We start from the raw sequence: 56,098 nt of genomic DNA on the forward strand, positions 1-56,098 counted from the left end.
CGCCGTCGACTCGCCCCACACCGCGAAGTTGTTGGACGCGCTGGCCCGTCACGAAGAAGACGGCAGCTGGCGCACCGTCGTCGACGACCAAGCCGCGCCCATCGAGCACAGCGTTTCCGCCCTCGTCGCCTCGGCCGTGCCACACACGCCGCTGGGCGAGCGCGCCCTGCGCGCCGCCCTCGCCGCCCTGGACTCCGATGGCGGCCTGCCCGTTTCCAGCGCCACCCCGGTCGGGTCCTATCTGGACCGCGAAACCGGCGTCTACCCCTGGGGCCAAGGCCCGCTCCTGCTGGCGTTGCTGCATATCGAAGGAAGTGAACGGTGAAGGTGTCGCGGGTGGAGGCGTTCGCGGTCAGGGCGGCGCAGGAGGGCCAGTACTGGGGAGCGCAGGCGTGGTCGGCCGCGTCCGACGCGAGCCAGGCGCGGCGGCGCTTCATCTACTCCGATCGGGTGGAGACCGTGCTGGTGCGGCTGGAGACCAGCGATGGCGTGGTCGGCTGGGGCGAGTCGAAAGCGCCGGTAGGCGCGGTGGTGACGGCGAAGCTGGTGGAAGAACTGCTCACGCCGATCGTGCTCGGGACCCGGGTGGACGAGATCACGCTCACCTGGGACCGGATGTACACGGGGATGCGGGTTCGCGGCCACGATGCCGGCTTCTGGCTGGAAGCACTGTCCGGTGTGGACATCGCGCTGTGGGATGCCTGGGCGCGCACGCTGAACCAGCCTTTGCACACGCTGATCGGCGGCCGGTACCGCGAATCGGTCCCCGTTTACGCCTCCGGGATCCCGGCCGGGCTCGGCGTGCAGGCCGCACACGAGCGCGCCCTGCAATACCGCGAGCGCGGGTTCCGCGCGACCAAGGTGGCCATCGGCAACGACCCCCGCCAGGACGTCGCCGTGGTCGAGGCGGTCCGCGACGTGTTCGACGAGGTCTACGCCGACGCGGCCGGCACCTACGACCTGCCGCAGGCGCTGGCCGTGGGCCGTGAGCTGACCCAGCTGCGGGTCGGCTTCTTCGAGATGCCCATCGCCCCCGAATACGTCGACGGGTACGCGACCCTGGCGGCCAAGCTCGACATCCCCCTCGCGCTCGACTCGCTGCCCAACCGGTACAGGGCGATGGAATTCCTCAAACGCGGCGCGCTGCACGTCCTGCAACCGGACGTGTGCCGCGCCGGTGGGATCACCGAGCTGATGCGCATCGCCCAGCTCGCCGATTCCTTTGGCGCGCAAGCCACCCCGCACGTGAGCATCGGCTCGGCCGTGCACTTCGCGGCGAGCCTGCAATGCGCCGCGGCCATCCCCAACTTCACCGTGATGGAGCACTGGGCGGGCGTCAACCCGCTCGGCGAGCCGATCGCGGCCGACCATCTTGACCCTGTCCAGGGCGTGCGTGTGGTCCCTCACGCGCCGGGCCTGGGCATCACCGTCGACGAAACGGCGGTGCGTCACCTGTCCCACTGAACAAAAGGAGAACGAATGCGCAAGCTCGCCCTCGCTTTAGCCCTGATTCTTCTCATCCCCACACCCGCCTACGCCGATCCGGTCGGCGGCACCGGCTGGACACTCGCCTTCAACGACGACTTCAACGGCACCGCCGTGGACACGGCGAAGTGGAATTTCCGTACCGACGTCAAGGGTTTCAGCGCCCAGCGACCGGAGAACGTGACGGTCTCGGGCGGGTTGATGAGCATCAACCTCAAACAGGAGTCCTTCGGCGGCAAGAGCTTCACCGGTGGTGGCCTGATCAGCAAGCAGGGCTTGCGCTACGGCTACTACGAGACGCGCGCCAAACTGAACGACGGGGTCGGCTGGCACACCTCGTTCTGGGCCATGGCGGGCGACGGCAGCACGACGTTCGGGCCGGAACGCCGTACCGAGATAGATGGTTTTGAAATTGATTCGAAGTCCTCGCCGACCGCGCTGAACACCATCCACTCCGGGGTGCACGCCTGGAACGGCGCCACCGATGTGCACAACGTGGGCACCACCTACAACTCCGGTCTGGACCTGAGGCAGTGGCACACCTACGGTTTCGAGTGGTCGGAGACATCGGTGAAGTTCTACGTGGACGGTGTGCTCAAGCACACCGCCGCCTACACCCCGACCCAGTGGACGCACGACCACATCAACATCTGGCTCACCAGCATCGGCTACGGCACCTCACCGGACCCGGCGTTCCTGCCGACCTCGGTGCAGTTCGACTACATCAAGTTCTGGCAGAAGGACTATTACGTCGACAACGACGGCCCGGGCGCCTACGGCTACTCCGAGACCGGCACCTGGTTCGACTCCACCCTGACCGGCTGGACGGTGAACTCGCCGACCCGCTACGCCCAGTGCCACAGCGCCGGGCACACCGCGACCTGGCGGCCGAACCTGGCCCAAGCGGGCAACTATCAGGTGTTCGTGCACAAGATCGTGCACAGCGGAAGCGACACCAATGCCCGTTACGACATCGCGGGCACCACCACCTACGTCAACGGCACCGCCGGCACCACGGGCTGGGTTTCCCTTGGTACCCATGCGCTTGCAGCCGGGACGGCCAGCTCGGTGAAGCTGACCTCCAGCGGGAGCGGATGCGCACGGGCCGACGCGGTGAAGTTCGTCCGGGTCTAGGTAAGGCCCGGGTCTAGTTCCTCGGCACGGGTGTGTGGCGCGCTGATCACCTTCGCGGCCTCCGCCACCCGCCCGCTGCCGCTGGTCCGATAGGCCTCCTCGGCCGCGGCCTGCTCAGCTGTCCCGATCTTGGTGTACATGCCGGCGGTCAGCAGCACCGACCCCAGCAGGAACAGCACGATGCACGACGACACGCTCTGGCCCAGATAGTTGTAGGGGCTGTGCAACACCAGCAGCCCGGCCATGCCGAGCAGGATGAGGAACCCGCCGGCCAGCTCGTAGAGGAAGTGGTGCCGATCGCGTCCGAAGAACACGCCCAGCAGCACCGGCACCGCCGCCACGATCATGACGATGGTGAAGGTGCCGTTGTCGCTCAGCACCAGCGGATAGGCCACCATGAGGACGGCGACGATGGCCGCGACCCCTCGGTAGAAGCCGCTGAGCGGGTGGTTCAAGGGGAAGTGGAACACGATCGGCCTCCCTCATCTTCATTCATCGGCCGCCCACTGCCGGGGCAGAGCCGGCTCCAAACCACGCTGATCGTATTCGTCCCACAGCTCGGTCCACTCCTCCCGCAACCTGAGCACCAGGTGCTCCTCGGTGCCGAGGTCGGGAGCTTCCCGCAGCATGGTGTCCAGATTAGCCAACCGTTCCCGCAGCTCGCCATCGTCGAGCCGGTCGGGCGGCGTAGTGATCTCGACATCGGCCATGACGCCGTCGTCGGCGATCCGGGTGATCGGGTCATCGATCTGGAGTTGCTGCTCTTCGTCAGTCACCACCCCGCTTTACCCCGCCCATGATGATTCACACGTCTCGTACGGATCATGCCCAGTGGGCAAGTTGGCTAAAGTAGACGCTGTGCGCTATCGAGAACCGAAGGCAGCTATTGATCCCGACTCCACGAAGCCCTGGTTACGACGCGCAATGCCAGTGGTGTTGGCGCACAAGTGGTTGCTCATCACCTCGCTGAGCTTGTCCCTGGTCGGGCTGCTGGTTCAGGTGCAGATCCCGAATCTGGTCCGGATAGGCATCGACGCGGCTTTGGTAGCGAAGACCGCTAGCTTGACCAGATATGTCTGGCTGATCGCCGCGTTCGCCGTGATCCAAGGTGTGATCAACTATCTGGCCCGCCGGTACCTGCTGCGCACCGCCTACGAAATCGAATACGACCTGCGCAACGTCCTCTACTCCCACCTGGTCCGGATGCCGTTCGGTTTCTACGACAAGGTGCAGACCGGCGAGCTGATGTCACGGTCGGGCTCGGACATCCGCGCGGTCCAGATGTACCTGGCCTTCGGCCCGGCCATCCTCGTGCAGTGCACCATCGCCATCTTCGCGTTCGTGCTGATGCTCTCGATCAACGTGCCGCTGGCCATCGTCGCGATGGCGGCCATGCCGGTGGTCGCGGTGCTCGGCGTCTACGCCCGCCGCGCCATCTTTCCGGTCTCCTGGCTCATCCAGGCGCGCCTAGCCCGCATCGCCACCACCGTCGACGAAAACGTCAACGGGGTGCGCATAGTCAAGGCCTTCGCCACCGAACAGCGCCAGCTCACCCAGCTGGCGGGCGAGGCCGACCGGCTGCGCTGGGCCTACCGGCGCGAAGCGGAGATCCGCAGCTGGTGGTCGCCAACGCTGGAAAGCCTGCCGCGCCTGGGCCTGGCCCTGGTGCTGCTCTTCGGCGGCTGGATGGTCATCGACGGGCACACCTCGGTCGGCACCATCGTCGCCTTCAACTCCTACGTGCTCATGCTGCAGCCGCCGTTCCGGATGCTCGGCATGCTGATCATGCTTAGCCAGCGGGCAGCCGCGTCCGCGCAACGCATCTACGAAGTTCTGGACACCAAGACCGACATCATCGACGGCACCGTCAGCGCGCCTCTTCGCGGTGACATCTTTTTCGACCACGTCGGATTCGAGTACCCGTTGGGCACCAAGGCTTTACACGGCCTGACCCTGCGCGTGCACGCGGGCGAAACCGTGGCGATCGTGGGCCGCACCGGTTCCGGCAAGTCCACTTTGGGCCGGCTGCTGGCCCGCTACTACGACACCACCTCCGGCGCGGTCCGCCTCGACGGCCGCGACGTGCGTGACTACCGGCTGGCAACGCTGCGCGAACAGGTCGGCATCGTGCCCGACGAGCCGTTCCTGTTCTCGCTTTCCATCCGCGACAACATCGCCTACGGGCGTCCCGACGCCCCGCTGGACGAGGTGGTGAACGCCGCTCTTGCCGCCGGGGCCGATGCCTTCATCCGTGAGCTTCCCAAGGGGTACGACACCGTGGTGGGCGAGCGCGGCTACACGCTGTCGGGCGGTCAGCGGCAGCGCATCGCGATAGCGCGCGCACTCCTGATCAACCCGCCGGTACTGGTCCTAGACGACGCCACCAGCGCCATCGACGTCACCGTCGAGCACGCGATCCATGCCGCGCTCAAGGACCTGATGGCCGGGCGCACCACCCTGATCGTGGCGCATCGCCTGTCCACCATCGCGCTCGCCGACCGGGTCATCCTCGTCGAGGACGGCCGGGTCGTCGCCGACGGTACCCACCGCGAGCTGCTGGCCACCGATCCGCGCTACGCCGCCGTGCTAGCCGAAATCTCTGAAGTCTCCGATTCCGACTCCGCCGATGACGAGGTGGCTTTGGCATGAGCGAGCTTGTCGAGCTCATCGTGAAATTGGGATTCGCTCATGCCTTCACCGCAGGTGATGGCCGACGTCAGGAGGCCATGGCATGAGCATGTTTGGTGGCGGGTTCGGTGGGCCCGGCTCGGGGCCGGGTGGCGCGCCCATGGGCGGAGTGGGCGGCGCCGGCCCGAAGGGCCAAAGCGGTTCTGGAATCCCGTTCTCCGGCATCCCGGCCGAGCTGATGGCCGGCGTCGAGCGGCTCGAAGCCAACGAGCCCACGCATCCCGTGCCCCGGGAGACCTTTACCCAGCGGCCGCGCGGCGAACGCCCACTGAGCATGTTCTCGATGGCTTTCGCGCACCGCTCGGTGTTCGTTTGGGCTGTGCTGCTGGTGGTGCTGGAAACGTTGCTGTTGCAGGCCGGGCCTTACCTGGTCCAGGTGGGGATCGACCACGGCATGGTTCCCGGTGACCGGAAGGTGCTTCTGCTTGCGGCGTCCGGCTTTGTGGTGTCCGTGATCGCCGGATGGCTTGCCACGTCGGCGCGCATCCGCCAGACCGGGCGGCTGGCCGCGGACGCCACCCGCAACCTTCGCATCCGCGTCTTCGGGCATCTGCAACGGCTCTCGATGGACTATTACACCGAGGAGAAAGCCGGCGTCATCATGACCCGGATGAGCTCGGATATCGAAGCGCTGCAACAGCTTTTCCAGGAAGGACTGGCCCAGTTCGCGGTGCAGGGCCTGACCATGCTGCTGGTCACCGTGGTGCTGTTCAGCTACGACGTCGAGCTTGCCGCGATCACGCTGCTGCTGGTGGTGCCGCTGCTGTTGGCGACCTCTATCTGGTTCCGCCGCGCCTCCGACGTCGGCTACGGCCGCCAGCGGGACACCATCGCGGCGATGTTCTCCGATCTGTCCGAGAGCTTGCAGGGCGCCCGCGTCGTCACCGCGCACAACCGCCAGGACCGCAACGTGGTCAACCATCGCGCCTTCACCGGCCGCTACCGTGACGCCAACGACTTCACCGGTCACATCGCCGCCATCTACGGCCCCGGCACCTCCGTCATCGGCATGGCCGGCATGGCCGCGCTGCTGTTCATCGGCGGGCGCATGGTGCTGCGCAACGAGCTGAGCCTTGGCGAGCTGACCGCATTCGTGTTGTACCTCAACGCTTTCTTCGCCCCCGTCCAGCAGCTCGTCCAGCTCTACACCAACTACCAGCAGGGCCGCGCCGCGGTCACCAAGCTTCGGGAGCTGCTCGCCGTCCAGCCCACCGTGCTTGAGCATCCCGAGCCGGTCGATCTGCCCGCGGTCAGGGGAGAAATCAAATTCAAAGGCGTCTTTTTCGGGTACCAGGAAAGCCGCCCTGTCTTAAAAAATGTCAACCTGCACATCGCCCCCGGCGAAACCGTCGCCTGCGTCGGCCCCACCGGCGCAGGCAAGTCCACCCTCGCCAAGCTCGTCACCCGGCTGCACGACCCCGACCGCGGCCAGATCCTCATCGACGGCGTCGACCTGCGCCTCGTCTCGCTAAGCTCGCTGCGCCGCCAAATCGGCGTCGTGCCACAGGAACCGTTCATGTTCGTCGGCTCGCTGCGCGACAACCTCGCCTTCGCCAAACCAGAAGCGACCGACGACGAAATCTGGGCCGCCGTCGACGCCGTAGGCCTACGCGAACTCGTTGAACGCCACGAGCTGGGCCTGGACGCCCCCCTACACGAGCGCGGCCAATCGGTCTCGTCCGGCCAACGCCAGCTGCTAGCCTTGGCCCGCGCCTTCCTGGCCCAGCCCCGCATAGTCGTCCTCGACGAAGCAACCTCCAATTTGGACCTCCGCTCCGAGCTGCGGGTGGAACAGGCCCTGGACCGCCTCCTCGAAGGCCGCAGCGCACTGCTGATCGCCCACCGCCTCTCCACCGCCATGCGCGCAGACCGCATCATCGTCGTGGACGAATCCGGCATCCTAGAAACAGGCTCACACACCGAACTCCTAGCCGCCCAAGGCCGCTACGCCGACATGTTCGCCACCTGGTCCGCCCACACCTAACCCGGCCATCCCACCCTCCCCCCTTGCCCGTTCCCGTCTCACCTCCCACCACGCATGAGTCCCTTCGTGCCCGCAACCGCACCGGCACAGAGACCCGCTGGCGCCACGCTCCGCCCGCCCGCCGGACAACGGCGCGGTGGACGTTCCGCCGCCTGCCCCGCCGCGCTGCTTCTGCTCCAGCCGGCCTCCGCCCACTACTTCCACCGCACCTACATCTCTGCGTTAGGGCGGTGGAGCAGAGATGTAGGTGCCGTGGACTTCCCGCCTCCGGCCCTCGCCGCCCGGCGCGTTGGTTCTGCTTCTGCCTGCCTCGGCCCACTGCTCCCACCGCACCTACATCTCTGCGTTAGGGGGGTGGGGCAGAGGTGTAGGTGCGGTGGGCTTTCCCGCCTTCGGCCCTTGCCGTCTGTCGTGTGGGTTCTGCTCCGTGTTGGCCTCCGCCTACTGCTTTCACCGCACCTACATCTCTGCGTTAGGGCGGTGGGGCAGAGGTGTAGGTGCGGTGGGCTTTCCCGCCTTCGGCCTCGCTGCCAGGCGCGTTGGTTCTGCCGGCTTCGGGCTGCTGCTCCCATGGCACCTGTATCTCCGCGCTCTCGTGGTGCTGAGTCTTCTGCGGCGGTCGGGAGGGGCGCTTCCCGCCGGGAGGTGCCGCGGAATGTCTCCTTAAGCTGTCACCGTGATCGTGGACATCTACACCGATGGGGCCTGCAGTGGTAATCCTGGGCCCGGTGGTTGGGGCGCGGTGCTCAGCTATGGGAAGCACGAGCGCGAGATCTACGGTGGTGATCGCGGCCCCACCACCAACAATCGGATGGAGCTGATGGCGGCGATCCAGGCGCTGGAGGCGCTGACTCGGCCGGTGGAGGTGCGGCTGCACACCGACAGCACCTATGTGCGCAACGGCATCACGAAGTGGATGGCGGGGTGGGAGCGCAACGGCTGGATGACCTCCGACCGTAAGCCGGTGAAGAACGAGGACCTGTGGCGGAGGCTGGCGGAGGCGATGAAGCGGCACGAGGTCGAGTGGTTGTGGGTTAAGGGCCATGCGGGTGACGAAGGCAATGAGCGCGCGGACGCGCTGGCCAACAAGGGCGTCGCCGAGGCCCGGCAGGCAGGCTGATCGCCCAGGTGTGCCGGCGGCGAGAGTAATGGCAGGTCGCGGGCACTGTAGCCGGGCGGATGCGGGTGTGGAAGGCTCAATTGGAAGTCCGGCTTAACGGACATTTCTTTTCAGACTAAGGTTGACTGTGTGCGTTCCATCACACAGCGTTACGGTGATGTGACGTTGAGCCTTCAACGATCGCCGTTCCGGGGGGATGGGGCGATCGAAACGGGGGGAAGGCTCAATTTTGTGGCCGCGGATCTTCGGATCCGCGGCCACAGGTAATTAGGGGTCAGCGCGTGACGGCGAGCTCCGGCTCCGCGGCGAGGCCAGCGACGGGGCGGCGGCGGAGGAACCAGGCGAAGGCGAAGGTTGCCAGCAGGTAGGCGGCGCCTTGACCGGTGAGGACGTTGATGACGCCGAAGCGTTCGGTGAGCGTGCCGGCCAGGGTCGCGCCGATCAGGCTGCTCAGCGCCTCGACGACCAGGATGGCGCTGAAGACACGGGCGCGCAGGCCGTCGGCGACTTCGGTTTGCAGCATGGTGAAGGCGGCGGCGGTCATGATGGCGCTCGGGATGCCGACCAGGACGAAGAGCACGACTACCGGTGAGAATGCTTCGAACCAGCGCGGATAGTTGAAGATGATCACGTCGATGACGCCGAAGATGAACAGGCCCACCGTGAGCAGGCGTTCGGGGCTGAAGTTGCGGGCGGCGTAGCCGCAGGCGAAGCCGCCGATGATCCCGCCGACGGCCTGTGCCGACATGAGCCAGCCGACCTGGGGGACGTCGCCGTGCAGGGCGTCAACGACGAAGACAGCGAACAGCGAGCCCATGATGCCCTCGCCGATCGCGGTGACGGCGATGACCGCGAAAAGCGCCTGCAGCACCACGGATTGCCGGATGGCTAGGGCGCCTTGGCCGATCTCGCGCAGCAGATGGCTTTCGGCCGCGCTGCTCTCGGCGCGATGGGCTCCGGCGATGAGGGCGCACAGGCCGGCGGCGAGGAGGAAGGAAGCGCTGTCGAGCAGGACCGCACCGGTCAGGCCGAGGGTCGCGGCGACGAGTGCGCCGAGGGCGGGGCCGAGCAGGCGGGCGATGTTGTTGTTGAGCGCGTTCAGGCCGTTGGCGGCGGGCAGGTCGGACTCGTCGACGAGGCGGGGCAGCAGGGCGTGCTCGGCGGGCATGACGAAGACAGCGAACGTGGCCTGGGCCGCGATGACGAGGTAGGCGATCCAGAGGTCGCTGCGGGAATCGACCGCCAGCAGCGGAAGCAAGGTGATGGCCTGCAAGACGTTGGCGTAGATGAGGACCTTCTTGCGGTCCCAGCGGTCGACGTAGGCCCCGGCCAGCGGGGCGGCGATCAGGTTGGTGCCGACGCGCACCGCGACGGCGGTGGCGGTCGCGGCGGGGGAGTCGGTGAGCTTGTAGATGAAGATGGGCAGGGCAACGCTGAGCAGCCACGTCCCCGTGATCGAGATGAGCCCGGCGGTCCACAGCAGACCGAAACTCCGATTGCGCAACACTCGTAGCTGGCTTGACGTCTTCATGACGTCACGATGGCATCAGATCTGATGTCGAGTCAAGGTCTGATTGACGCCAGATATCGCGCGGGGTCGTTGATGATCGCTTGGGTGACCGTCCGGGCGGCTCCGATCACGGTGGCTTCCGCGCCTAGAACCGAGGGTCTGATCAGGGGGGACGACCATCGCGCGGTCAGCACCCGCTGGCGCAGCTCGGCCTCGATCGGGGGGCAGAGCCATTCCGCGAGCGGGGCGAAATGTCCGCCGAGGACTACCGCGGGAAGGTCGAGCAGGTTGACGGTGCTCGACAGGGCGACGCCGAGGGCCAAGCCGGCCCGGCCGAGCGAGGCGAGGGTCGCCTCGTCACCCGCCTTCGCGCGATCGACCAGCTCGGCCGCGTCGGGCAGGCTTGCCGCCTCGCGGATGGCGTCCTCTCCCGCGTACTGCTCCAGGCAACCCCGCGAACCACATCGGCACGGCTTGCCGGCCGGATCCACGGTGACGTGGCCCAATTCTCCGGCCCAGCCTCTGGTACCACGAAAAAGCTCTGAATTGACAACGATCCCGGCGCCGATGCCAATCTCGCCCGAGACGTAGAGGAAACTGCTTAGCTCACAAGCGTGCAGCTCTCCAAAAGCGGCGAGGTTGGCCTCGTTGCCGAAATCGACGAGCAGGTCGCCTATCCGGGCCGGCAGCGCGACCCGGTGCCAGCCAAGGTTCGGGGCGACGTGCACGACCGCGTCCTCGATGAGGCCGGGCAGCGCGACCGCGCCCGAATGGACGACAAGGCCTTGTGCCGCAGCGGCTGCCAGCGCACGTGCGGCCGGGGCGGCAAGCGCCTCCCACGCCGCGGCGGGACTGCGCCCGCGCTGGTCGCTGAGCACGACCTCGCGGTGGCGGACCTGCCCCGCCAGATCGATCACGCAGGTGGCCAGGTAGTCCACGTTGACTTCCATGCCGAGCCCGGCGGGGCGGGTGCCGGCCAAGGTGACCCCGACGGAGGGCCGCCCGACGCCGGTGCGCGATTCGTCGGCGAAGTCGACCAGGCCGCCGGCGATCAATTCATCGACTATGGTGGATACTGTGGCTCGGGTCAGGCCGCTGGCGCCGGCGATCCGCGCCCGCGAGATGGGCGTCGGGCTGGCCGCCACCAGGCGCAACACCAGCGCGAGGTTGTGCGCGCGCAGGCTCGTCTGGCGCACGGGGAGATCTCGGGCTGGCATGCCTTGACAATGCCATACGACATTAGTTCAATGGCTGAACAAATCTCGGTGAGGGGTAAAAAATCATGACTCCAGTCAAGGCGGATAAATTCACGTTCGGTTTGTGGACCGTGGGCTGGCAGGCCCGCGACCCCTTCGGCGACGCCACCCGGGAGGCGATAGACCCGGTCGAGACCGTCCACCGGCTGGCTGAGCTGGGCGCATACGGGGTCACTTTCCACGATGACGACCTGATTCCGTTCGGATCAGACGAAGCCGCCAGGCAGAAGCACATTGAGCGGTTCAAAGCCGCGCTGGCCGAAACCGGGCTCGTGGTGCCGATGGCGACCACCAACCTGTTCACCCACCCGGTCTTCAAGGAGGGCGCGTTCACGGCCAACGATCGCGACGTGCGCCGGTTCGCCCTCCGCAAGGTGATGCGCAACCTTGACCTCGCCGCCGAGCTGGGCGCCAACACCTACGTCTTCTGGGGCGGGCGCGAGGGTTCGGAAAGCGACGCCGCCAAGGATGTGCGCGCCGCGCTCGACCGCTTCAAGGAAGGTCTCGACTTCCTTGCCCAATACTGCATTGATCGCGGGTACGACATCCGCTTCGCGCTGGAGCCCAAACCCAACGAGCCCAGGGGCGACATCCTGCTGCCGACGATCGGCCACGCGCTCGCTTTCATCAACAGCCTCGAGCACAGCGAGATGGTCGGCCTCAACCCCGAGGTGGGGCATGAGCAGATGGCCGGACTGAACTTCGTACACGGCATAGCCCAGGCCCTTTGGCACGGCAAGCTTTTCCACATCGACCTCAACGGGCAGCGCGGCGTCAAGTACGACCAGGACTTCGTTTTCGGCCACGGTGACGTGCTCAACGCCTTCTTCCTGGTCGACCTGTTGGAGACCGGGGGGTACGAAGGCCCGCGCCACTTCGACTACAAGCCGTTGCGCACCGAGGACATCACCGGCGTGTGGGCGTCGGCGGCCGCGAACATGCGCACCTACCTGCTGCTCAAGGAGCGCGCCGCGGCTTGGCGGGCCGATCCGCGGGTTGTCGAGGCGCTCGCCGCCAGCAAGGTGCCCGAGCTGTCGGTGCCGACGCTGAACCCGGGCGAGTCATATGAGGAACTGATGGCGGAGAAGTCCGATGTGGACGCTCTGGCGGCCCGGGGCTCGGGCATCGTGCACCTCAACCAGCTGGCCGTCGAGCACCTGATGGGCGTGAAACCGTGACGTTGGTGGCGGGGGTCGACTCGTCCACGCAGTCGTGCAAGGTGATGATCCGCGATGCGGAGACCGGAGTCCTTGTGCGCTCGGGGCGGGCGGCCCATCCGGAGGGGACGGAGGTTCATCCCTCCGAGTGGTGGAACGCGCTGCAGGAGGCGATCGCGCAAGCCGGCGGGATCGAAGACGTGGCCGCTATTTCCGTTGCGGCGCAACAGCATGGCATGGTCTGTCTGGACAGCGCGGGCGAGGTGGTGCGGCCCGCGCTGCTCTGGAACGACCTGCGCTCGGCCGGTTCGGCCGCCGATCTGGTCACCGAGCTGGGGCCGTGGGCGTGGGCGGAGGCGGTCGGCAGCGTGCCGGTGGCCTCTTTCACGGTGACCAAGCTGCGCTGGTTCGCTCAGCACGAGCCGGCGCTGGCCGCCCATACCGAGTCGGTGTGCCTGCCACACGATTGGCTCACCTGGCGGCTGAGCGGTTCGGCCGACCCGGCGTCGATCGCCACGGATCGCAGTGACGCCAGCGGCACCGGGTACTGGTCGCCGTCGCTGGGTTGCTACCGCACCGATGTGCTGCAGGCGGCCTTCGGCCGTGTGCCGCGCCTGCCCACCGTGCTGGGCCCGGCCGAGCTTGCCGGCAGCACCCCCGCGGGTGTCCTCATTGGACCCGGCGCCGGCGACAATGCCGGTGCGGCGCTGGGGATCGGGGCCAACCCGGGCGATGTGGTGGTCTCCATCGGCACGTCGGGCACCATCTTCACCGTTTCCGCGACACCAGCGGCCGACGGCACCGGCGCGGTCGCCGGTTTCGCCGACGCCACCGGCCACTACCTGCCGCTGGTGTGCACGCTGAATGCGTCGCGCATCCTGGACGCCGCAGCCCGGATGCTCGGGGTCGACCTCGACGAGGTCTCGCGCCTCGCGCTGCGCGCTCCGGCGGGCTCCGACGGGCTGGTCCTGGTGCCCTACCTCGATGGTGAGCGCACCCCCAACCGTCCCGACTCCACCGGGGCTCTGCACGGGTTGACCCACGCCAACACCACTCCGGCGCACCTTGCCCGGGCGGCGGTGGAGGGCATGCTGTGCGCGCTGGCCGATGGGCTGGACGCGTTGGTGTCGCAAGCGGTCACCGCGCAACGCGTCATCCTCATCGGCGGCGGCGCCCAGTCGGAGGCGGTGAGGCAGCTGGCCCCGGCCATCTTCGGCTGTCCGGTCATCGTTCCCGAGCCGGCCGAATATGTGGCCGACGGCGCGGCGCGCCAGGCGGCGTGGGTGCTTTCGGGCCACCAGGATCCGCCGCAGTGGGCGGGCCCGCCCGCGAAGGCCTACGAGAGCGACGATGTCGACCGGCAGACGCGTGAGCGCTACCGCGAGGCCCGGGAGCACTTCGTCAGCAGGGCACCCGAAAACTGACCGGTACCCGAAAGTACTGTTCGCTTCATAGCATGACCTGTTGCCCCGGGAGATCGAAGTTCGAGTCTCCCGGGTGCTAAAGCTTTGCCTTTACCGACACGTTCGATCATGCGAATGACAAGGCAACACACCCGGATTGCGCACAGTGGCAGCCGGGTGCCGGTCACGTCGTGACCGTAGTCGATGTGAAGCTGACACTCTTGCGTGTTGGCGCGGCCTGCAGCGGCGGCCTAACATTGATAGACATAATCGGAAGGAATTGGCGTGCGAAGCACGGCGCGATCTTCCCTTGCCCTGATCTTCGCGGTCACTACCTGGTCGCTAGCGCCTTTGTGGATAGTGAATGCCCGCGGCCTGGTACCCGCCCCGGTCGCAGCCATGCTTTCATTGATGACGGCTACTGCGCTGGCCGTTCTTGTCTCGTCGTTCTCGCGCAAATACCACGTGCTCGCGGCGTTCCGCGCGACTCGTGAGCGACATTTGCTGATCACCGCGGCGGGCGTTGGTGGCTTGGCGTTCTTCGCCTACCCCCTGCTCTATTTTTCCGCGCTGCAGATGGGGCCACCGCTTCTGGTCAATCTTGTGAACTATCTTTGGCCGATCATCGGTCTGCTGATGGCTTCGGCGATCCGGCGTGAGACAGCAGCTCTTGAGGTGTTGATGGCGGCCGCCTTTGGTTTTGCTGGGGCTGCTCTGGCGATTCTCAACAACTCCGAGACAGGTCCGCTCGCGAGTGGGCTGGCCAGCCCATTGCCTTTCGCTCTGGCGGCGCTGGGCGCGATCGCGTATGGCGCCATGTCCGCGTTCATGAACGCGACGGCACCGCGACAGGAAGGCCCTCGCGGTGTTCAGTTCTTCTTGGTCGCGTTGTGTTTCGGTGGCATCGCCTGCGGGCTGACCTTCGGGGCGGTAGCGCTGGTCAGCCCAGAATCGCTTACCTTCCACCCGTCGCGGGGTCATCTTGAGGCGTTGGTGGTTTACGCCCTGCTGCATCCGTTTTCCCACCTGTGCTGGCTGACCGCGATTCAGGATCGCCGGATTCCGGGATTCACTTCCACCTTCCTGGTGCCGGTGTTCTCGACTGTGGTGTTGGCCGTCGCGGCCCACGGGCTGATCGGCCCCCGGATCGTGGCTGCGCTAACCCTGGTGCTGTGCGGGATCCTCTTCTCGGCGGTAAGAGATCGCGGCGTTCCGGTGGTCTTCGCGACGACGCTGGCTGGCACAGGCTCACTGTTGGTCAGCGTCTCCTTGCCATACCCGACCGGCGGTGACGAGATGTTCTCGGCGACCGACATCCTGGTAGGGCTGTTTGCCATCTTCGGCGGATTTGTGCTCACCAACTCGATTGCCCGGTATGCCAATTTGCAGCAGGCATGTGAGGCGTTCTATTCGCGGGCGCGCAGTCTCATCGACGGTGGTACCACTCAGCGTGAAGTGGTGGTGGACAACTTGGATCGCTTGGATCGCCGAGTGATCGCCAGTGCCCGGCTGGACCAGGAGCCCGCCGAACAAGGTCCGGTGGCACGACCGCTTTCCGGTCTGTCACGGGAGTGGGCCAGAGTGGATCTGGCGCTGTCCAGCAGAGTCTCACCCTATGAGTGGCTGGTGCTGCTTCTCGGCGCAAGTGGTGTGGTTCTGGCGATGCATTCGGCCGCGATGGGCGATCAACGTCTCACGATGTCCTTGGTACGGGCGCTGGTGACCGCGGTCGTGGTCGGGCTGCTTTTCGCGGTGCGCGACTATGACCTGAATCGTCCCAACCGTGTCGTATCCAATCTGACGACATTGCACCATCACTTTGATGTGCCGATCTCCGCCGACAGCACACTTGCCGTGACCGTGGACAATCAGAGGGAGCGGCAGATCGACTGGACCGCTTTGGCACTGGTGTTTCTCGTCGCGGCATCCATTGTGTCGGTGATTCTCAATCTCCAGTAGGCATCGCATGGATGTGACGCTCGGCCACGAGAAAGAAGATCGGAGCGTGGATCGGTCCGGGCTCGTGGTCGTGGGCGATCGCGGATTCCAGGAGGGTGAATCCATGGTTGAGTTCGGCCCGGGACAGCTGCGTCAATGCCGAGATCGCCAGATAGCTAAGGCGTTCTCGGTAGGCCTTGAGACTCGGGGCGACGAGCAGGTCGGCGATCTCGTGGGTGACATAGGAAAAGCCAGCGGGCTCCAGAATGGCGCACAGTTCTGCGATGGTGGGCAGCCTCGGTTTGAGGAGCTCATACGCCTGCGGGAAATACTTGGCCCAGGCGGGTGAATCGGCTTGATCGCGCAGTCTGGTACCGATTATCACCCTGCCGCCAGGGCGAAGCACTCGCGCCAGCTCGCCAGCCATGGCGGCGCGATCCTCCACGTGATGGACCATCTCGTAGAGGATCGCGAGATCGCAGCTGGCTCTGCCGAGCGGGATCGATTCGGCTCGGCCCTTCTGGTAGCTGACTCGGGCGTGGGGACGGTGCATTTGCGCGTAGATCCGCATGCTGTCGCTTGGTTCCACGCCGAAGACTTGCCCACCGAAAGCCTCGGCCAGATCGGGACAGAATCGGCCCGTGCCTGATCCAAGATCCAAGACAGTGGTTGGCGAAGGTTGTCCGCAATGAAACAAAAATCGATTCATGCATAACTGGAACGACTCAATGAGCATGGATTGACCGGCATCGAAAGAGTCACCTGCGAGTTGGTCATAGTGGTCGACACCGCATCTCATGCATGCACATTAGTCGATTTTGTCAAACCTCTCGGGACTCAAAAAATCAACTTCCCAGCGGGTCTTGTCCCACATGGCCAGATCGGCGGCGATTTCACCGATGACGGTGGCGAATTTGAACCCGTGCCCGGAAAAGCCGCCGAGCACCGTCAAACCAGGCAGGTCGGCGCGGCCGCCCACCAGGAAATGATGATCTGGGGTCAGAGAGTACATGCAGGACTGAAGCTTTACCGGCTGTGGCCGCAGGCCGGGCAAGGTCCGCGTGACGATGTCGGCCAACAGCTCCGCATCATGGTCGTCCGGTTGACGGGCACCGACCGCTGGGTCGACCGGCTCGTCCAGGCTCGGCCAATTGTGGACCGCCACCTTGACCGGCGAGCCATCCACGCTCGGAATTCCATACCAGTTGTATGAGCCGGTGGCATCGGTGCGAATGAAGACCGGGAACCGCTCGGCCGTGTATGCAGCCGCGTCATCGCTTTCGAACCAGCCGAAGACCCGTCGCACCACCTCGACTCGAGACATCGCGGTGGGCGCCAGTTTAGTCAGCCAGGCGCCGGCAGCCACCACCACATGCTTGGCGACGATCTCTTCGTGTCCTATCCGGACCCGGGGCCGCTTGGCATCGGGGATGATCTCGGTGACTTCTGTTCGGGTTAGGACCTTGGCCCCAAGATGCTCGGCGATCCGAATGGCGGCACAGACGGCCTTCTCCGGCCGGAGCAAACCCGCATCCTCTTCGTAGAAGGCAGTGGTCTCATCGTCAAGCTGATGTTGCGGGTACCGCTGCCGCATCTGGTGGGGGTCGAAGAGCTCGTATGGCAGGTGATGAGCATTGGCCGACGCGATCGGCGCGAGCAAAGGTGCGGAGCCGGTGGGGGCTATGACCAGACCGCCGGTTTTATCAAGAAGCCTTTCGCCGGAAAGATTCTCCAGCTCTGTCCAGAGCTGCCACGCGCGTTGGGCAAGTGGCACATACTTGGCACCTTCGGCATAGGCCGTACGGATGATACGACTGCCACCGTGACTGGCCCCTCGGGAATGGCCGGGCTCGAATTGCTCTATGCCGAGGACTTTCACCTCCCGGCGAGCCAGTTGCATGAGCGTATTGCTACCCATGGCACCCAGGCCGACTATCACCACATCCACATCTGGAGAGCTCATCACAGGGAACCTCGCTTGATTGGGGATTGACGCCACGTGTCTAACGAGTGATGCCAGACACGGTGACCGGTCAAGCGATCATTGAACAGTTCATTCATGCGACGGATTCAATCAATAGAAGACAATCGAATCAAGCATAGAAGGTCATGATGACGTTGTGCCTAGAGGGTGGCCGGAGGGCACTCAACAAATGCACCGGATTCTTGAGCTGGAGCTACGCGTCCGACTGGGTGTCACCGCGTGAATCGGTTCCTCACGCGAACCGCTCGGGATCGAGAAAGGCTATTTCCCAGCTCGTCTTTCCCTGCGTGGCAAGATCGGCGGCGATTTCGCCGATGGCGGTGGAGAACTTGAAGCCGTGGCCGGAGAAGCCGCCGAGCACGGTCAGGCCGGGCAGGTCTGCCCGGCTGCCGACCAGGAAATGCTGATCGGGGGTCAGCGAGTACATGCACGACTGAAGCTTTACCGGCCGAGGCCGCAGGCCGGGCAGGGTCTGCTCGACGATCTCCGCGATCAGGTCCGCGTCGTGGTTGTCCGGCGGGCGGGCGCCGGCCGTGGGGTCGACGGGCTCGTCCAGGCCGGGCCAGAAGTGGATCGCCACCTTGACCGGTGAGCCGTCGACGCTCGGAATTCCGTACCAGACATGGGTGTCGGTGGCGTCCGCGCGAATGAAGACCGGGAACCTTTCGATCGTGTAGTCGGCGGGATGGTCACTTTCGAACCAGCCGAAGACCCGCCGGACCACCTTGACCGTGGACATCGCCGCCGGGGTGAGTCTGGTGAGCCAGGCGCCGGCGGCCACCACCACATGCCGGGCAACTATCTCTTTGTGTCCTATCCGGACTCGCGGCCGCTCGGGATCGGGGATGATCTCGGTGACCTCTGTTCCGGTCAGGACCTGCGCCCCAGAGCTCTCGGCGACCCTGATCGCGGCACGGACCGCTTTCTCGGGCCGCAGCACGCCGGCGTCCGCTTCGTAGAAGGCTGCCGACTGCTTGTCGAGCCGATGCTGTGGGTACCGCTTCCGCATCTGGTCGTGGTCGAAAAGCTCATACGGCAAGTGATGAGCGGTGGCCGACGTTATCGGTGCCAGCACCGGCGCGGAGCCGGTGGGTCCGATGACCAGGCCGCCGGTTTTCTCCAGAAGCCTTTCGCCGGAAAGGTTTTCCAGCTCTCGCCAAAGCTGCCAGGCTCGCTGCGCGAGCGGAACATACGCGGCGCCTTCGGCGTAGGCGGTGCGGATGATGCGGGTCTCGCCGTGGCTGGCGCCTCGGGAGTGGCCCGGCTCGAACTGCTCGATGCCGAGAACCTTCACCTGCCGGCGCGCCAGTTGCATGAGCGTGTTGCTGCCCATGGCGCCCAGGCCGACGACCACCACATCCACGTCCGGCGTGCTCATCATGCGACAGTAGCGTGACAGCGACCGCAATCGTGACCTCGAGGACCTTGCCGGAGCGCATGACGTAGGTCTCGTGGCCCAGCTCTCGCCAAAGCTGCCAGGCGGCGGCCGCGGGGGAGCACTTTGCCAGCAGGGCACCCGAAAACTGGCGTGAACTAGGGCATTAAGGCTTCCGAAAAGATCTCTGCAACCATTGCGTGCCTTGATACGTGTACCCTGCGCCAACGGGGAGGTCCCTGGCACGGGAGGATCAATTTGGCCGCCGAAGTGTCTGTCGTTGTGGCGAGAGCCGAACCCTTCCGGGAGTTCGACGAGTTTTACGCCGCGAACTATCAGGGGCTGTGCCTTCAGCTCCTCGTTTACCTGGGCGATCTGGCCGAAGCGCAGGACGTCGTACAAGAGGCGTTCTGCCGTGCGCTGAAGAAGTGGCAACAGATCGGCGCGTATGACGAGCCCGGTGCCTGGGTTCGGCGGGTGGCCTGGAATCTTGCCATCCACCGGTTCCGCCGCCAGGGTACGGTGACACGCTTCCTTCGCCGGCAACGACTGGAGGTCGTGCCGGGTCCGGATCCCACTCGGGTGGCTCTCATCGCCGCGCTCGCGACCCTGCCGCCTAATCACCGCCGCGCGGTTGTGCTGCATCACATGGTGCAGCTGAGCATCGCCGAGATCGCGCAGCAGGAGGACGTGGCCGAGGGCACTGTCAAGTCTTGGCTCAGCAGAGGGCGAGCCGCGCTTGCGGCTCAATTGGACCAGGAGGCATAAGGGTGTCCGATCACGACGAAGCCACCATCATCGACAATGCATTCCGTAGCTTCACCCACGAAGCCGCACCATCGGTGCACGCGCCCGAAGTGAGCATCGTTTACGCCGCCGTGGCGCATCAGCACAAGGTGCGGGTAGCCGGTTTGAGCGTCGTCAGCGCGCTCGCCGTCGTGCTGCCGGTGTCCATCTATTTCGGCCTGGCCAACGGCAGCCAGTCGCCGCCCACGGATGTGCTTGCCAGTGCCAGCCCATCGGTAGGTGCCTCCCCTTCTCCCTCTGAATCGCCAGGGAGTCGGATCGATCGGCAGGCACTTACCGGTCAGCCTATTGATCTGCCCGGCTGGGGGTGCGGGACAAAGAATCTGACCCTCGCCGACACTGCGGGTGGCGAGGGCAGCATCTGGGTCGACGCCCTGGTGGATGTGGCGGGAGCGGGCGACACGCCACCGATGACGGTGGCGCTTATCCACTGCCAGTCGGTGCGGGGCCGGTTGAGTCAGGTCGTAGCGTTTCAGCAAAACGCCGCCGGAAAGATCACCAGCCTCGGCCAGGTGATCGTGACCTCCGCCAACGTTCCCGTGATTCAGGAGATCCGGCCGAGCCAGGCCGGAGACGTTTCGGTGATCGTGACGAGCAACGGGCAGTCACAAATCAGAGACTTCAAGTGGAACGGGCAACGGTTCAGCCAGATCAGTGGGCCCACCGATCCCGCCACGCCGCCCCCCTCCAAACCGCCGCAGGCGCTCGCCGATCTCGAAGTCAAGCTCTCGGGCCTGACCTTCGGCCCCGAAGCCGACGGCGTGCGCACCGGATCGATCACTGTCACCGTGACGAATCTGAGCACGACGGCATCCGCTGGGTTCTCGGTGGCGCTGGATGGCGACTCGGTGGGCGCATGCCCCGGCTGCCCTGGCGGGTTCAGTCGTCTAGGGTCTAGTGCCATCACCATCGAACCGAATCAGTGGGCTAACGGCGCAGCGCGCGGTCCGCTGGCCGGGGGTGGCTCGACGACGATAACGGTCTCGTTCACACTGACCCGGGCACACGCCTTCTATCAGGACCGTAACGTCATATCGGCGACGCTCACGCCTAGTGGCGGCAAGGACCCGAAGGGGGACAACAACTACGCGGAGTCTGATTTCACCGTCGCGGGATAGCTGATTGCCAGCGTCAGCAGGCGTGGCTCGGTCTGGCCGGGTCACGCCGCGACGGTATCGCCCGCAATCATCTCGCGTGCGCCCCTGGTGAGCAGCCAGGCTGGGAGCACCGCGACGCAAATGATGACGAGGATCGACGGGTTGGGCACGACGACCGCGGCCAGAAAGATAGCCAGCCAGCCGGAGCGGGTGATCACCAGCACCAGCCCCAGGATGCTGCAGGCGACCGCCATTCCCACCGGTACCGAGGAAAACAGGCTGTTGGCAAGCATGCCGAGAGCCACTCCGATGAAGACGGTGGGAAAGATACGGCCACCACGGAAGCCGGCTGTGGCGGCGACGAGCATCGCGATGAGCTTGATGCCGGCGATGATGGCGAGAGAGGCTGAGCTTAGCGTCGGGTATTCCTTCGTCAGCTCGGCCATCTGGTCCAGCCCCTTGAACATGGTGATCTCTCCGCCGATCGCGCCGAGCACACCCAGCACTATGCCGCCGGCGGTGAGCATCAGCATTGGGTGGCGCAGCGTCTGAAAGAGCGCGAACAGGCGTGGGAAGACCCAGATCGCGGCTAGCGCGATCAGGCTGGAGATCACCGCGATGAGGCAGGCGGCGACGATGTCGCCCCATCTGAAACCGGGATAGGGCGGCAGCGAAAGGGACATGGTGCTGCCGCCGGTGATGGCGAGATAGGTGAGGCCACCCGCCGCGGCGGCGGCCAAGGGCGCAAAAAGCCTGTCCCACAAAGGTTCTTCGCTAGGGTTCTGAGCGAAGGCCTCGGTGAGCATCAGCGCGGCGGCTATCGGCGCGCCGAACAGGGCGCCGATGGTGGCGGCCATGGCCAGACCGGCCCAGCTCGCCGCCGGTATGCGGGGGGTGAGCCGGGCGCCCAGCGCGACAGCGAGGGCGGCGTTCGCGCCGAGCACCGGGAACTCGGGACCCAGGCTCACGCCTCCGGCGAGGGCGAGGATGGCGGCGAGCAGGAGGCTGGGGACCTCCCCGATCGGGCCGGGCGGATGCATCAGGTCGACGGTGGCCGGGTTAGGCCCGGCGTGGCCGGGCACCAGCCAGACCACGAGCCCGACCGCCGCGCCGGTGGCGGTGAGCACCGCGAAGATCCACCACGGTGAGCTGCTGGAGATGTCGAGCCAGGAAGGCAGGTGCGACCAGAGCAGGTCGTGCAGCAGGGGGTCGGCGAGGTAGTCGACGAGCCATAGCACAAGGGCACTGGCTATGCCGACCACGACCGCAGGAACTAGCTGCTTTAACAGCCTCATTAGGCAACAATAGGGACATGCGACCGCTTTTCAGGCTGATTCTCGGCACTGTGGCGCTGGTCGCGCTCTACTTCGCCTTGCCGGTCAACATCGATGACAGTCTGGCGGTGCGGGTGGTTCTCAGCGTTATCTGTCTGGTGGCCGTGACCTGGCTGATAGTGCGTGAGGTGCGCATTCAGGTGAACACGGAAGGGTCGCAGCTGTGGGGCCTGGGCCTGGCGCTGGTCGGGGCGGTGATCGCATTCTCCATGACCGACTACGTCATCGCCTTTGCTGCGCCAGGTGAATTCGTGGATCTGAACACCCGGCTGGACGCGCTCTACTTCGCCCTGACCACCCTGGCGACGGTCGGCTACGGCGACGTGCACGCCCAGGGCCAGATCGCCCGGGCCGTGGTCTGCATCCAGTTGGTTTTCAATCTGGTGGTACTGACCACGGCCGCCTCTGTCCTGGTCGGCCAGCTGCGCACCCGGGCAACGACCCGCTCAGCGGGCAAGCAGTAGGTTCAGATCGCCGAACTCGTGCCACAGGTAGCCGTGTTCCACCGCCTGCTGGTAGCAGCGCGCCAGGAGTTCATCGCCCACAATGGCTTCCAGCATCAGCAGGTGGGAAGCGTGCGGTTCGTGGAAACCGGTCAGCAGGCCGTCGGTCACCCGGGTCGGGTTGTCGCGGGAGATGACAACATCTGTCCAGCCCTGTGCTGAGCGCACCTGCCCGTCGGCCGTGGTCGCCGTCTCGATCGCGCGCACGGCGGTGGTGCCGACCGCGATGATGCGCCTTGCCGCCGCTCTGGCCTCGTTGATGAGACGCGCGGTTGTTTCTGGTACCCAGAAACGTTCGGGGTAAGGCCTTTCGTGCGCCTCCCAGGAAGCGACGCCGGTGTGCAGGGTGATCGGGGCGATCACGATCCCGCGGCTGGCCAGCCGGGTCACCATGTGCTCGGTGAACGGCCGGCTCGCGCTGGGCATCTCGGCACTGCCCAGCTCGGTGGCGAAGACGCTGTGATAGGTCGACAAAGGCCAATCCCTTGTCACATATGGGTACCGGATGGGCCGCCCGAATTTCATCAGGTAACCCGGAACCGACGCGACGTCGACCGATGCCACCCACAACCGCGGCGAGTAGGGCCCTTTGAGCGTGACGTGGGCCCCGCCCTGCAGCGTGATCCGTTCGCCGGCCGTGCCCTGGTGGCGCCGGGGCTCGACCACCCAATCCCGGTCGGGCAGCTGGGTGGAAAAGTGAAGGTCGAAGCTTCCGTCCACAGTGGACACCGCCGCGGGCATGGTGGCCGACGTGTTCACCACGAGCACGTCACCCGGCTCCAGGAGCGCGGGCAGCTCCGGGAAGTGATGGTGGGAAACGCCGCCGGGCCCGCCGACGAGCAGCCGAACCTGGTCGCGGGCGAGCCCACGCGCCTCGGGCGGCTCGTGCGCCTCCAGCTCGGGGGAGAGAACAAAATCGAATGCGGCCACTGTCATGCCCTTGCCTCGCTCCAGATCAGAAGCCGGTTGCCGTCGGGGTCAGCGGTGACAAAGCCGTAGTGACCGCGGGGGAAGACCGAGCCTCCCCCGAGCCGGTCGACCTCCCCCCACGTCGGGAATTCAATGGCGTGCGCGGGATGGCCGGTGGGTGGTGTTTGCACCAGCTCGATGCGGCCGCTGGGGCCGACGCCGAAGACCAGGCCGCCGGGGAAGGAATCGATGACGGGCAGCCCGAGCGAGGAGTAGAACGCCTTGGCGGCGGCCAGATCGGCGACCTCGAAGGGCGCCCACAGCGCGAGCGTCATGACCACTCCGGCAGCCGGTAGCGGCCCGATGGCGGGCGTTCGTCAAGCAGCTTGAGCAAAGCGGGCGCGACGGTTTCGGGCAGCGGACGGTCGGAGATGTCCTCGCCCGGGTAGGCGTCCTGGTGCATCCGGGTGCGCAGGTCGCCCGGATCCACCTGCCAGACGGTGACCTTCTCCTCCTCCACGGCCAGCACCCGGCTCAGGCCTTCCAGCGCCGACTTCGACGATCCGTAAGCTCCCCAGCCCGGGTAGCCCTCGGGCGCGGCGTCGGAGGTGATGTTGATGAGAATGCCGCCGGAGTCGCGCAGCTTCGGCAGCGCCAGCTGAATCAGGCCCAGCGGTGCGACCACATTGGTTTCGTAAACGTCGCGAAGCGCATCCAGCGGGACCTCGCTCACGGCCGGCAATGGGCTCGGGCCGAGGGTTCCGGCGTTGTTGATCAGCAGGTCGAGCGAGGTGGCCCGGTCCACCAGCGTCTCGCGGTGCGCGGCGTCGGTGATGTCCCCGGTGACCGCGGTGACGCCGGGCTCGGTCACGCCGCTGCGGGCGTCGGCGATGACGTGCCAGCCGGCGGCGACGAGGGTGCGGGCCAGTTCGAGGCCGAGGCCCCGGGATGCTCCGGTGATGATGGCGGTTCGCATGTGCTCGACGCTATGGGCGTTTGAGCGTGGCGAAATCGGTCCGCAGCCGCTGAGCGTCTACGCCATTGGTCCTAGGCCCTTTCCCCGATCCACGCAGATCGCCAGCGGTGATATCGGGCTTGGATGTCATCGCCTTTCGGGGCGATCTGCCGCGCGTTGCTTCGCACGCGCCAGTATTACTGTGGAACCATGTCTGCGCCGTTTGAGGAGCTGAGCGCTGCGGTCCTTGCCGTCAGCCGGCACCTTTCGGTGCGCGAGGTGCTGCAGACCATCGTCACCGCCGCGCGCGGCCTGCTCAACTGCGAGTACGCCGCGCTGGGGGTCCCCGACGATCAGGGTGGGTTCGCCGAGTTCGTGGTGGACGGCGTCTCCGACGAGCAGTGGGAGCGCATCGGGCCGCTGCCGCGCCAGCACGGCCTGCTCGGCGCGATGCTGCATGACGCCAAACCGGAGCGCCTGCCCGACCTGCGCAAGGATCCGCGATTCGGATGGTGGCCCGCGGCGCATCCGGTGCTCAAAGACTTCCTCGGCATGCCCATCACCGACGGCACGGAGATCCTGGGCGCGCTGTATCTGGCCAACCGCCGCGACGGAGAGTTCACCGACGCCGACGAACGCCTGCTCGCTGTGCTGGCCGCGCATGCGGCCATCGCGCTGACCAACGCTCGGCTCTATGAGCACAGCCGGGAGCTGACGCTGCTGGAGGAAAGGCAGCGCGTGGCGCGGGAGCTGCACGATGCGGTGGCGCAGAAGCTGTTCAGCCTCCGCCTGCTCACCGAGGCCGCCGCCGCGCTGGTGCGCCGCGATCCGGCGCAGGCCGAAGCGGAGCTAGCCGAGATCAGAATTCTGGCCGGGCAGGCCGCCGACGAGCTGAGCCAGGTCGTCGCCGAGCTGCGCCCACGGGAGCTGGCCGACTCGGGTCTGGTGGAAACGTTGCGGCGGCGGGTGGAGCTGCTTGACCGGGTGCACGCGGCCTCCGTCCACTTTGTCTCGTCATTGCAGAACAGGTTGCCCGCCAAGGTGGAGGAGGCGGTGCTGCGCGTCGCCGAGGAGGCTCTGCACAACGCGCTGCGTCACTCCGGGGCCACGATTATCGAAGTGTCGCTTGGCAATACGGGCGATCGGGTCATCTGCGAGGTCAAGGACAACGGCGCCGGAATCGATCCGGCGGGGCAGCAGGGGCTCGGGCTCGCCTCCATGCGGGAGCGCGCGGCTCGGGTGAAGGGCACTCTCGGGGTCGTCTCGACCGCGGCCGCCGGAACGACGGTGACGCTGGTGGTTCCGGGTGGCTAAGGTGCGGGTCCTGATCACCGACGATCACGAGATGGTCCGCCGCGGCCTGCGCACGTTCCTTTCCCTGCACGACGACATCGAGGTGGTGGGCGAGGCGGCCAGCGGCGCGCAATGCGTGTCGCAGGCGCTGGCCACACCGGTGGACGTGATCCTGCTGGACCTGAAGATGCCCGAGGATGACGGCGTGGCGACGCTGCGCGCGCTACGGGCCGCCGGGGTTGCCGCGAAGGTGTTGGTGGTGACCAGTTTTACCGAGCTGGTGCAACTGCTGCCGGCCGTGCGGGAAGGCGCGGCCGGAATCGTCTATAAGAACATTGACCCGGCCGCGCTGGCCAACGCGATCCGCTCTATCCACAATGGACACATTCTGCTCCCGCCCGAGGTGGCGTCGGCGTTCATGGCCGGTGGGGCGGGGCCCGACCGGCTCGGCCACCTGACCGCCCGCGAGCGCGATGTCCTTGCCCAGATAGCGCATGGGCGTTCCAACCGTGAGATCGCCCGGGAGCTCAACCTCGCCGAGAAGACCGTGAAGACCCACGTTTCCAGCATTCTCGGCAAGCTCGGGGTCGACGATCGCACCCAGGCCGCGCTTTACGCCGTGCGCCACGGGCTTATCGGCTGATCTGGTCGAAAGGCGGCACGATGGCGTGGCGGTCAAGCCAGGCCAGGGCTGCTTCGGCGTCTTCGCCGCCAGGCTGCCACAGCTGCACAGGTGCTGTGTCGGCGGCCTGGATCGGGGTGCTGTCAAGCGACTGCAGAGCGCCGTCGGCGAAGCCGCACGGGCGGGTGTCGACGAGCCAGAGCAGGCGGCGGGTCAGGGTGCCCAGCAGGGGATGGTTCAGATAGTGGTCGCGCCAGAACCCGAAGCGCCACACCCGGTTGGCGGTGAGATCGCGCTGCAGGCGGGAGGTCTGGGCGCTCAGCGTCTTGCCTATCTCGGCCGCTGTGGCCTTGAGTTCCTTGAGTTCTTCGGCGTAGCCGGCCTTCACCGTGCTCGGGGCCGACCCGAGCACGACACCGGCGGCGTTGTGCCACTCGATGGTCACGCGGCCGTCGTGTACCAGCAGGGTGGCCGTGTCGTCGCCGAAGTGCTGGGTGCGGCGGCCGTCTTCGGCCAGGCCGTAGCCTGGTACAGCTAAATCTGACAGCTGCTCGCGGGTCACGTTGAGGGCTTCGGCGCGCTCGTAGAGCGAGGCGTTCAGTTCCTGCAGGGCCATCTTGTTGGTGACGCGCGTGGCCAGGCCGAGGAGCTGTGCGAGCGCTTCCGGGCCGTCCAGCAGGTACAGCGCGTGGATCGCGGCCCCGGCGGCCTTGGGCTGGCGCGGCCCGATGCCCGGCACCTTGCGCAGATTCGACTCGACCAGCCCGGCCAGCGTGCGGGCCAGCTCTGCGTCGGCGGGAAGCAACCCGAGCAGCCACACCAGGCCACGAACCGCGGTGGCGTTGAACGGATCGAGGGCAAGCTCCACGTCGATCTCGGAGCCGCGCGCCAAAAGCGGCTGGGCCCCAGGCTTTCCGACCAGGGTGAGCCAGCCCGTGATCACACGGCGGGCCTCGCTTTCGCCGACCGAGGCGAGCAGGTTGCGGCCCTTGGTCTCCCACTCCTGCGTGGGAACGTCATCGATCACGGTGAGCGCATGGGTCGCCAGATCACGCCACGCATCGCCCAATGTGGACAGATCGTCGAGCACCCGATCGGCCAGCGGCTCACCGCGGTTGAGCAGCGGCAGCTTGATCTTCGGCACGAAACTCTTGAGGGTCTTGTCGCCATAGGGACCGAAGGCGGAGCGCCGCATCACCGCGATGACCTCGTCGGGCAGGCCATGGCCCGCCCCGAGCACTATCTCGCCGAGCGTGGCCAGATGCCAGGAGTCGAAATACCAGTAGCGGGCGGCGATGCCGAGCACCGCCTCGGCCTCGGCCAGATCCACCGTGCGGCCGTAATCGTCGATGAGCGCGTCGACGACGTACTCCAGAAGGGTGCGGGCGTTCTCGTCGGCGAGCTGCGGGATGCGCGCGCTCAACGCGACCGCCATCGGCGTGCGGCACGGCAGCGCTTTGACGTCGAGCACCTTCTTCAGCTCGTTGAGCTTGTTGCCCCAGTAGCCTTCCGTCTGCGCCACCGCCACCAGCGCGTCGACAAAGCGCGGCACATCCTCGGCCAGGCCGTATTCCTTCACCTCGGCCCATGTCGATATCCCCATGGGAGCGCAGTCTAGGTCTGCGCCAGGGCGCCCGCTCGCCGGCCGACGCGCAACAGCATCGCACCGGCCAGAATCACCAGCGGGGCGGTGCTGAAGCCGATCACCACGGTCGCGTAGGCCTCAAGGAGCATTCCGGCCAGGGCAGCGCCCAGCGCGCTGCCGGTGCCGAAAGCGGTGGCTACCCAGGCGAAGGACTCGGCCGCTGTACCCGCAGCGGCGACCCGGTCAGCGGTGATGAAGACCCCGGTCAGCACCGGAGGAAGCATGAGCCCGCTGAGGAAGAGCAGTGCCACCATGATCGGCAGCGGACCGGCCAGGAGCAGGGGCAGGTAGCCCAACGCCATCAAGGCCACCAAGCCCGGAAGCGCCCGATGGAGATCCTTGGGTTGCCGCCGGGCGAAAATGAGCCCGCCCAGCAGCGCCCCGGTCGCCTGTGCCGCGAGCAGGATTCCCGCCCAGGAACGCGCGCCCTGAGCCTCGGCGTAGAAGGTCACCGCCACCGCGGTGGCGCCCACCCCGGACCCGACCAGCAGGGTCGCGCCCAGCAGCACCAGCAGCGGGCGTGAGCGCAGGGCACCAGCCCAATGCCGGGGTGCGGCGTCGCCGCGCCATCGGCTCACCATTGGCGCGCTGGCGAAGACCGCCGTGCCGGCCAGTTGCACCGCGATCGCCGCCCACAACCCGGCCGCCGATCCGCCGACGGCGATCGCGCCCAATGCCACGAGCGGGCCGACTATGAAGATCAGCTCTTGGACGGTGACGTCGAGGGTGTAAGCGGCGTGCACGAGCCGCTCGCCGACAAGTTCCTTCCACAGCACCCGAAGGCACGCCTCGAACGGTGGCGCGCCCAGCCCGGCCAGAACGGCCGCCACGATGGCCAGCGTGACACCGGGCCTGGCGGCGAGCACCGCGAACCCGGCGCTGGACACCGCGACCGAGGCCCACATGACCGGCGGCTGACGCCACCGATCCGCAATCCGTGACAGCAGCGGCTGACCCACGGCAGTCCCGGCGGTGTAGGCCCCGACCAGGATGCCGGTCACCGCGATCGACATGGTGTCGCGGGCGAACAGCAGCAGCGCCAACGGCGCCGCCCCGAGCGGAAGCCGGCCGATCAGGCTGCCGCTGAGCAGCCGAGGAACTCCGGGTGCCCGCAGCACAGCCAGGGCACCCCGTTTCATCCCTGCACGGTACCCGGTCCGGCTCGGCCCAGCCGCAGCGCACACTTGTGGCATGTGGTTTGAAACCTCAGTCGACATCGCCGCTCCGGCGCAGCGGGTGTGGCAGGCCCTGGCCGACGTCGAGCGCTGGCCCAGCTGGACCACCTCGATGACAAGCGTGACACCGCTGGACCCGGGCGCGCTTGCCGTCGGTCACCGCGTCAAGATCAAGCAGCCACGCCTGCCGACCGCGGTCTGGACGGTCGACGAGCTCACCCCGGGCCAGTCCTTCAGCTGGACCAACCGCAGCATCGGCATCGTCAGCATCGCCGAGCACCGCCTGTCCACAGTGGACAAAGGCACCAGGGTAGTTCTCGCCATCAGGCAGACAGGCCCGCTGGCCGCCGTGCTCTCCCTGCTCGCGGGCAACCTCACCCGCCGCTACGTGCGCACCGAAGCCGCCGGCCTCAAACGCCTTTGCGAGTCAGCCGGGTGAGGTGATTCCGCCAGTAGGTGCTGACGCTGGCCAATGTCGCTACACTCGACTACATTGTAGTCGTGACCGCTCCACGTTCGATTCGTTTCGATCAAGGCGTGCTCGCGCGCCTTGATCGATATGTCAAAGAGCACCCCGGGTCGTCTTCCTCCTCGGTGGCCAACATGTTCATAGATGAGTCGCTGCGGGCCCACGAGCATCCCGGAGTTGTCTTCCGCCCAGGCCCGACCGGCCGGCGAGCCGCGCTTGCCGGTGGGCCCGACGTCTGGGAGGTGATCGCCGCGCTGAAGGCAATCCGCGAGGACGATCCCGCCCTCGACGGCGAGCTGCTCATCGGCGAGCTCGCCACTGTCACCGGGCTTGGCGCGCAACGGGTTGTTGTCGCACTGCGCTATTACGCTGCCTACCCGACAGAGGTCGACGAGCGAATCGCCAGCAACGCTGCGGTGGCTGAGCGAGAGGAGAAGCTGTGGGCAGCCCAGCAAGACCTTCTCCGGAGCAAGAAGGCCCGATAGGCATCCTGCTCGACGAGATGTATCCGCCGGTTCTGGCGCAACAGCTCCGTGAGCGCGGGCATGACGTCGTTGCGGTGCTTGATATCGAGGTGGGTCTGGGCGCCAAGTCCGATGAGGAGGTGCTGGCTTGGGCAGCCCGCAGCGAGCGCTGTCTGGTCACCGAGAACGTCGCTGACTTCGCCCGGCTCGCTGCGCTGGGGGTGGAACACGCTGGCATCATTTTCGTTTCCGCACAACGCTTCCCACGGACTTCCCGGGGGCTGGGCCGGGTCATCGAGGCGATCGATGCGGTCATGGCTGACAAACGGCTTCCGCCAAGCGGTGGCGTGACTTGGCTCGCGGCGGGTTAGGGCAGGCGGAAGGCGAGGTCGGCTTCGACGACGGCCACCTCCATCTGTGCCTTCTGCAGGCGGCCCGAGTAGTCCCAGTTGACCGCCTGCCAGCGGGTGAACTGGTCGAGAACCCACATGCCGGACTGGCGGCTGCCGTTGCCGGAGCGGCCGTTGCCGCCGAAGGGGAGGTGGGCTTCCGCGCCGGAGGTCGAGTTGTTGACGCTGACCATTCCGGCGCTGATGCCGCGGCGGAAGGTGAAAACGTCATGGGGGTTGGTGGTGTAGATCGCGCTGGAAAGGCCGTAGCCCGGGGCGTTGGCCAGCTCGATGGCCTGCTCCAGGGTGCGATAGGTGGTCACGCCGACGATGGGGCCGAAGGTTTCCTGCTGGAAGAGGTCGTCGCCGGGGCCGACGCCGTCGACGATGACCGGATGGTAGAACAGGCCGGTGCCGGGGTCGCCGACGAAACCGTTGCGGGGGCTGGTGTCTGAGATCCGGCCGAGCGGGCCGTCGACGCGGTGGGCGCTGCCTATCCAGCCGAGCGCCTTCTCGTACGAGGAGGCGAACTTCTCGTCCAGCAGCGGCCCGTAGAGCACGTCGCGGGTCGGGTCGCCGATCGCGGCCGAGTCGACGGCGGCGCGGAACCGGGTCAGGAACTCGTCGTGGACCGACTCGTGGACGATCACCGTGCCGAGCGAGGTGCAGCGCTGCCCGGCGGTGCCGAAGCCCGCGAAGAGGGCACCCTCGACGGCCAGGTCGAGGTCGGCGGCCTCGGTGACCACCATCGGGTTCTTGCCGCCCAGCTCCAGGCACGGGTTCTGCAGATGCCTGCCGCACAGCTCGCCGATGGCCCGGCCGACCGCGGTGGACCCGGTGAAGCCGACCTTGTGGACGAGGCCTTCGTCGAGGGCTTGGCTCAGCCCGGCGAAGGTGGTGTCGCCGTCGGCGTGCACCAGGTTGAGCACTCCGTCGGGCAGGCCGCCCCGGACGAACAGCTGATACATGGCGTCGGCGCACGCGGCGGAGTAGAGCGCGGGCTTCCACACGACGGCGTTGCCGCACAGCAGCGCGGGGACGAGGTACCAGGAAGGGACAGCCACCGGAAAATTGCCCGCGGTGATGATCGTGGCGACGCCGACCGGCTCTCGGAAGGTGAACAGCTGCTTGTCGGGCATCTCGGAGGGAACGGTCTGCCCGTAGAGGCGGCGGCCTTCGCCCAGGAAGAAGCGGCACGTGTCGACGATCTCCTGCACCTCCCCACGGGACTCGGCGATCGGCTTGCCGACCTCGCGGGTCACCAGCTGCGCCAAGGCTTCCGCGTTCGCCTCGACCAGGGCGCCGATGTTGGCGATGACCTGTCCGCGGACGGGCGCGGGAACGTCGGCCCAGGCCCGTTGCGCCCGGCTGGCCGAGCGCGCGGCCTGGACGAGGGTCTGCGCGTCGGCCAGCGTCACCTGCGCCACGACGTCGTCGAGGCGTGCGGGATTGGTGCTGGTGATGACGGTGCCGGCGAGGTCCACCGCGCGGCCGCCGAGGTAGGAACGAAGCATTCCTGCATCATGCCGCATCCTGCTGGAGGCGCGATGCGGTCAGCCGGTGACGATGTTGACGATGCGCGGCGCCCGCACGATGATCCGGCTCGCCGAAGGCGTGCCGACGCTGGTGAGGGCGCGCGACCGCAGGTCGGCTTCGGTGATGGTCACCGGAACTTCGAGCCGTGCCCGCACCTTGCCGTCGACCTGCACCACGCAGGTAGTGGTCTCCTCGGCGATGAGCTGTGCGTCAACAGCCGGCCAGCTGCTCGAATCGGCGAACCCGAGCTGGGCGGCGGTGAGCGGGGCGAAGCAGGAAAGCATCACGACCAACGCGTCGGCGCCCTCCCGAGTGGTCGCACTGTCCACATCGGAGTGACGCAGCAGCGTGGTCAGCTCCATCATCCGGGCGATGGCCACGTTGAAGCGCTTGCCGTCCATGGCCACGGTGGTGGCGTGCAACAGCTTGTGCACGGCACGGCGCAGCTGCGGGTCGGCTGGGCCGGAGGCGTTGGCGGGCAACGACTCCAGCAGCCGGGTCACCCGGCCCAGCCACTTCACGGCTGCGGTGGGGGAGACGTCGGCCCAGTCGATGTCCTCCTCGGGTGGCCCGGCGAAGAGCATGGTGACGCGCACCGCGTCGGGCCCGTGGGCGGCGATCTGCTCCTGTAGCGAGACCATGTTGCCCAGGGTCTTGCTCATGGACTTGCCGTTCATGATGACCTGACCCTGGTTGGTCAGCCGGGTGAACGGCTCGGTGAAGCTGAGCATGCCCAGGTCGTGCAGCACCTTCGTCATGAACCTGGCGTAGATGAGGTGGCCGCAGGCATGTTCGCGCCCACCGATGTATTCGGCCACCGGCAGCCAGCGCTCGATCCCGGCCGGGTCGAACGGGCCGTCCTGATAGGACGGATTGGGATAGCGCAGGAAATACCACGACGAGTCGACGAAGGTGTCCATGGTGTCAGGGTCGCGCTGAGCCGGGCCGCCGCACCGCGGGCAGCTGGTATCGCCAGGTAAATTCAACCCCAGAGGCAATTCTTCGTCGGGTACCGGAACCAGCCCGCACTCTCCACAATGGACAATCGGGATAGGGGTGCCCCACTGACGCTGGCGCGAGATGAGCCAGTCATGCAGATTGGCGATCCAGTGCCGCTGCATGGTGAGGATCTCGGCGGGCCAGTGCCCTTCCAGCTGTGCCATGTCGTCCACGAGCCGCTTCGCGTAGGCGGTGGTGCGGAAGAACCACTGGGTCAGCTCCCTTTCCACGACACGGGTTTGGCAGCGCTCGCACCTGCCGTCGATGACCTGCTCGTTGGCCAGCACGGTCTCGTCCTGCGGGCACCAGTTCACCGGGGCGCTGGCGCGATAGGCCAGCCCTCTTTCCACCATCCGCAGAAAAATCCATTGGTTCCAGCGAAAGTACTCGGGATCCGAGGTGTGCAGACGGGTCTGCCACTCGAAGGAGAAGCCCATCCGCCGAAACGACTCGGCCTGCACCTCGATGTTCGCGTAGGTCCACTCCCGCGGATCGATGCCGCGCTTACGCGCGGCGTTCTCGGCGGGAAGCCCGAACGAGTCCCACCCGACGGGAAACAGCACGTCTTTTCCGCGAAGGCGAAGGTAGCGCGCGATGGCGTCGCTGATCGAAAACACCTCCGCGTGTCCCATGTGCAGGTCACCGGAGGGATACGAAAACATACTCACTACGTAAGCTCGTTCCTCCATGTCCTACCCTGGCACACATGGTGACCGTCGCGCAGGTGAGTATTTTCGCCCGCACCCTTCCCCGGGCCTATGAGGTGGTGGTGCGAGATCGGCTGAAGTTCCGGGTGGGAAAGATTGTCTTTCTTGCCTTCTCACGCGATGAGACCACGATGGGTTTCGGCTTTCCGAAGGAGGAGCGGGCGGCCCTGGTCGAGGCCAACCCGGAGAAGTTCTTCCTGCCGTCGGCTTCGGACATGCGCTTCCACTGGGTCGAGGCCTACCTGGACCAGCTCGGCGAGGAAGAGATGCGCGAGCTGGTCCTCGACGCCTGGCGCATGTGTGTGCCCAAGAAGGTTGCCGCCGCCTACCGCGCTTAATTTACCTACATCACATAGACTACGGTGCATGGTTTTGTATCGTTGGACCGCGCCCGGCCTCATGGCCCTGACCCTCGCCTTCGGGCTGCCCTCCTACGCCGAGCCGGCCGACGGCAGCCATGCGGCGTGGGGGCAGGCTACGCTCACCGGCTTCGCCTCCCTGCCGGCTCAGACCTTTGTCAGCGCAAGCGAACCCTCAGGTTCGGCACTCGGGACTGAGCCGGTCAACGGGGTGCCGGTGCCCTTCGCCGATCAGCCGGTACAGGGATTCAGCGGGATCGTCCGCAACCTCGACGGCAGCTTCGATGTGCTCTCCGACAACGGTTACGGCAGCCAGGCCAACAGCGCCGACTTCGTGCTGCGCATCCAGCGCATCATGCCCAGCTTCGAGAGCAAGACGGTCGATGTGGTGGGCGGGCTCAACCTGACCGACCCGGCCGGGCACGTCGCGTGGCCACTGACCCGGCCGGACAGGGTGCTCACCGGTTCCGACTTCGACCCCGAGTCCATGGTCAAGCTTGGCGATGGCAGCTACTGGATGGGCGACGAATTCGGCCCCTATCTGCTGCATTTCGACCGAGCGGGCCGTCTCCTCGCGCCGCCCGTGCCGCTGGACGGTGTCTACTCTCCGCAGAGCGCGGCCCGGCTGGGGGTGACCCCCAACCTGGGCAACAGCAGGGGTTTTGAGGGCGTGGCCGTGTCGCGCGATGGCCGCTACCTCTACCCGATGCTGGAGGGGACCGTGACCGGTGATACGCCGGGAACGTTGCGGATCAACCAGTTCGACACGCGGGCCAACGCTTACACGTCGCGGCGGTGGACCTACCCGCTGGAGTCGCCGGACCATTCGGCCGCCGACTTCGTGGCCGTTGGCAGGGATCGGTTCGCGGTCATCGAGCGAGACGGGCTGCAAGGCGAGGCCGCGCAGTTTAAACGGATCTATCTCATCGATTTGTCCGGTACCAAGACGATGGTGGCGGATCTGCTGAACATCGCTGATCCGTTGCGGTTGGGGGGCAGCGAGGCGGTTTTCCGGTTCCCGTTCTTCACCATCGAGGCCGTGATCCAGCTCGATGACCGGACACTCGGCGTGCTCAACGACAACAACTTTCCCTCCTCGTCGGGCCGCACGCCGGGCCTGCCGGACAACAACGAGTTCATCACCATCCGCCTGTCGCACAAGCTGTAGACAGCGGTGACGCCGAGGGCGGGCCGGTGAGCGCTCGGGCCATTACCATGCGCCCATGCCTCAACGTTTCCGCCCTCTCGTCCCCCTGCCGGGGCGGCTCATCCTGCTGAGGATTTTTGCCCTGGTCATGGGCTTGTTCGGGATTGTCACCGCATTGATCGGCACCCGATCTTCGTCGTCCTTGGAGTCAGTCTTCTTCTTCGCCATCTGCCTGATGATGTTCCGGCTCAGCCTGTGCGGGCTGGCCAGCAACGCCGAGGCGGTGAGCATTGTGAAGGGCTGGACCAGCAAGGTCGTCAGGTACGACACGATCGAATCGTTCGAGTGGCTGCACAACCTGGAAAGCTTCGGGGCACCCGGCAAGCGGTTGTGGATTGTGCTTGATGACGGGCAGCGGTGCCCGGTGCCGGTGGTGGTCGGGCATAGCCCGATGTTCAAGCTTCTCAGCTCCGACATCTGGCTTACGCCCGATCAGGCTGCTGCTGTCGTGGCCGATCTGCAGACCCGGCGCAGGGCTGCGCGGGTGACGGCCGAATAGCCGCCACCCGCGCCGGGGGGATGGGTGTTTCGTTAAACGGCAACGGTTTCGGCCAGCTTGCGGGCGTCGTCGCGGGCCGGGCCGGCTGGCTCGGCGGTTTGCTCACCGAGGTCGGCGCGGCCTACGGCGACCAGCACCAAGCCCAGCAGTGCGGTTCCGGTTAGCACCCAAAGCGCTTGCGTGCCACCGGCCCAGTCGAAGTAGGCGGCCGAGCGCAGCAGCGTCGATCCGGCCCCGACCGGCAGCCATTGGCCCACCTCGCCCCAGGGCTGCGGTAGCAGCTCGGGGGCGGCGGCCACGCCCGAAAGCGGGTTGCCGATGAGGAAGACGAGCAGCGCGCCCAGGCCTATTCCGGCCCGGCCCAGCGCCGCGCCCAGCCCGGCGACCAGGCCGGCTGCGGCCAAAGCGAACAGGCCGATCGCGGTGGCGTTGGCCAGATAGTTGTCGGGCAGCACGCCCAGCCAGCTCTGCAGCACGGCGGCCCCGACCAGCCCGGTCAGCGCTGCGTAGACGCCCAAGCCCAGCAGCCGGGCCCGCCGGTTGCGGACCAGCAGGATCAAGGCGATCCCGGCGAGCATGCTGGTGAGGGCGAGCGGCAGGAAGCCGGAGGCGAACCCGGCGCCGCGCGGGTCGGTCGGGTCGGTGGGCACCACATCGGTGACCGGAACCGGCTTGCCGCCGCCGAGCTGGGCGGCGGCCTGGCTCAGCAAGGCGGCCACGGTGGGGCTGGCCGCGGAGGCGGTGTGCAGCGCGATCCCGTCCGGCCCGGCGATGAACGCCGCGTAGGCCTCACGGTGGCGCAACATTTCGTCGGCGGCCGAAACGTCGGCCACCTTGGTGATCTCGAAGGCGCCCGGTTTCGCGCTGGAGAGCTGCTGGACCAGAGCGTCCGGCCCGGCCACGGCAACGGGCAGATCACGCGGCTCCAGATGGGTCGCGGGCGCAGCGAAAAATGGCACCGATAGGGCTTGGATAAGCACGATCGCGGTGGCGAGGATCGCCGCCAAGGCGAGGGCGGGCGGCTGCTTGCGAGCCATCGTGACTCCTCAAAACGAATGTTCGTTCTCTTTAAAAGTGAGCCTGACATCCGGCACGGGATTCGTCAAGAACGAGCGTTCGTTTTACGATGAGAGCTATGCCACGCGTCTCCGACGAGCACCTCGCCAACCGCCGGCGCCAGATCCTCGACGCGGCCCGCACCTGCTTCCTGCGCAACGGCTTCCACGCCACCTCGATGCAGGACGTGATCGCGGAGGCGGGGTTGTCGGTCGGCGCGGTGTACCGGTACTTCAAAAGCAAGAACGAGATCGTGACCGCCATCGCCGAAGAGGTCGTCGGCGGCGTCGACGAGGCGCTGGCCGACCTGGTGGCCAGCGACCTGTCCGTCACCGCGACGCTGGGGCGCGCGCTGAGCTTCGTCGACGCCCAGACCGGGCCGGACGGCGTGTTCCGGCTGGCGATCCAGGTCTGGGCCGAGGCCATGCGCGACCCGGCGCTGGCCAAATTTGTCAGCGGCGCCTACGGCCGCATCCGGGGCCACTTCGTGGAACTGGCCCGGCACGCGCAGGCCCGCGGCGAGCTTTCGGCATCGGCGGACGCGGAGGCGATGGGCGCGGTCCTGTTCGGCATGATGCCCGCCTATGCGTTGCAGCGGGTGCTCACCGGTACCCCCGACCGGGAGAGCTTCCTGCGCGGAGTGACCGCGATCCTCAAGGGTTAGGCCCGGCAACCGCCGGGCCTAACCGCTGATCGCTCCGGCTACGGCTTGAACCAGCCGCCGAAGGGCAGTCCTGGAAGCCAGTCGACCAGATCGTGGCCGAACCACGGGGCGTCGAAGCACATGTCCCAGAAGGATTTGTGCTTCTTCTTGTTCTTGACGACGACCTGCTCGGCGGGATCGCCGCAAGCGGTGTCGGCCGGCGCGTTATTGGCGTCGCCGCTGTAGGTGGCGATCCATTGGTAGGTGCCCACCTGGGTCGGGGTGAAGGGGGCCGAGGTGTAGGGGCCGTTGCCGTTGACGCTGGTTTGCGTGCTGAAGATGGGCTGGCCGGCACAGGTGGCGTTGTTGGGGCCGTAGAGGTCGAAAGTGATTGACCCGGTTGGGCTATCGCCGTCGGCGAGGTTGGCGGTGTCGGTGATGGAGCCGCCGAGCGTGATGTCGGGTGAGGCATCGGTGGTGATGCTCGGTGTGGCCGGCGTGGTGGTGACGACGACGGACTCGGCCGGGTCGTCGCAGGCGGTGGTGACCGGGTTGTTGTCGGCGTCACCGCTGTAGGAGGCGACCCATTGATAGGTCCCCGCCTGGGTCGGGGTGAAGGCGTCCGAGGTGTAGGAACGGTTACCGATGACGATGCGGGTGCTGGTGGTGGCCGGCACGCCCGTGCAGTCCGGGTCGTTGGGGCCGTAGAGCGTGAAAGTCAAGACGCCGATGGGGTTCAGGCCGCCGCCGAGGTTGGCCGTGTCGGTGACGGATCCGCCAAGAACTATGTCGTCGGACGCCACCGTGGTCAGCGTCGGTGTCACGACGTTGGACGTCACGGTGACGGCCTCGGCCGGGTCGTTGCACGCGGTCACGGCTGGGTTGTTGAGGGCGTCGCCGCCGTAGCCGGCCACCCATTGGTAGGTGCCCACCTGGCTAGGGGTCGCGATGTCAGAGGTATAGGTGCCGTTGCCGTTGACCGGTCTCGTGCTGACTATCGAAGGGCCGGTACAGGTGGGGTCGTTGGGGCCGTAAAGGCGGAAGATGATGGATCCGGTCGGGTTCTGGCCGCCGGCGAGGATCGCGGAGTCGGTGACCGACCCGCCGAGGGTCACGTCGTCCGACGCATCGGTGACCAGTGTGGGTGTGGCTATGGCCTCGGTGATGGCCACGGATTCGTTCGGGTCGTTGCAGGCGGTGGAGGCGTCATTGTTGTTGGCATCCCCGCTGTAGACGGCTACCCATCTGTAGGTGCCCACCTGGGTGGGGACGTAGCTGGCCGAGGTGTAAGAGCTGGTGCCGGCGATGACGGGGATTGTCGACGTGAAGACGGGCGTGCCGGAGCAGGTAATGTTGTTGGGGCCGTAGAGGTTGAAGGTGATGGAGCCGGTGGGGTTCGCTCCGCCGGTGAGGGTCGCCGTGTCGCTGATCGACCCGCTGCGGGTCACATCGGGGGAGGCGTCGGTGACGATGCTCGGCGTGGGCAGGCCGCTGCAGTTGAGGGTGGCCGTGAAGGGGAAGGGGTGCACCTCGCCGCCGTCGGGGCCCATCACGAGGCTGGCCACGATGACCTGACCCTCGTTGTTGGCCGCGCTGACGTCGGTGAGGCTCGCGTTGGGCGCGTAGAGCGTGCCCTCCAGCGTCGCCGAGTTCGCCACCTGGGTGATGGCTGTCGCGGTCGGGAAGTTCCAGAACATGAAGGGCGCGTGGACACCGCTGGTCCCGGCCTGGTTGGGCACCTTCCAGTTGAAGACATTCCCAGGACCGGTATTGACATTGATCAGCATCGGTGTGTTCGCGCTGGGCTGTGTCGGCTGGAACGTCAGAATGTCGATGTTGTTCAGGTTGGCGGCGGTGATGTTCAGGACGTTGGTGACGTTGGGGGTCAGGTTGATGAACGCGTTGGTGTTCGGCGGCAGCGTGGGGGGTAGTGCCTCGCCCTGCGCGTTGGTGAGGATGACGTTGTTGGTGCAGCCCGCAAGTGAAACCGAAGAGCTGCGGAAGTCCGCGAAGGCGGCGGCGAAGTCGATGGGTGAGGTCGGGCCGACCGAGGCGACGGGCTGCCTAACGGTCAGCTCCACCCGAGGGACGGATTCGTAGGCGGCGTTGTTGGCCACGATGCGGGTGTTGACCTGAGCTCCGTTGCCGTCGTTGATGAGAACGTCGGCGTTGTTGAGGTTGCCCACCTTCGCGTAGGCGCCGGAGAGCACCTGCAGCCGGAAGGGTTGACTGGCGGCGAAGTTGACCTGGCCGCCGATGACCAGTGCGCTGGGCACGGTTTCGTTCGGGGCGAAGAACGTGCCCGTGGAGTTCCCGGCGACCTGGTAGTTGCCGCCGATGGTGAGGTTCCCGCCGATGGCGACCGGTCCCTCGGTCTCGTTGTTGGTCAGCGTGGCGTTGCCCGCGGTGAAGATGTTGAAGCCCAGAGCCGAGGCGGTGGGCGCTTCCGGGCTAGCGCTGGCTTGGCCCGCGGTGAGCACGATGAGCGCTGCGGTAGCGAATGCGCTCACGGCTGCTATCGCAGCTATGGTGCGTTTTGTCCGTAATAGATCCATTCAAGATATATATCCGGAAGTGAGACTGTTTGATGAGCTTTCGTCAAACAGGGCTAGGCGAGTGCCTGCCACCAGCCGTCGACCTCGGACGGGTCGTCGACCTTCACGCGCTCGCCCGGCTTGGGAACGGTCAGCGTGACGTCGTGCTGCTTGGTCTCCCGCCAGATCCGGTCGACCGGCTCACCCCACGAGTGCAGGGCGAGGTTGAAGGTGGCCCAGTGCACGGGAAGCAGCAGACCACCGCGCACATCCAGATGGGTGGCCACGGCCTCCTCGGGGGTCATGTGAATGTCGGGCCAATAAGGGCTGTAGGCGCCGATCTGAATCAGGGTGAGGTCGAACGGGCCGTGCTGGGAACCGATCTCGGCGAAGCCGGGAAAGTAACCGGTGTCGCCGGTGTAGAAGACGCGCCGCTGCTTTCCGGCGATCACCCAGGATCCCCAAAGGGTGTCGTTGCGCCGCAGGCTGCGCCCGGAGAAGTGACGCGCCTCGGTCGCCACGAACTGCAGGCCGCCGATCGTGATCTCTTCGTTCCAGTCCAGCTCGATGATCCGGTCGGCCGGGACCTTCCAGCGCTCCAGATGGGCGCCGACTCCCAGCGGTACCAAGAAAGGAGCCATCTGAGTCAGAGTGAGCTCGCGGACGGTGGCCATGTCGAGATGGTCGTAGTGATCGTGGGAGATGACGATCGCGTCGAGGGCGGGCAGCTGAGCCAGGGCAAGGGGCATCGGGTGCAGGCGCTTGGGCCCCGCGAAGGAGGTGGGCGAGCAGCGCAGGCTCCACACCGGGTCGAGCAGCACCCGGTGGCCCTCGATCTCCACGAGCGAGGTGGCGTGGCCGAGCCAGATCACGCTGAGCCCGCCGGGGGTCAGCTCCCAATCGGTGGAAGAGGGTCGCACGATGGGCACGGCACCGGACGGCTTGCGCCTTTCCTTGCCGAAGAACATCTCGCGGAAGATCTTGGGACCCGAGCCGGGCGGCAGAACGCTGGCGGGGGTGCGGTTGACGAAGACCTTGCCGTCGAAGTTGGGCGATGCGGCGACCCGCGCTGCGCGGTCACCCGAAATGCGAGCGCCCATGGCCCGCAAGAGTCTCATAACGCTCAGCTTATGCCGGGCGCTGGCCTAGATCCTGCGGCGGCCTGGGAAGCCACAGTCGCTGCGGTGGTACCAGGTGATGTCCGAATCGCCTTCCAGCCAGCACCACAACACGGGCACCCCGTCGCGCTCGCCGGGAAAGTCGAGCAGCACCGGCGCGAATCCTTTGACTTGTATCTTCTGGCCACTCAGATATTCGAGCAATGAGTAGATGCGCGCTTCCAGCGCCTTGGCCTCGGCCACGCCGCCCAGCGGGCTGGAGCCTTCGGTGCTCAAGTCGGCGCGCAGCTCCGCCAGATCGGCCCGAAGCACGATGAGCTCATCGATGCGCGGTAGCACGGCGTGCAGACGCTGTCGCGCTTCGTCAACGGAAAACATTCAGTCAGTATGTGGTAAGCGTAGGGAATGAGCGAAAAGCAGATCACCGACTTTTTCGTCCGATACGGCGCAGCTCTCGGAAGCGGTGATCTGAGCGCGATCGCGTCCTGTTACGCCACGCCGGCGCTGGTGGTCAGCGACGGCCGCAGCCTGCCGGTGCAAGACAGCGCGGACGTCGAAGCGGCCTTCTCCGGATCGGCCGACACCTACGAGGCCAGGGGCCTGGTGGACGCGAAACCGAACATCGGTGGCATGGAAAAGATCACCGACGTGCTCACGCTGGTCACGGTCGGCTGGGACTATCTCGACACCCAGGGCGGAGTCCAGCCGGGCGAGAGTTACCGCTATCTCGTCCGGCTGGGCGACAATCCCGGAATCTGTGTGGTTATTCCTGTCCTGTCGGCATGACCGGGCGGCTGAGGCGGCGAGCACGCACGATCGCCTCGACTATCCGGGTGCCGCGCCGCTGGAATCCGAGCTCGTTGATGGTCTCGGCGACCACCTCCTCCTCGGTGCGGTTGAGCCCGTCGCTCTCGATCCAGGTGATCAGCTCGGCGAGGACGTGGTCGGGCAGATCGGCGATCTCCTCGTAGGACGGCAGCTCGGGCCGTGGCCCACGCGGTGTGCCGGTGGCCAGCGTCTCCGGGGGCAGGGCGTTCGTGGTCACCGCGACCGTGCGCGCGGGCGCGGCGAGCGCCTCCTGGTAGGCCACGACCGCCCGCGCGATCTCCTTCTCCCGCTGGGTGAACCAGTCGGTGGACCAGATCCGGTGGAAGCGCCAGCCGAGGCGTTCCAAGTGCTGCTGGCGCAACCTCTCCCGGTCACGCACGGTGGGGGAGGCGTGATACGAGGCGCCGTCGGCCTCGATCGCCAGCACCACCCTTTCCGGGTTACCGGCGTGGTGCGCGGCGAAGTCGATCCGGAAACCGCTGACTCCGTACTGCGCCACCAGCGGGATGCCGGCATCGATGAGCTTGTCGCGCACATCGACCTCGAACGGGTTCAGCGTCACCGCGCCGTGCAGACGCCCGGCCAGCGACTGGCCGCCGGTGGCCGCGTATTCCAGGTAGGCGCCCAGCAGCTTGGCGCCGTAGGAGCGCAGCCTGTTCGGATCCAGGTCGACGTGGCGGAACGAGCTGACCACGGTGGTGCGGTGCTTGGCCCGGGTGATGGCCACGTTGAGCCGCCGCTCGCCGCCCTTGTTGTTGAGCGGGCCGAAACGGTAGGCCATACGGCCGTCGAGGTTGCGGTTGTAGCCCACCGACAGGATGATCGCGTCGCGCTCGTCGCCCTGTACCCGCTCGATGCTCTTGACGAAGAACGGCTCCACATTGGACTCGGCGAAGAACTTGCTCAGATCCGAGCGTTTCGCCAACGCTTGGCGCAGCGCGGTTTCCACCGCCTCGGCGTGCTTGAGGCCCATCGTGATGACGCCGAGCGACTCGTCCGGGCGCTGCTCGGCGTGCTCCAGCACCAGCTTGACCGCCCGATCGACCTCCGAGTTGGCCTGGGTGACCAGCACGTGGCGCAGGCAGTCGCCGGTGTCGGCGCCGGGGAAGGTGACCAGCGGGTTGCCGTTGGGCGCATAGATATGCGCGTTGGAGAAGGCGATCAGGCGCTCGTCGCGGCTGCGGTAGTGCCACGCCAGGTGCTTGACCTGGCTGAGCGGCAGCGCGTTGGCGAAGGACTGCAGCAGCGACTCGATGTCCTCGGTGAGCAGACCGTCGAGGTCCTCGTCGTAGGCGACGTCGTCGTCGGCGGTGCGCTGGAAGAAAGCCGTCGGCGGCAGCTGATGCTCGTCACCGGCGACCACGACCTGCTTGCCGCGCATGATGGCGGTGATCGCGTCGACCGGTTCCACCTGGCTCGCCTCGTCGAAGATGACGACATCGAACAGGTTGCGCGCCGGCAGCACCTGGCTGGCCAGCAGCGGGCTCATCGCCCAGCACGGCTTGAGCGCCATCAGGGCGTCTGGCGCCTGCTCGAACAGGCGGCGCACGGTCATGTGCCGGGTCTTCTTGGAGGCCTCGCTGCGTACCAGGCGTTGCTGATCCGGATACGCGTCAAGGACTTCAATCATTTTCATGGCAGCCTGGTACCGCACCCGCGCCGCCGCGGTCACCAGGTGATCCTTGTCGGCCTGCCGGTATTGCGCCGCCTGGGTGTGCAAAGCGCTGCCGTAGAACCGGCCCAGGTGCTCATCGGCGAACCGCAGGTGGTCCAAAATGGACTGCAACCAGGCGTAGGTGAACCGCTGGTCGGCGAGCTGCGGCTCACCGTCGAGCAGCTGGTCGACCTTCCACGGCGCCAGGAACGCACGAATCTCGTTGCGCCGCACCGAATTCAGCAGGTTCTGCTGATCGCCGGCGAGCTCGTCAAGGTGCAGCTCCAGCTCGCCGAGCGGGACATGCGCGTGCAGCCGGGTCAGCGAGTCGAGCGCGGCCGCCAGCAGCTGCTGCGCCTCGGGCAGGGTGGCCGACCAGCGCGGCGGTTTGCCGTCGACGCTGAGCCGGGCCCAGCGCTGCTTCTGATCGGCGATGGCCTGCGCGGTCTTCTGCAACGCCTCCCGATTGGGCTTCTTGCGGGCCAGCCACAGCTCCTTGAGCTGCTTGGTGGTGCGCCGTTTCTGCCAGAACCCGTCCCAGCCGCCGATTTCGGTGGTGTAACAGCTGTCCTTCATCCGGGAGAGCGTGAAGTTGACATCGGTGGCCAGCTGGACCGCCGCGCGCGCCTCGGCGGGCGTGCCGATGGGTTTGAGACCAAGCTCCGCGGTCAGCTTCGCGACGGCCTGCCGCGCCTGAACCCACCGCGTCGACGCCTGCCCGGCCAGCTCGTAGGCCTCCTGGGCGGCCATCCGATCCATCACGGTGCTCGCCGCCCACGCCCCGGTGACCGGCAGCTGCGCCAGTTCGAGGATGGCCGAGCCGACCTTCTCCGCGAACTCGCCGTGCAGTGCCTGCAGCTCTTCCCCGGTCCAGCGGGTCGGCGACTTGGCCTCGGCGGGCATGCCGATCAGGTAGGCCTGGACGATAAAGGCCGAAACGCCCCACGGCTCGTGCAGGCGGTGCATGGCGTCGTGGTGATCGACCAGGGGAGTGCGGGTGGCCTGCAGGCGGTGATCGGTGTCGATGGTGTTGGGGCGGGCCTCGGTGCGGGCGCGGTGCAGCCGCATCTCCAGCGACTTGGCCAGCTCACGCCGGCTCGCCTGCTCGCCGTGCAGGTTGTACACGAGGTCGTCGAGGCCTACCTGCTCGAGGCGGTCGAGCACGGCGTCGATGGCGGCGCGCTTCTCGGCCACGAAAAGGGCGGAGCGGCCGCGGCCGGCCAGCGCCGCGATGATGTTGGCGATGGTCTGGCTCTTGCCCGTGCCGGGAGGGCCCTTGATGACCAGGTGATGGCCGGCGATCACCGCATTGATCGCATAGTTCTGCGAGGAGTCGGCGTCGAGCACCAGCAGCTCGTCGGCGGGCACCACATGATCGGGCTCGTCGATCGGGATCTGGCTAGTGGCGGCAAGGGAATTGAGCGCGTCGTGGTCACCGGCGAGCGCGGCGATCACATCGTGACTCGTCAGCGCCTCCAGGTGCCCGCCGATGTCGTCGACCATCGGCAGCTTGGCGTAGGTGAAGGTGCCCACCAGATAACCGGGATGGATGGCGAAGCGGGGCACGTCGATGGCGAGCTTGCGGAACCGTTGGTACAGCTCCTCCGGATCGAGGTCGAGAAGCTCCTCGGCGCTGATCACCAGGCCGTGATCCTTCTCGAGTTTGTGCAGCAACACCGGGTTGACCGAGGGCTCCGGGTCGGCCTTGAGCACGAAATCGGTCTCCGCCAGCGACGAGGGCCGGATGCTCAGCTGCTGTAAGAGCACAGGCGCGTGCGGGCTGCGAGCCAGCTCGTCCCAGGTCGCCATTCCGGAAGCCAGATAGCCGACCTCGACTCCGCGCTCTTCGGCCCAAATCCGCATCTGTTTGCGGATTGCCCGAACCCGCCGCAACGCGTCTTTGCGTATGTCGACGTCGGGGAAGAGCGTTTTGAGATTGACAGCCACTCCGGCGAGCAATTGCGCCACGGCTTCCGGTTTGGCATCAACAAGATTCAGGGTGCCCGCTTTGAGCTCGCGGTAGTAGGCGAGCTGATTGCGGCCTGAGTCATCGACCAGGGCTTCTTGCCAGCGCTTTGCGGCTGCCGCTACGAGCCGGGCTCGTTCCGGCATAGGTGCACTCACCCTCTTACCTTCCCAGACGCGGTTGACATTGCCCAACCGGCCTTCAAGACCATCCTTCGGCACGGGGTCGCCTGTTCCCCAAAACCAAGACCGCTACTCCTCAACGGCGAATGCCGCATAGAGCGGGCGAAGGCGCTCTATCAGGGCGGAGCCACCCAACCCCGCCCCAGGCGTAGGAAGCTGGCGCAGCAGGAGATCCGTTGCAGTGTCCAATGTGGTCGGTCGAGTGGGCAGGGGTACTGGGGCGACCCAGTAACGATCGATGACCTCGTCGAGCGGGGGCAACCTCACCTCGTCGAAGACGCCTGGCACCTGTTCCTCGAAAAGCGTGGCCGGGCCGAGGTGGGCCAGCAGCTCGTCGCGGCCGCGGCCACGCCAGAGCAGAATCTGGAACGGGTCGGCGTCGAACGCCTCGGCCAGCAGATAGAAGGTCGCGGCGATGTGCTTGCACGGCACGGCGTAATCCGGACATGAACATTGCATAACGAGATCGCGCGAGCGCCGGGGAAACAGCGGAACCCCGGCCGCGTCGAAGACCTCCTCCAGCGCCGCGGGCATCTCGCCGGCCAGCAGCTGAGCGCTGAACAGCGCCCGAGCGGCGATGGCGTCCTCGACCGGCCGCCAGTCCGGCACCGGTGCGAATCTGATCGTCAGCGTGTAAGGCTCGTCGCGGGAGCCTTGTACCACCGCCGAAACCACCCCCGGCGCGACCTCCAGGGACAGCACCTGACCTTGACGGGCGTAGTTCTTGCCTCGCCCCAGCCGCCCGCCCACGCCCAGCGACTCGAGCACGGCGATGAACCGCCGGGACCACCAGGTCTCGCCGATCGTGCCACGCACGCTGCGCGCCTTGATACCACCTTCCACCTTTTTGGTTTTCCCATAGGCCGGGAAAGGCGACCCGCTCGGAGTGGTCATTCGCTGACCGCATCGGCGTCGAGGGTGAACATGGCGCGCAGCTGGTCGGTGGACATCTCGCTGAGCGCCACCTCGCCGGTGCCGACGATGCGCGCGGCCAGGCCCCGCTTGTCCTGGATCATCGTGGAGATCTTCTCCTCCACCGTCCCGGCGCACACGAACTTGCGCACCTGCACATTGCGGCGCTGCCCGATGCGGAACGCGCGGTCGGTCGCCTGGTCCTCCACCGCCGGGTTCCACCACCGGTCGACATGGATCACGTGGTTCGCCTCGGTGAGGGTCAGGCCGGTGCCACCCGCCTTGAGCGACAACACGAAAAGCGAAGGCGATCCCGGCTCGGTCGACTGGAAGCGGCGCACCAGCGCGTCGCGTTCGGGCTTGCTCACCGCGCCGTGCAGGAAGAGGATCTCGCGGCCGAACTTGGCCGACAGGTGCGAGCGCAGCATCGTGCCGAACGAGGCGTACTGGGTGAAAAGCAGCGCCTTCTCTTGTGCGGCAAGGATTTCCTCGACGATCTCCTCGAGCCGGGCGAGCTTGCCCGAGCGGCCCGTGAGCCGGGAACCGTCGGCCAGCAGCTGGGCCGGATGGTTACAGACCTGTTTCAGTTTCGTCATCGTCGCCAGCACCAGGCCCCGGCGCTCGATGCCCTCACTGTTTTCGATCCGGTCCATCATGTCCTCCACCACGGCCTGGTAGAGCGAGGCCTGCTCGGCGGTGAGGTTGCACAGCACCTCCATCTCCAGCTTCTCGGGCAGATCGGAGATGATCGACTTATCGGTCTTGAGGCGGCGCAGGATGAACGGGCCGGTGATCTTCTTCAGCCGTTCCGCGGCTTCTGCGTCCGCATGCCTTTCGACGGGTACCGCATAAGCCTTCTTGAACGCAGAGGCGTTGCCCAGCAGGCCCGGGTTGGCGAACTCCATGATGGACCACAGATCGCCGAGCCTGTTCTCCACTGGCGTGCCGGTGACCGCGATGCGGTGCCGGGCGGGGATGGCCCGGATCGCGACCGCCTGCCGGGTGGCCGCGTTCTTGATGGCCTGTGCCTCGTCCACCACAATGCGGTCCCAGGGCACCTCGCGCAGCTGAGCCAGGTCGCGGGCAGCCAGCGCATACGTGGTGATCACCAGATCGGCCTCGGGGTCGAGCTTGCGGTCGGCGCCGTGGTGCACGTGGACCTGCAGTTTGGGGGCGAAGCGGGCGGCCTCCCGCTGCCAGTTGCCCACCAGCGACATAGGGCACACCAGCAGGGTCCGGCCGCTGTCGGGATGGGCGAGCAACGCCAGCAGCTGCACCGTTTTGCCCAGGCCCATGTCGTCGGCCAGAACCCCGCCGAGCCCGAGCGACTGCAGGAACGTCATCCAGGACAAGCCTCTTTGCTGGTAAGGCCGCAGCTGCCCGACGAACTCGTTGGGTGGCTCGATGAGCTTGACCTGTGCGCCGGAGAGCAGATCGCCCAGCGAGCCGTCGGCGCTGACCTCCAGCACCGGCAGGCCCAGCGAAGTGTCTTCGGTGGACAGCCCGGCGTGCAGCAGGTCGGCCACTGACATCTGGCCGCCCTCGCGCAACAGCTTGAGCCCGTTGGCCAGCCGCTTGGTATCCAGCTCCACCCACTGCCCACGCAGTTTGATCAATGGCGCTTTCAGCTCGGCCAGCTCGGTCAGCTCGGCCTCCGACAGAGGCTCGTCGCCCAGCGACACCTCCCAGCTGAAATCGACAAGGGAATCCAGCCCCACCGCGCTCTTGCCGGCCACCGTCGCCGGGGAGCTCTTGCTCGAAGCCTTCAGCTTGAGCCCCAGCCGAGACGAGGGTTTGCCCCACCACTTCGGCAGCATCACCCCGAATCCCGCGGTGTGCAGCAGCGGCGCGGCCTCGCGCAGAAACCCGTGCGCGGCCGCGGAATCGAGCTCCATCTCCTCGGGCTGGGCCGTGGCGAGGGCATCGGCCAGCCTCGGCCACAGCCGGGTGGCCCGCCCCAGCTCGGCGAGCAGGGTCTGCTTCGGCGAGGTAATCGTGGCCGGCAGCTTGCGCGACTTCCAGACCCGTTGCGCCGGGATCACCAGACTCGGCTCGTCGACAGGCTGCAGCGCGAATTCGACCCGCCAATCCACCTCTTCCTCGGCCGGCTCGACCAGGCGGAAGCAGGCGCGCACCGCACCGCCCGCGGCATCGCGCTGCCACGACCGCAGCTCACCCTGAAGCTCCAGCGCGCTGCCGCGCAGCTCCCGCACCCAGCCCTGGTCGTCGACACCTGCCTTGCGCAGCAAGCGTTTTGCGGCTAGATCGACTAGATCGTCGAGTGCCTGGGCGACGCTGCCCTCACCGGTGTCGGCCCGCGCCACCGGCGGCTGCGCGTGCGCCAGCGCCTGCGCCCAGTGCGCGTCGCTGCCGGTCAACACCGGCCGCCACACCGCCCGCAGCCCACCGGCCCCCGCTTCGCCTGCGGCGGGTGCGGGGATGATCCAGGGCAGGGTGCGGCCGCGCCTGACCAGGTCGTCGGCGAAGGCGGCCACCTGCTGCAGGTGACGCACGCTGGAGCCGAGCACGTAGTCGCCGTCGGGAAAGTCTTCGTGCAACGAGACCGGCACTTGCCACGGCTTGAGGGTCAGCTTCTTGGTCTTCGGCGGCTCGTCCGGGCGTACCAGCTCGGGGGAGTCGGCGGGCCGTCCTTCCACCGTGGGCAGGTGCAGCGTCACCGTATCGGCCTCGCCGCCGGGCAGCCGCACCGCAAAAGGGTGCTCGCCACCACCGGCCTGGGTGGGCAGCGCCGGGTCCTCGGCCCACAGCGCCAGCCGGCCGGAACGCCACAGGGCATGAACGACCAGCATGGGCTCTAGGGTAGTGCCCGCAGTTGCGGGAAAACTTTCGACACCTTGGCTATGAGGTAGTCGCCGTAGGTACCGGCAAAGGCCTGAAGATCTTGACCATCCCAGCGAGGCTCGCCCATCGCAGCAGCCCGCGCCCGGCCCGGCAGCGGCGGGACCTCCTGGGCGAAGTCGGGGTCGAAGAAGAACGGGAAGGACAGCCGCTCATTGCCCGACACATTGCGCACGCGGTGCGGGGTCGAGCGGTAGTAGCCGCCGGTCAGCCGATCGAGCATGTCCCCGATGTTGCAGACAAACGTTCCCGGCACCGGCGGCGCGTCGATCCAGCCGCCCGGCGCCTTGACCTGAAGACCGCCGTTGCTGTCCTGCGCCAGCAGCGTAAGCAGGCCATAGTCGGTGTGCTCGCCCACTCCCCAGCCGTCGTCACCGGCTTCGGCGGGCGGGTAGTGGAAGATCCGGAACAGCACGGTCGGGTTGGCGGTGTAGCCGGCGGCGAAGTAGTCCTCGTCCAGGTCCAGGCTGACCGCCACGCCGCGCATGACTTGCTGCGCGACTGCGGTCAGCGCCTCCATATAACGCAGCGTCGTCTCCCGAAGCGCCGGGACCGCGGCGGGAAACAGATTCGGCCCGTGCAGCGGCAGCGGGTGACCGGCCGGTAGCTCGCTGCCGAAATACAGCCCCTCCTTCAGGTCTGGCCTTCCCGAGGTCAGCTCCGCGCCCACCGGAAAGAACCCGCGCCACGCCTTGCCACCGTGCTGCATCGCAATCTCAAGCTTCTGCGGCTCGGGCAGAGCGAAGAACTCCCGCGCCGCGGCATCAAGCCCGGCCAGCAGCTCGCCCGGCACGCCATGCCCGGTCAGGTAGAAGAACCCGTTGTCCCGGCACGCCGCCGCTATCCGCGGCGCCACCTCCCGCATCGGCCGCGACAAATCCACCATCGGCAAACTCACGGGCGTAAGCCTAGCCACTAGGATCGGCGGATGCTGGTGGTGGTGAGGCACGCTATGCCGGTGGTGGAGCCGCTGATGTTGCCCGATCGCTGGGTGCTCAGCGACGAGGGTCGGGCGGCTGCGGGCCGGTTGGTGTTCCCGCAGGGGGCGACGCTGGTCGCCAGTGGTGAGCCGAAGGCGATTCAGACGCTGGAGCATGCCGGCCCGGTCATCTCGGACACGCGGTTCAATGAGGTGCACCGGGTTGAGGCGTTCGGTGACGATTTTCGGGTGGTCCGCCGGGCCTATGTGGACGGTGTGGACCATCCGGACTGGGAGCGGCGTGCGGAAGTGGTGGCCCGGTTCGACGAGGCGATCGCGTCCTACCCGGATCGGCCCTTGGTCGTGGCGAGCCACGGCATGGCGATGACGGTGTGGCTGACCGCCCGCATCGGCCTGGACGATCCGGGTGAATTCTGGGCGGACCTGCGGCTTCCCGACGCGCTCGCCATCGACCTCGACGCGCGAAGCTGGTCGCGGCTCACGCCACAGTGACGGTCATACTGGGCGGATGGATCAACGTCCGCGCACCGCTGAGCTTCTTGACCTGCAACCACATCCGGAGGGCGGGTGGTACAGGCAGACGTGGCGTTCCCCGGTGAGTTTCACGCCAGACGGGTACCCAGGAGAAAGAGCCACGGCAACGGCGATCTACTTCCTGTTGCGGCCGGGCGAGCAGTCGCGCTGGCACGTGGTGCGCTCTGCGGAGTTGTGGCTCTGGCACAGCGGAGGCCCGCTGACCCTGCGCTTCGGCGGCGAAGGCGAGCGGCCCGAGGCGACCGGCGAGATAGTGCTCGGGCCCGACATCGAGGCTGGTCAGCGTCCGCAGGCGGTGGTCCCGGGCGGGGTGTGGCAGGCGGCCGTACCGGCATCGAGCAGCGAGGTTCTGGTCAGCTGTGTGGTGGCGCCGGGGTTCGACTTCGCCGACTTCATACTGATGCCATGAATGTGGCGACCCAGATTTTCGCGGTGCTGGCGGGCTTGCTCCACGTCGGCGTGTTTCTCATGGAAAGCGTGTTGTTCACCCGGCCGAACGTGCAGCGCCTCTTCCTCGGCAACGCCGCGAACACCCCTCAGCTGCAAACCTTCGCCTTCAATCAGGGTTTCTACAACCTTTTCCTGGCGCTGGGCGCGATCGGCGGGGTCATCGCGGGCGGGGCCGCGGGCAAGGCCATCGCGTTGTTCAGCTGCGCCTGCATGGTGGGGGCGGGCGTGGTGCTGCTGGCCTCGCAGCGCCGGATGTGGCGCGGGGCGGCGCTGCAGATAGTGCCGGCCGGATTGGCGTTGCTGGCGGCGCTGCTCTGATACCGGGGTATGACCGAGAGCTAGCTCTGCAGGGTGACGTCGGCGCGGGCCCGCAAGGCTAGAGTGGCGGCCATGATCAGCATCTTGCGGCGGTTGGGCAAGGATCTGCTCACCCTGTTTTGGGGCGCGGATCCCGCCGCACCACTGCCGCCGCTGCGGCGCCGGTGGCTGCGACCGCTGCTGGTGCTGGCCGCGGCCGGCCTGCTGGCGCTTGCCGCCAAATACCTGCAGGACACCCGGCACATGTCCGCGCCGGTGGCGATGGCCCTGGGGGCGGTGACGGTGCTGCCGTTGCTGGTGTTGTGGGCCAAGCCGTTGTGGGCGTGGCGGATAGCTTACGTCGGGCTGCTCGTGGGCAGCCTCGGCCAGACCTCGGGGGAGGCGTGGCCGTGGAATCCGGTGCAGGTGCTGGTGACCATCGCGGTCATGGTGATGGTGGCCCTGCGCGAGCCGCCGGGGGTGATTTTCTGTTCGGGCGTAAGCGTTGTGCTCCTCGTGTCGTTTCGGGTCGAGCCAGGCAACGTCGCTGGGGTGACGGTTCTGATCGCCGTGCTGCTGGTGCTCGGCGAGCACATCGGCCGCCGCCGGTTTCAGCGGGCCGAGGTCACGCCGAGCGAACGTGGCGAGAAAATGACGTGGGCTCCCGCCTGGCGCGCCAGATTGGCGAAGTTGGCCAGCGTCTTGCGGCGCCTGGGCTGGGACCTGCTCACCGTCTTATGGGGCGCCGATCCGGCTCAGCCGTTGCCCCCGATAAAGCGCTGGTGGATTCGGCTGCCGCTGGTGCTGGCCGGCGTGGGCCTCTACCTGGAGGCGGCCCCGGAGCTGTCCAACCCCGTCTCGATGGTGCTGGCCTTCGTGACCGTGCTGTCGCTAGTGGTGTTGTGGCGCAAGCCGTTGTGGGCATGGCGGCTCGCCTTCGCCGGCCTGCTGATCGGCGGCTTCGGCCAGACGCAGGAGCAAGCGTGGCCGTGGAATCCGGTGCAGACGCTGGCCGCCATCGTCATTTTGTTTGTGGTAGCACTGCGCGAGCCGCCTGGGATCATTTTCTGGATCGGCGTAAGCGCTGCGCTCACGGTGTGGATTCGGTCGGACAACGCCGCCGCGGCGACTGTTCTGATCGCCGTGCTGTTGGTGCTCGGCGAGCAGATCGGCCGCCGACGCCGGCTGCAGCGAGCCCTTGTGGTGCAAAGCGAACGGGGCGAGATAGCCGAGGCGCGGGAGGCGATCCTGGTGGAGCGCACCAGGATCGCGCGGGAGCTGCATGACGTGGTGGCGCACTCGATGTCGCTGGTCGCGGTGCGGGCCGAGACCGCGCCTTACCGCCTGCCCGGCCTTCCCGACCCGGCCCGCGACGAGTTCCTGGCGCTGGCCGCGACGGCCCGCGATTCCCTGACCGAGTTGCGGCGGCTGCTCGGGGTGCTGCGCACCGAGCAGACCGAGCCGGAGCTGACCCCGCAACCGGATCTGTCCGATCTGGACGATCTGGTGGCGTCGGCGAGGCAGGCCGGAATGCAGGTCGCCACCGCCATTTCCGGCCCGTCGCCTTCGGCAGCCACGGGGCTGACGACTTACCGGATCGTGCAGGAGGCGCTCTCCAACGCGGCCCGGCACGCCTCCGGAGCGCCGGTGGAGGTGACGGTGACCACGACGAAGCGGCAGACACGCGTCGAGGTGCGCAACGGCCCCGGCGCGCCCGCGCCCAGCCCCCAGGGCACGGGACACGGCCTGGTCGGCATGCGGGAGCGGGTCGAGCTGCTCGGCGGGACGCTGCGGACAGGTCCCACCGACGACGGCGGCTTCGCTGTCGTGGCAACGATTCCGGGTGGGCCGCGGTGATCCGGGTGCTCATCGCCGACGACCAGGAGATGGTGCGTGAGGGCTTCGCCGCGCTGCTGAGCGCGCAGCCGGACATCGAGGTCGCCGGGCAGGCCGCCAACGGGATCGAAGCGGTGGCGATGGCGCGGCAGAGCCAGCCGGACGTGGTGCTGATGGATGTCCGGATGCCGCGCATGGACGGCCTGGAAGCGGCCCGGATGATCGCCGCCGATGGCTCCGCGAAGGTGCTCATGCTCACCACCTTCGACCTCGACGAATACGTCTATGCCGCGCTGCGGGCAGGTGCCAGCGGCTTCCTGCTCAAGGACGCGCCCGCGGCCGAGCTGGTCCAGGCGGTGCGGGTGGTGGCGCGGGGCGAGGCGCTGCTCGCGCCATCGGTGACCCGGCGGCTCATCGAGGATTTCGCGCGCAGGCCCATGCCCGGCGGTCAGACGCCGCCCACGTTGCAGGCGCTGACCACGCGCGAAGTCGAGGTGCTCGCCCTGATCGCCCAGGGTCTGTCCAATCAGGAGATTGCGGCTCAGCTCGTGGTCGCTGAGCAGACGGTGAAGACCCACGTTGGGCGGATCCTCGGCAAGCTGGGTCTGCGCGACCGGGCGCAGGCGGTCGTGGTGGCTTACGAGAGCGGCCTCATCACCCCGGGGAGCCACGGCTAGAACGGCTCCCCGGGGTGACGCTCCGACCGCGGGGCTACCGCAAACGTTGCCCGTATGTCTTTGGGACGCAACGTTTCTGTGACCTCAGCCGTATTCCTGGCCGCGCTGTTCACTCCGGCGCAGGCACGTTCACTCGAGCCCATGCCCGTGTCGTGGGACTATTCCGCGGTGGCGCAGGCCATGCGCGACGCCGGTTACGGCGACCTGGCCGCCGCGCGCCAGTTCGCCGCCTTCGACCCTTCGGGCGATGGGCGCGCTGTGGAGGTGCTGGGCGACCTTTCCTCCGCGCGCCATGTCGTGGTGCTCGTTCCCGGCTCCGACACGACGCTGGCGGACTTCGATCGCGGGCTCGGCGGGGTGGCTCGCCGAGCGCCTGCGGTGCAGGCCCGTTCGCTACGCGAGGCCATCCTGGCCCGTCACCCCCAGGCCCAAGTCGCCGTCGTGGCGTGGCTGGGCTACGACCCGCCCGAAGGCCTCGGCATGGCCGCCGTCCGCCAGGACCGAGCCGCGGACGGCGCTGCCGCCCTGGCCCGCTTCGTCGCCGCACTCCCTCCACAAGCGACGGTCACCGTAATCGGCCACAGCTACGGCACGGTCGTCATGGCCCTGGCCGCACCCGCCTTCGGCCCTCGCGTCACCGACCTGGTGGCCCTGGCCAGCCCCGGCCTCAGCGCCCGCGCCACCACCGACCTCAGCCCCCACGCCCGCCTGTGGACCGCCACCGCCCCCACCGACTGGATCGGGCACGTCCCCCACCTCCGCATAGGCAACATAGGCCACGGCCCGATTCCCGCCGACGCCCTCGAGCTGCCCACCAACGGCGTCGACGGCCACGACGGCTACCTCACCCCCGGCTCAGCCACCCTCACTGCCCTAGCCGACCTGGTTGCACGATAATCGCTTCTTTTGCGCCGCAACGTTGTGGTCCCTCGCCGTACCTCCCGGGCGGCAACGCCACGCCCGTGCTTGGCCACCCCCAGCGGCTGCGCCGCCGACCCCGCACCCGCTAGATCATCTTCAAGCTCTCGGCCCTTCGTCGCCGCACCGGAGTTCGCGGCGCGCCACCACGCACGCACCGGCGCAAATCGGGATCGCCCGGTGCGACCGCTCTTTCGCGGGTATGTCCATCTCTGCACTCGGCAGGTGATGCAGAGATGGACGCACTCGCCAACACCATGCCCGTCCCGGCGGCGAGCCGATCGCTTACTCAACAACCACGCCGCCCGCGCCGTCTTGTGCGCGCGGCCTTGTCGCGGGCGTGCGCCGCTCCCCACCGCGCAGGTATGACCATTGCTTGCGCCGCACCTTTGCTCTGCACCCATAGGCGCAACTTCATGGTCGATGTGCGCCTATGGGTGCAGAGCAAAGGTCCCACGAACCCCCACCCCACCTGGTCGTGCTCACCCTCGCCCGGGGTGATCATCCAGCGCGAAAGGAGTGCAGACCGCACTGCGGTCGTGATGATCTTCGGCGCGAGGCCGCCGGTCTGGGCGGCCGGCGGCGGGTGGGTTGTGGGGTGACGTTGCCGCCGCCGGCCTGGGTGGCCGGCGGCGGGTGGGGTTTGTGGTGGGTGGTGATGGGTTAGGGGTGGGTGGGGGCGGGTTCGCGG

General features: G+C 67.1%; 52 protein-coding genes (2 of these 52 only partly in view). 28 read left to right on the forward strand and 24 right to left on the reverse strand.

What is annotated here, in order from left to right; genetic code table 11:
- The 3 genes in view from Rhe02_RS22975 to Rhe02_RS22985 are tightly spaced (at most 15 nt apart) and all read left to right on the forward strand, a layout consistent with a single transcriptional unit that may run on beyond the window.
- On the forward strand, window positions 1-325 hold the final stretch of the coding sequence (locus Rhe02_RS22975) for a glycoside hydrolase family 88 protein (protein ID WP_203910385.1). Its footprint begins 527 nt before the window's first position; 325 of the gene's 852 nt are visible here — the last part of the coding sequence; its start codon lies off the left edge, out of view; the stop codon is at window positions 323-325.
- Window positions 322-1,464, forward strand: coding sequence for a mandelate racemase/muconate lactonizing enzyme family protein (locus Rhe02_RS22980; RefSeq protein ID WP_203910386.1), 1,143 nt, complete (start codon window positions 322-324; stop codon window positions 1,462-1,464). Before Rhe02_RS22975 ends, Rhe02_RS22980 begins: the two co-directional genes overlap by 4 nt.
- A 15-nt stretch (window positions 1,465-1,479) precedes the next feature.
- On the forward strand, window positions 1,480-2,619 hold the full coding sequence (locus Rhe02_RS22985) for a glycoside hydrolase family 16 protein (protein ID WP_203910387.1): 1,140 nt from the start codon (window positions 1,480-1,482) through the stop codon (window positions 2,617-2,619).
- Here Rhe02_RS22985 and Rhe02_RS22990 read toward each other — a convergent pair.
- Complete coding sequence (locus Rhe02_RS22990) at window positions 2,616-3,089, reverse strand: hypothetical protein (RefSeq protein ID WP_203910388.1); 474 nt, start codon at window positions 3,087-3,089, stop codon at window positions 2,616-2,618. The genes Rhe02_RS22985 and Rhe02_RS22990 overlap by 4 nt on opposite strands.
- 18 nt (window positions 3,090-3,107) lie before the next feature.
- The gene (locus Rhe02_RS22995) at window positions 3,108-3,395 is read right to left on the reverse strand and encodes a hypothetical protein (RefSeq protein ID WP_203910389.1); all 288 of its coding nucleotides are present in this window, start codon (window positions 3,393-3,395) and stop codon (window positions 3,108-3,110) included.
- A 148-nt stretch (window positions 3,396-3,543) separates the two neighbouring features.
- Between Rhe02_RS22995 and Rhe02_RS23000 the strand changes: the two genes are divergently transcribed.
- From Rhe02_RS23000 to rnhA, 3 genes are all read left to right on the forward strand, one after another.
- Window positions 3,544-5,268 carry an ABC transporter ATP-binding protein gene (locus Rhe02_RS23000; RefSeq protein ID WP_239123996.1) on the forward strand — a complete coding sequence of 575 codons (1,725 nt, stop codon included), beginning with the start codon at window positions 3,544-3,546 and terminating at the stop codon, window positions 5,266-5,268.
- A gap of 82 nt (window positions 5,269-5,350) precedes the next feature.
- A complete protein-coding gene (locus Rhe02_RS23005; protein WP_203910391.1) occupies window positions 5,351-7,291 on the forward strand; it encodes an ABC transporter ATP-binding protein in 1,941 nt (646 codons plus the stop codon).
- Between the two features lie 676 nt (window positions 7,292-7,967).
- Window positions 7,968-8,411, forward strand: coding sequence for a ribonuclease HI (gene rnhA, locus Rhe02_RS23010; RefSeq protein ID WP_203910392.1), 444 nt, complete (start codon window positions 7,968-7,970; stop codon window positions 8,409-8,411).
- Window positions 8,412-8,685: 274 nt separating this feature from the next.
- Here the strand turns inward: rnhA and Rhe02_RS23015 are convergent, their stop codons facing one another.
- Both Rhe02_RS23015 and Rhe02_RS23020 read right to left on the reverse strand, forming a co-directional pair.
- Complete coding sequence (locus tag Rhe02_RS23015; protein ID WP_203910393.1) at window positions 8,686-9,942, reverse strand: MFS transporter; 1,257 nt, start codon at window positions 9,940-9,942, stop codon at window positions 8,686-8,688.
- A 32-nt stretch (window positions 9,943-9,974) separates the two neighbouring features.
- A complete protein-coding gene (locus Rhe02_RS23020; protein ID WP_203910394.1) occupies window positions 9,975-11,138 on the reverse strand; it encodes an ROK family transcriptional regulator in 1,164 nt (387 codons plus the stop codon).
- A gap of 65 nt (window positions 11,139-11,203) precedes the next feature.
- On the opposite strand from Rhe02_RS23020, the gene xylA reads away from it, so the two are divergent.
- The 3 genes from xylA (at window position 11,204) to Rhe02_RS23035 (ending at window position 15,696) form a co-directional block, all read left to right on the forward strand.
- Complete coding sequence (xylA, locus tag Rhe02_RS23025; RefSeq protein ID WP_203910395.1) at window positions 11,204-12,355, forward strand: xylose isomerase; 1,152 nt, start codon at window positions 11,204-11,206, stop codon at window positions 12,353-12,355.
- Entirely contained in the window at window positions 12,352-13,758 is a 1,407-nt protein-coding gene (gene xylB / locus Rhe02_RS23030; protein ID WP_203910396.1) for a xylulokinase, read from the forward strand. Before xylA ends, xylB begins: the two co-directional genes overlap by 4 nt.
- Before the next feature lie 390 nt (window positions 13,759-14,148).
- Window positions 14,149-15,696, forward strand: coding sequence for a DMT family transporter (locus Rhe02_RS23035; protein WP_444544527.1), 1,548 nt, complete (start codon window positions 14,149-14,151; stop codon window positions 15,694-15,696).
- Here the strand turns inward: Rhe02_RS23035 and Rhe02_RS23040 are convergent.
- The 3 genes from Rhe02_RS23040 to solA (Rhe02_RS23050) form a co-directional block, all read right to left on the reverse strand.
- The gene (locus Rhe02_RS23040; RefSeq protein ID WP_308442009.1) at window positions 15,683-16,474 is read right to left on the reverse strand and encodes a class I SAM-dependent methyltransferase; all 792 of its coding nucleotides are present in this window, start codon (window positions 16,472-16,474) and stop codon (window positions 15,683-15,685) included. The genes Rhe02_RS23035 and Rhe02_RS23040 overlap by 14 nt on opposite strands.
- 9 nt (window positions 16,475-16,483) lie before the next feature.
- On the reverse strand, window positions 16,484-17,614 hold the full coding sequence (gene solA / locus Rhe02_RS23045; protein ID WP_203910399.1) for an N-methyl-L-tryptophan oxidase: 1,131 nt from the start codon (window positions 17,612-17,614) through the stop codon (window positions 16,484-16,486).
- A 277-nt stretch (window positions 17,615-17,891) separates the two neighbouring features.
- Window positions 17,892-19,037, reverse strand: coding sequence for an N-methyl-L-tryptophan oxidase (gene solA, locus Rhe02_RS23050; RefSeq protein ID WP_203910400.1), 1,146 nt, complete (start codon window positions 19,035-19,037; stop codon window positions 17,892-17,894).
- Between the two features lie 267 nt (window positions 19,038-19,304).
- On the opposite strand from solA (Rhe02_RS23050), the gene Rhe02_RS23055 reads away from it, so the two are divergent.
- Both Rhe02_RS23055 and Rhe02_RS23060 read left to right on the forward strand, forming a co-directional pair.
- On the forward strand, window positions 19,305-19,802 hold the full coding sequence (locus Rhe02_RS23055; protein ID WP_239123998.1) for an RNA polymerase sigma factor: 498 nt from the start codon (window positions 19,305-19,307) through the stop codon (window positions 19,800-19,802).
- A gap of 2 nt (window positions 19,803-19,804) precedes the next feature.
- On the forward strand, window positions 19,805-20,959 hold the full coding sequence (locus Rhe02_RS23060) for a hypothetical protein (RefSeq protein ID WP_203910401.1): 1,155 nt from the start codon (window positions 19,805-19,807) through the stop codon (window positions 20,957-20,959).
- Window positions 20,960-21,000: 41 nt separating this feature from the next.
- Here Rhe02_RS23060 and Rhe02_RS23065 read toward each other — a convergent pair whose 3' ends face one another.
- A complete protein-coding gene (locus tag Rhe02_RS23065; RefSeq protein WP_203910402.1) occupies window positions 21,001-22,233 on the reverse strand; it encodes an ion channel protein in 1,233 nt (410 codons plus the stop codon).
- A 17-nt stretch (window positions 22,234-22,250) separates the two neighbouring features.
- Here Rhe02_RS23065 and Rhe02_RS23070 point away from each other — a divergent pair, with 17 nt between their 5' ends.
- On the forward strand, window positions 22,251-22,736 hold the full coding sequence (locus tag Rhe02_RS23070) for a potassium channel family protein (protein ID WP_203910403.1): 486 nt from the start codon (window positions 22,251-22,253) through the stop codon (window positions 22,734-22,736).
- Here Rhe02_RS23070 and Rhe02_RS23075 read toward each other — a convergent pair.
- Genes Rhe02_RS23075 through Rhe02_RS23085 form a run of 3 tightly spaced genes read right to left on the reverse strand, consistent with a single transcriptional unit; the run spans window position 22,719 to window position 24,660 of the window.
- On the reverse strand, window positions 22,719-23,711 hold the full coding sequence (locus tag Rhe02_RS23075) for an S-adenosylmethionine:tRNA ribosyltransferase-isomerase (protein ID WP_203910404.1): 993 nt from the start codon (window positions 23,709-23,711) through the stop codon (window positions 22,719-22,721). The two genes, Rhe02_RS23070 and Rhe02_RS23075, sit on opposite strands and share 18 nt — an antisense overlap.
- Entirely contained in the window at window positions 23,708-24,019 is a 312-nt protein-coding gene (locus tag Rhe02_RS23080) for a VOC family protein (RefSeq protein WP_203910405.1), read from the reverse strand. The genes Rhe02_RS23075 and Rhe02_RS23080 overlap by 4 nt, the downstream gene beginning before the upstream one ends.
- Window positions 24,016-24,660, reverse strand: coding sequence for an SDR family NAD(P)-dependent oxidoreductase (locus Rhe02_RS23085; protein WP_203910406.1), 645 nt, complete (start codon window positions 24,658-24,660; stop codon window positions 24,016-24,018). Before Rhe02_RS23085 ends, Rhe02_RS23080 begins: the two co-directional genes overlap by 4 nt.
- 189 nt (window positions 24,661-24,849) lie before the next feature.
- Here Rhe02_RS23085 and Rhe02_RS23090 point away from each other — a divergent pair, with 189 nt between their 5' ends.
- Entirely contained in the window at window positions 24,850-25,953 is a 1,104-nt protein-coding gene (locus Rhe02_RS23090) for a GAF domain-containing sensor histidine kinase (protein ID WP_203910407.1), read from the forward strand.
- Window positions 25,946-26,575 (forward strand): response regulator, encoded by a 630-nt coding sequence (locus Rhe02_RS23095; protein WP_203910408.1) that lies wholly within the window; start codon window positions 25,946-25,948, stop codon window positions 26,573-26,575. The genes Rhe02_RS23090 and Rhe02_RS23095 overlap by 8 nt, the downstream gene beginning before the upstream one ends.
- On the opposite strand, the gene Rhe02_RS23100 is transcribed toward Rhe02_RS23095, so the two are convergent.
- Both Rhe02_RS23100 and Rhe02_RS23105 read right to left on the reverse strand, forming a co-directional pair.
- Entirely contained in the window at window positions 26,565-28,157 is a 1,593-nt protein-coding gene (locus tag Rhe02_RS23100) for a DUF4132 domain-containing protein (protein WP_203910409.1), read from the reverse strand. The genes Rhe02_RS23095 and Rhe02_RS23100 overlap by 11 nt on opposite strands.
- Window positions 28,158-28,168: 11 nt before the next feature.
- Window positions 28,169-29,338, reverse strand: coding sequence for an MFS transporter (locus Rhe02_RS23105; RefSeq protein ID WP_203910410.1), 1,170 nt, complete (start codon window positions 29,336-29,338; stop codon window positions 28,169-28,171).
- A gap of 52 nt (window positions 29,339-29,390) precedes the next feature.
- Here Rhe02_RS23105 and Rhe02_RS23110 point away from each other — a divergent pair, with 52 nt between their 5' ends.
- From Rhe02_RS23110 to Rhe02_RS23120, 3 genes are all read left to right on the forward strand, one after another.
- A complete protein-coding gene (locus Rhe02_RS23110; protein WP_203910411.1) occupies window positions 29,391-29,813 on the forward strand; it encodes an SRPBCC family protein in 423 nt (140 codons plus the stop codon).
- A gap of 62 nt (window positions 29,814-29,875) precedes the next feature.
- Window positions 29,876-30,328 (forward strand): hypothetical protein, encoded by a 453-nt coding sequence (locus tag Rhe02_RS23115; RefSeq protein ID WP_203910412.1) that lies wholly within the window; start codon window positions 29,876-29,878, stop codon window positions 30,326-30,328.
- The gene (locus tag Rhe02_RS23120; protein ID WP_203910413.1) at window positions 30,283-30,678 is read left to right on the forward strand and encodes a DUF5615 family PIN-like protein; all 396 of its coding nucleotides are present in this window, start codon (window positions 30,283-30,285) and stop codon (window positions 30,676-30,678) included. The genes Rhe02_RS23115 and Rhe02_RS23120 overlap by 46 nt, the downstream gene beginning before the upstream one ends.
- Here the strand turns inward: Rhe02_RS23120 and Rhe02_RS23125 are convergent.
- Window positions 30,675-32,210 carry an aldehyde dehydrogenase family protein gene (locus Rhe02_RS23125; RefSeq protein WP_203910414.1) on the reverse strand — a complete coding sequence of 512 codons (1,536 nt, stop codon included), beginning with the start codon at window positions 32,208-32,210 and terminating at the stop codon, window positions 30,675-30,677. The two genes, Rhe02_RS23120 and Rhe02_RS23125, sit on opposite strands and share 4 nt — an antisense overlap.
- Window positions 32,211-32,249: 39 nt before the next feature.
- Window positions 32,250-33,893, reverse strand: a complete 1,644-nt coding sequence (locus Rhe02_RS23130; RefSeq protein ID WP_239124003.1) for a class I tRNA ligase family protein — start codon at window positions 33,891-33,893, stop codon at window positions 32,250-32,252.
- Window positions 33,894-33,937: 44 nt separating this feature from the next.
- On the opposite strand from Rhe02_RS23130, the gene Rhe02_RS23135 reads away from it, so the two are divergent.
- From Rhe02_RS23135 to Rhe02_RS23145, 3 genes are read left to right on the forward strand one after another with little or no spacing between them, the layout of a single operon-like run.
- Window positions 33,938-34,276, forward strand: coding sequence for an MmcQ/YjbR family DNA-binding protein (locus Rhe02_RS23135; RefSeq protein ID WP_203910416.1), 339 nt, complete (start codon window positions 33,938-33,940; stop codon window positions 34,274-34,276).
- A gap of 28 nt (window positions 34,277-34,304) precedes the next feature.
- Complete coding sequence (locus tag Rhe02_RS23140) at window positions 34,305-35,465, forward strand: esterase-like activity of phytase family protein (protein WP_203910417.1); 1,161 nt, start codon at window positions 34,305-34,307, stop codon at window positions 35,463-35,465.
- A gap of 55 nt (window positions 35,466-35,520) precedes the next feature.
- Window positions 35,521-36,003: a hypothetical protein gene (locus Rhe02_RS23145; RefSeq protein WP_203910418.1), complete on the forward strand. Its 483-nt coding sequence runs from the start codon at window positions 35,521-35,523 to the stop codon at window positions 36,001-36,003.
- Between the two features lie 32 nt (window positions 36,004-36,035).
- On the opposite strand, the gene Rhe02_RS23150 is transcribed toward Rhe02_RS23145, so the two are convergent.
- Entirely contained in the window at window positions 36,036-37,040 is a 1,005-nt protein-coding gene (locus tag Rhe02_RS23150) for a hypothetical protein (protein WP_203910419.1), read from the reverse strand.
- Between the two features lie 98 nt (window positions 37,041-37,138).
- On the opposite strand from Rhe02_RS23150, the gene Rhe02_RS23155 reads away from it, so the two are divergent.
- Window positions 37,139-37,723 (forward strand): TetR/AcrR family transcriptional regulator, encoded by a 585-nt coding sequence (locus Rhe02_RS23155; protein ID WP_203910420.1) that lies wholly within the window; start codon window positions 37,139-37,141, stop codon window positions 37,721-37,723.
- A 38-nt stretch (window positions 37,724-37,761) separates the two neighbouring features.
- On the opposite strand, the gene Rhe02_RS23160 is transcribed toward Rhe02_RS23155, so the two are convergent.
- The 3 genes from Rhe02_RS23160 to Rhe02_RS23170 form a co-directional block, all read right to left on the reverse strand.
- Window positions 37,762-40,212, reverse strand: a complete 2,451-nt coding sequence (locus tag Rhe02_RS23160) for a choice-of-anchor A family protein (protein WP_203910421.1) — start codon at window positions 40,210-40,212, stop codon at window positions 37,762-37,764.
- A gap of 98 nt (window positions 40,213-40,310) precedes the next feature.
- A complete protein-coding gene (locus Rhe02_RS23165; RefSeq protein ID WP_239123999.1) occupies window positions 40,311-41,354 on the reverse strand; it encodes an MBL fold metallo-hydrolase in 1,044 nt (347 codons plus the stop codon).
- 27 nt (window positions 41,355-41,381) lie between these two features.
- Window positions 41,382-41,732, reverse strand: a complete 351-nt coding sequence (locus tag Rhe02_RS23170) for a DUF2203 domain-containing protein (RefSeq protein ID WP_203910422.1) — start codon at window positions 41,730-41,732, stop codon at window positions 41,382-41,384.
- A 27-nt stretch (window positions 41,733-41,759) separates the two neighbouring features.
- Between Rhe02_RS23170 and Rhe02_RS23175 the strand changes: the two genes are divergently transcribed.
- Window positions 41,760-42,140, forward strand: coding sequence for a DUF6841 family protein (locus Rhe02_RS23175; RefSeq protein ID WP_203910423.1), 381 nt, complete (start codon window positions 41,760-41,762; stop codon window positions 42,138-42,140).
- Here Rhe02_RS23175 and Rhe02_RS23180 read toward each other — a convergent pair.
- The 4 genes from Rhe02_RS23180 to Rhe02_RS23195 form a co-directional block, all read right to left on the reverse strand.
- Complete coding sequence (locus Rhe02_RS23180) at window positions 42,118-45,960, reverse strand: PDDEXK-like endonuclease domain-containing protein (protein WP_203910424.1); 3,843 nt, start codon at window positions 45,958-45,960, stop codon at window positions 42,118-42,120. The two genes, Rhe02_RS23175 and Rhe02_RS23180, sit on opposite strands and share 23 nt — an antisense overlap.
- Before the next feature lie 93 nt (window positions 45,961-46,053).
- Window positions 46,054-46,878, reverse strand: a complete 825-nt coding sequence (locus Rhe02_RS23185; RefSeq protein ID WP_203910425.1) for an SWIM zinc finger family protein — start codon at window positions 46,876-46,878, stop codon at window positions 46,054-46,056.
- A complete protein-coding gene (locus Rhe02_RS23190; RefSeq protein ID WP_203910426.1) occupies window positions 46,875-49,706 on the reverse strand; it encodes a DEAD/DEAH box helicase in 2,832 nt (943 codons plus the stop codon). Before Rhe02_RS23190 ends, Rhe02_RS23185 begins: the two co-directional genes overlap by 4 nt.
- Before the next feature lie 5 nt (window positions 49,707-49,711).
- Window positions 49,712-50,653 carry an isopenicillin N synthase family dioxygenase gene (locus Rhe02_RS23195; protein ID WP_203910427.1) on the reverse strand — a complete coding sequence of 314 codons (942 nt, stop codon included), beginning with the start codon at window positions 50,651-50,653 and terminating at the stop codon, window positions 49,712-49,714.
- A 30-nt stretch (window positions 50,654-50,683) separates the two neighbouring features.
- Here Rhe02_RS23195 and Rhe02_RS23200 point away from each other — a divergent pair, with 30 nt between their 5' ends.
- From Rhe02_RS23200 to Rhe02_RS23225, 6 genes are all read left to right on the forward strand, one after another.
- Window positions 50,684-51,187 (forward strand): histidine phosphatase family protein, encoded by a 504-nt coding sequence (locus Rhe02_RS23200; protein ID WP_203910428.1) that lies wholly within the window; start codon window positions 50,684-50,686, stop codon window positions 51,185-51,187.
- Between the two features lie 16 nt (window positions 51,188-51,203).
- Entirely contained in the window at window positions 51,204-51,638 is a 435-nt protein-coding gene (locus Rhe02_RS23205; RefSeq protein WP_203910429.1) for a cupin domain-containing protein, read from the forward strand.
- On the forward strand, window positions 51,635-51,997 hold the full coding sequence (locus Rhe02_RS23210) for a DUF1304 domain-containing protein (protein WP_203910430.1): 363 nt from the start codon (window positions 51,635-51,637) through the stop codon (window positions 51,995-51,997). Before Rhe02_RS23205 ends, Rhe02_RS23210 begins: the two co-directional genes overlap by 4 nt.
- Window positions 51,998-52,069: 72 nt before the next feature.
- Complete coding sequence (locus tag Rhe02_RS23215) at window positions 52,070-53,833, forward strand: sensor histidine kinase (RefSeq protein WP_203910431.1); 1,764 nt, start codon at window positions 52,070-52,072, stop codon at window positions 53,831-53,833.
- On the forward strand, window positions 53,830-54,489 hold the full coding sequence (locus Rhe02_RS23220; protein WP_203910432.1) for a response regulator: 660 nt from the start codon (window positions 53,830-53,832) through the stop codon (window positions 54,487-54,489). Before Rhe02_RS23215 ends, Rhe02_RS23220 begins: the two co-directional genes overlap by 4 nt.
- 78 nt (window positions 54,490-54,567) lie before the next feature.
- Window positions 54,568-55,386 (forward strand): alpha/beta hydrolase, encoded by an 819-nt coding sequence (locus Rhe02_RS23225; RefSeq protein ID WP_203910433.1) that lies wholly within the window; start codon window positions 54,568-54,570, stop codon window positions 55,384-55,386.
- A 684-nt stretch (window positions 55,387-56,070) separates the two neighbouring features.
- Here Rhe02_RS23225 and Rhe02_RS23230 read toward each other — a convergent pair.
- A protein-coding gene (locus tag Rhe02_RS23230) for an MMPL family transporter (protein WP_239124000.1) crosses the window boundary here: on the reverse strand, window positions 56,071-56,098 show its final stretch. 2,036 nt of this gene lie beyond the right edge of the window; only the last 28 of its 2,064 coding nucleotides appear in the window; its start codon lies off the right edge, out of view — the gene reads right to left on this strand; it ends in the stop codon at window positions 56,071-56,073.

It is taken from the genome of Rhizocola hellebori (assembly GCF_016862955.1).
In the GTDB taxonomy this organism is placed as follows: Bacteria; Actinomycetota; Actinomycetes; order Mycobacteriales; family Micromonosporaceae; genus Rhizocola; species Rhizocola hellebori.

What these genes read in the sequence shown, in the direction of transcription:
- Rhe02_RS22985 (WP_203910387.1), top strand. Translation starts at nt 1,480, where the DNA reads ATGCGCAAGCTCGCCCTCGCTTTAGCCCTGATTCTTCTCATCCCCACA.
- Rhe02_RS23000 (WP_239123996.1), top strand. Translation starts at nt 3,544, where the DNA reads ATGCCAGTGGTGTTGGCGCACAAGTGGTTGCTCATCACCTCGCTGAGC.
- Rhe02_RS23005 (WP_203910391.1), top strand. Translation starts at nt 5,351, where the DNA reads ATGAGCATGTTTGGTGGCGGGTTCGGTGGGCCCGGCTCGGGGCCGGGT.
- Rhe02_RS23015 (WP_203910393.1), bottom strand. Translation starts at nt 9,942, where the DNA reads ATGAAGACGTCAAGCCAGCTACGAGTGTTGCGCAATCGGAGTTTCGGT.
- Rhe02_RS23020 (WP_203910394.1), bottom strand. Translation starts at nt 11,138, where the DNA reads ATGCCAGCCCGAGATCTCCCCGTGCGCCAGACGAGCCTGCGCGCGCAC.
- xylA (WP_203910395.1), top strand. Translation starts at nt 11,204, where the DNA reads ATGACTCCAGTCAAGGCGGATAAATTCACGTTCGGTTTGTGGACCGTG.
- Rhe02_RS23035 (WP_444544527.1), top strand. Translation starts at nt 14,149, where the DNA reads ATGACGGCTACTGCGCTGGCCGTTCTTGTCTCGTCGTTCTCGCGCAAA.
- Rhe02_RS23040 (WP_308442009.1), bottom strand. Translation starts at nt 16,474, where the DNA reads ATGAGATGCGGTGTCGACCACTATGACCAACTCGCAGGTGACTCTTTC.
- solA (WP_203910400.1), bottom strand. Translation starts at nt 19,037, where the DNA reads ATGAGCACGCCGGACGTGGATGTGGTGGTCGTCGGCCTGGGCGCCATG.
- Rhe02_RS23065 (WP_203910402.1), bottom strand. Translation starts at nt 22,233, where the DNA reads ATGAGGCTGTTAAAGCAGCTAGTTCCTGCGGTCGTGGTCGGCATAGCC.
- Rhe02_RS23070 (WP_203910403.1), top strand. Translation starts at nt 22,251, where the DNA reads ATGCGACCGCTTTTCAGGCTGATTCTCGGCACTGTGGCGCTGGTCGCG.
- Rhe02_RS23075 (WP_203910404.1), bottom strand. Translation starts at nt 23,711, where the DNA reads ATGACAGTGGCCGCATTCGATTTTGTTCTCTCCCCCGAGCTGGAGGCG.
- Rhe02_RS23080 (WP_203910405.1), bottom strand. Translation starts at nt 24,019, where the DNA reads ATGACGCTCGCGCTGTGGGCGCCCTTCGAGGTCGCCGATCTGGCCGCC.
- Rhe02_RS23085 (WP_203910406.1), bottom strand. Translation starts at nt 24,660, where the DNA reads ATGCGAACCGCCATCATCACCGGAGCATCCCGGGGCCTCGGCCTCGAA.
- Rhe02_RS23090 (WP_203910407.1), top strand. Translation starts at nt 24,850, where the DNA reads ATGTCTGCGCCGTTTGAGGAGCTGAGCGCTGCGGTCCTTGCCGTCAGC.
- Rhe02_RS23100 (WP_203910409.1), bottom strand. Translation starts at nt 28,157, where the DNA reads ATGGGGATATCGACATGGGCCGAGGTGAAGGAATACGGCCTGGCCGAG.
- Rhe02_RS23105 (WP_203910410.1), bottom strand. Translation starts at nt 29,338, where the DNA reads ATGAAACGGGGTGCCCTGGCTGTGCTGCGGGCACCCGGAGTTCCTCGG.
- Rhe02_RS23110 (WP_203910411.1), top strand. Translation starts at nt 29,391, where the DNA reads ATGTGGTTTGAAACCTCAGTCGACATCGCCGCTCCGGCGCAGCGGGTG.
- Rhe02_RS23125 (WP_203910414.1), bottom strand. Translation starts at nt 32,210, where the DNA reads ATGCTTCGTTCCTACCTCGGCGGCCGCGCGGTGGACCTCGCCGGCACC.
- Rhe02_RS23130 (WP_239124003.1), bottom strand. Translation starts at nt 33,893, where the DNA reads ATGTTTTCGTATCCCTCCGGTGACCTGCACATGGGACACGCGGAGGTG.
- Rhe02_RS23135 (WP_203910416.1), top strand. Translation starts at nt 33,938, where the DNA reads ATGGTGACCGTCGCGCAGGTGAGTATTTTCGCCCGCACCCTTCCCCGG.
- Rhe02_RS23140 (WP_203910417.1), top strand. Translation starts at nt 34,305, where the DNA reads ATGGTTTTGTATCGTTGGACCGCGCCCGGCCTCATGGCCCTGACCCTC.
- Rhe02_RS23145 (WP_203910418.1), top strand. Translation starts at nt 35,521, where the DNA reads ATGCCTCAACGTTTCCGCCCTCTCGTCCCCCTGCCGGGGCGGCTCATC.
- Rhe02_RS23150 (WP_203910419.1), bottom strand. Translation starts at nt 37,040, where the DNA reads ATGGCTCGCAAGCAGCCGCCCGCCCTCGCCTTGGCGGCGATCCTCGCC.
- Rhe02_RS23155 (WP_203910420.1), top strand. Translation starts at nt 37,139, where the DNA reads ATGCCACGCGTCTCCGACGAGCACCTCGCCAACCGCCGGCGCCAGATC.
- Rhe02_RS23165 (WP_239123999.1), bottom strand. Translation starts at nt 41,354, where the DNA reads ATGAGACTCTTGCGGGCCATGGGCGCTCGCATTTCGGGTGACCGCGCA.
- Rhe02_RS23170 (WP_203910422.1), bottom strand. Translation starts at nt 41,732, where the DNA reads ATGTTTTCCGTTGACGAAGCGCGACAGCGTCTGCACGCCGTGCTACCG.
- Rhe02_RS23175 (WP_203910423.1), top strand. Translation starts at nt 41,760, where the DNA reads ATGAGCGAAAAGCAGATCACCGACTTTTTCGTCCGATACGGCGCAGCT.
- Rhe02_RS23185 (WP_203910425.1), bottom strand. Translation starts at nt 46,878, where the DNA reads ATGACCACTCCGAGCGGGTCGCCTTTCCCGGCCTATGGGAAAACCAAA.
- Rhe02_RS23190 (WP_203910426.1), bottom strand. Translation starts at nt 49,706, where the DNA reads ATGCTGGTCGTTCATGCCCTGTGGCGTTCCGGCCGGCTGGCGCTGTGG.
- Rhe02_RS23200 (WP_203910428.1), top strand. Translation starts at nt 50,684, where the DNA reads ATGCTGGTGGTGGTGAGGCACGCTATGCCGGTGGTGGAGCCGCTGATG.
- Rhe02_RS23205 (WP_203910429.1), top strand. Translation starts at nt 51,204, where the DNA reads ATGGATCAACGTCCGCGCACCGCTGAGCTTCTTGACCTGCAACCACAT.
- Rhe02_RS23210 (WP_203910430.1), top strand. Translation starts at nt 51,635, where the DNA reads ATGAATGTGGCGACCCAGATTTTCGCGGTGCTGGCGGGCTTGCTCCAC.
- Rhe02_RS23215 (WP_203910431.1), top strand. Translation starts at nt 52,070, where the DNA reads ATGATCAGCATCTTGCGGCGGTTGGGCAAGGATCTGCTCACCCTGTTT.